General features: G+C 59.5%; 50 protein-coding genes, 1 tRNA gene and 1 pseudogene (1 of these 52 running past the window's edge). 30 read left to right on the forward strand and 22 right to left on the reverse strand.

Annotated features, from left to right (window positions below; translation table 11 throughout):
* Positions 1–81: 81 nt before the first annotated feature.
* Positions 82–1,281 (reverse strand): tyrosine--tRNA ligase, encoded by a 1,200-nt coding sequence (gene tyrS, locus AC07V4_RS21955; RefSeq protein ID WP_492634813.1) that lies wholly within the window; start codon positions 1,279–1,281, stop codon positions 82–84.
* A 209-nt stretch (positions 1,282–1,490) separates the two neighbouring features.
* Between tyrS and AC07V4_RS21960 the strand changes: the two genes are divergently transcribed.
* Positions 1,491–2,903, forward strand: a complete 1,413-nt coding sequence (locus AC07V4_RS21960; RefSeq protein ID WP_492634814.1) for a peptidoglycan DD-metalloendopeptidase family protein — start codon at positions 1,491–1,493, stop codon at positions 2,901–2,903.
* A 3-nt stretch (positions 2,904–2,906) separates the two neighbouring features.
* Complete coding sequence (locus AC07V4_RS21965; protein ID WP_492634815.1) at positions 2,907–3,998, forward strand: anhydro-N-acetylmuramic acid kinase; 1,092 nt, start codon at positions 2,907–2,909, stop codon at positions 3,996–3,998.
* Positions 3,999–4,084: 86 nt separating this feature from the next.
* Here the strand turns inward: AC07V4_RS21965 and erpA are convergent, their stop codons facing one another.
* Both erpA and argC read right to left on the reverse strand, forming a co-directional pair.
* Entirely contained in the window at positions 4,085–4,435 is a 351-nt protein-coding gene (gene erpA / locus AC07V4_RS21970) for an iron-sulfur cluster insertion protein ErpA (protein WP_003176443.1), read from the reverse strand.
* Between the two features lie 165 nt (positions 4,436–4,600).
* On the reverse strand, positions 4,601–5,635 hold the full coding sequence (argC, locus tag AC07V4_RS21975; RefSeq protein WP_492634816.1) for an N-acetyl-gamma-glutamyl-phosphate reductase: 1,035 nt from the start codon (positions 5,633–5,635) through the stop codon (positions 4,601–4,603).
* A 135-nt stretch (positions 5,636–5,770) separates the two neighbouring features.
* Here argC and hemJ point away from each other — a divergent pair, with 135 nt between their 5' ends.
* The 6 genes from hemJ (at position 5,771) to coq7 (ending at position 10,221) form a co-directional block, all read left to right on the forward strand.
* A complete protein-coding gene (gene hemJ, locus AC07V4_RS21980; RefSeq protein WP_492634817.1) occupies positions 5,771–6,199 on the forward strand; it encodes a protoporphyrinogen oxidase HemJ in 429 nt (142 codons plus the stop codon).
* Between the two features lie 24 nt (positions 6,200–6,223).
* On the forward strand, positions 6,224–7,186 hold the full coding sequence (locus tag AC07V4_RS21985) for an NAD(P)H-dependent flavin oxidoreductase (protein ID WP_492634818.1): 963 nt from the start codon (positions 6,224–6,226) through the stop codon (positions 7,184–7,186).
* 69 nt (positions 7,187–7,255) lie between these two features.
* Complete coding sequence (locus tag AC07V4_RS21990) at positions 7,256–8,218, forward strand: DUF805 domain-containing protein (RefSeq protein ID WP_492634819.1); 963 nt, start codon at positions 7,256–7,258, stop codon at positions 8,216–8,218.
* A 64-nt stretch (positions 8,219–8,282) separates the two neighbouring features.
* Positions 8,283–9,071, forward strand: a complete 789-nt coding sequence (locus AC07V4_RS21995) for an SDR family NAD(P)-dependent oxidoreductase (RefSeq protein ID WP_431748615.1) — start codon at positions 8,283–8,285, stop codon at positions 9,069–9,071.
* Between the two features lie 46 nt (positions 9,072–9,117).
* On the forward strand, positions 9,118–9,456 hold the full coding sequence (locus tag AC07V4_RS22000) for a histidine triad nucleotide-binding protein (RefSeq protein ID WP_003210943.1): 339 nt from the start codon (positions 9,118–9,120) through the stop codon (positions 9,454–9,456).
* Positions 9,457–9,573: 117 nt separating this feature from the next.
* A complete protein-coding gene (coq7, locus tag AC07V4_RS22005; protein ID WP_492634820.1) occupies positions 9,574–10,221 on the forward strand; it encodes a 2-polyprenyl-3-methyl-6-methoxy-1,4-benzoquinone monooxygenase in 648 nt (215 codons plus the stop codon).
* Between the two features lie 65 nt (positions 10,222–10,286).
* Here the strand turns inward: coq7 and AC07V4_RS22010 are convergent, their stop codons facing one another.
* Positions 10,287–10,709 (reverse strand): OsmC family protein, encoded by a 423-nt coding sequence (locus tag AC07V4_RS22010; protein ID WP_005792019.1) that lies wholly within the window; start codon positions 10,707–10,709, stop codon positions 10,287–10,289.
* 246 nt (positions 10,710–10,955) lie between these two features.
* Between AC07V4_RS22010 and crp the strand changes: the two genes are divergently transcribed.
* Positions 10,956–11,600 (forward strand): cAMP-activated global transcriptional regulator CRP, encoded by a 645-nt coding sequence (gene crp, locus AC07V4_RS22015; protein WP_431748613.1) that lies wholly within the window; start codon positions 10,956–10,958, stop codon positions 11,598–11,600.
* Here crp and AC07V4_RS22020 read toward each other — a convergent pair.
* The 4 genes from AC07V4_RS22020 to AC07V4_RS22035 form a co-directional block, all read right to left on the reverse strand.
* Positions 11,597–12,292 carry a lipoate--protein ligase family protein gene (locus AC07V4_RS22020; RefSeq protein WP_492634821.1) on the reverse strand — a complete coding sequence of 232 codons (696 nt, stop codon included), beginning with the start codon at positions 12,290–12,292 and terminating at the stop codon, positions 11,597–11,599. The genes crp and AC07V4_RS22020 overlap by 4 nt on opposite strands.
* 155 nt (positions 12,293–12,447) lie before the next feature.
* Positions 12,448–13,284, reverse strand: a complete 837-nt coding sequence (gene trpC, locus AC07V4_RS22025) for an indole-3-glycerol phosphate synthase TrpC (RefSeq protein WP_492634822.1) — start codon at positions 13,282–13,284, stop codon at positions 12,448–12,450.
* Positions 13,281–14,330 (reverse strand): anthranilate phosphoribosyltransferase, encoded by a 1,050-nt coding sequence (gene trpD / locus AC07V4_RS22030; protein WP_492634823.1) that lies wholly within the window; start codon positions 14,328–14,330, stop codon positions 13,281–13,283. The genes trpC and trpD overlap by 4 nt, the downstream gene beginning before the upstream one ends.
* A 9-nt stretch (positions 14,331–14,339) precedes the next feature.
* Complete coding sequence (locus AC07V4_RS22035; protein WP_017138081.1) at positions 14,340–14,933, reverse strand: aminodeoxychorismate/anthranilate synthase component II; 594 nt, start codon at positions 14,931–14,933, stop codon at positions 14,340–14,342.
* A 464-nt stretch (positions 14,934–15,397) separates the two neighbouring features.
* Here AC07V4_RS22035 and estP point away from each other — a divergent pair, with 464 nt between their 5' ends.
* Positions 15,398–17,317 (forward strand): esterase EstP, encoded by a 1,920-nt coding sequence (estP, locus tag AC07V4_RS22040; protein WP_492634824.1) that lies wholly within the window; start codon positions 15,398–15,400, stop codon positions 17,315–17,317.
* 138 nt (positions 17,318–17,455) lie between these two features.
* Here estP and trpE read toward each other — a convergent pair whose 3' ends face one another.
* The 4 genes from trpE to AC07V4_RS22060 all read right to left on the reverse strand — a co-directional run bounded on the left by trpE (position 17,456) and on the right by AC07V4_RS22060 (position 21,730).
* A complete protein-coding gene (gene trpE, locus AC07V4_RS22045; RefSeq protein ID WP_492634825.1) occupies positions 17,456–18,937 on the reverse strand; it encodes an anthranilate synthase component I in 1,482 nt (493 codons plus the stop codon).
* Between the two features lie 70 nt (positions 18,938–19,007).
* The gene (locus tag AC07V4_RS22050; protein WP_492634826.1) at positions 19,008–19,826 is read right to left on the reverse strand and encodes a phosphoglycolate phosphatase; all 819 of its coding nucleotides are present in this window, start codon (positions 19,824–19,826) and stop codon (positions 19,008–19,010) included.
* Positions 19,823–20,497, reverse strand: coding sequence for a ribulose-phosphate 3-epimerase (gene rpe / locus AC07V4_RS22055; protein ID WP_492634827.1), 675 nt, complete (start codon positions 20,495–20,497; stop codon positions 19,823–19,825). Before rpe ends, AC07V4_RS22050 begins: the two co-directional genes overlap by 4 nt.
* Positions 20,498–20,581: 84 nt before the next feature.
* Positions 20,582–21,730, reverse strand: coding sequence for an iron-containing alcohol dehydrogenase (locus AC07V4_RS22060; protein ID WP_492634828.1), 1,149 nt, complete (start codon positions 21,728–21,730; stop codon positions 20,582–20,584).
* Positions 21,731–21,913: 183 nt separating this feature from the next.
* Here AC07V4_RS22060 and AC07V4_RS22065 point away from each other — a divergent pair, with 183 nt between their 5' ends.
* The gene (locus AC07V4_RS22065) at positions 21,914–22,888 is read left to right on the forward strand and encodes an alpha/beta hydrolase family protein (protein ID WP_492634829.1); all 975 of its coding nucleotides are present in this window, start codon (positions 21,914–21,916) and stop codon (positions 22,886–22,888) included.
* 130 nt (positions 22,889–23,018) lie between these two features.
* Here AC07V4_RS22065 and AC07V4_RS22070 read toward each other — a convergent pair whose 3' ends face one another.
* Genes AC07V4_RS22070 through AC07V4_RS22080 form a run of 3 tightly spaced genes read right to left on the reverse strand, consistent with a single transcriptional unit; the run spans position 23,019 to position 25,484 of the window.
* Positions 23,019–23,786, reverse strand: a complete 768-nt coding sequence (locus AC07V4_RS22070) for a TerB family tellurite resistance protein (RefSeq protein WP_492634830.1) — start codon at positions 23,784–23,786, stop codon at positions 23,019–23,021.
* Position 23,787: 1 nt separating this feature from the next.
* Entirely contained in the window at positions 23,788–24,462 is a 675-nt protein-coding gene (murU, locus tag AC07V4_RS22075) for an N-acetylmuramate alpha-1-phosphate uridylyltransferase MurU (protein ID WP_492634831.1), read from the reverse strand.
* On the reverse strand, positions 24,459–25,484 hold the full coding sequence (locus AC07V4_RS22080; protein ID WP_431753634.1) for an aminoglycoside phosphotransferase family protein: 1,026 nt from the start codon (positions 25,482–25,484) through the stop codon (positions 24,459–24,461). Before AC07V4_RS22080 ends, murU begins: the two co-directional genes overlap by 4 nt.
* Positions 25,485–25,614: 130 nt before the next feature.
* Here AC07V4_RS22080 and AC07V4_RS22085 point away from each other — a divergent pair, with 130 nt between their 5' ends.
* The 11 genes from AC07V4_RS22085 (at position 25,615) to AC07V4_RS22135 (ending at position 39,651) form a co-directional block, all read left to right on the forward strand.
* Positions 25,615–28,416, forward strand: a complete 2,802-nt coding sequence (locus AC07V4_RS22085) for an LPS assembly protein LptD (RefSeq protein ID WP_492634832.1) — start codon at positions 25,615–25,617, stop codon at positions 28,414–28,416.
* Positions 28,391–29,731 (forward strand): peptidylprolyl isomerase, encoded by a 1,341-nt coding sequence (locus AC07V4_RS22090; protein ID WP_492634833.1) that lies wholly within the window; start codon positions 28,391–28,393, stop codon positions 29,729–29,731. Before AC07V4_RS22085 ends, AC07V4_RS22090 begins: the two co-directional genes overlap by 26 nt.
* Complete coding sequence (gene pdxA / locus AC07V4_RS22095) at positions 29,728–30,717, forward strand: 4-hydroxythreonine-4-phosphate dehydrogenase PdxA (RefSeq protein WP_492634834.1); 990 nt, start codon at positions 29,728–29,730, stop codon at positions 30,715–30,717. The genes AC07V4_RS22090 and pdxA overlap by 4 nt, the downstream gene beginning before the upstream one ends.
* A complete protein-coding gene (gene rsmA / locus AC07V4_RS22100; RefSeq protein ID WP_492634835.1) occupies positions 30,714–31,526 on the forward strand; it encodes a 16S rRNA (adenine(1518)-N(6)/adenine(1519)-N(6))-dimethyltransferase RsmA in 813 nt (270 codons plus the stop codon). The genes pdxA and rsmA overlap by 4 nt, the downstream gene beginning before the upstream one ends.
* A 106-nt stretch (positions 31,527–31,632) precedes the next feature.
* Positions 31,633–32,013, forward strand: a complete 381-nt coding sequence (gene apaG, locus AC07V4_RS22105) for a Co2+/Mg2+ efflux facilitator ApaG/CorD (RefSeq protein ID WP_123717318.1) — start codon at positions 31,633–31,635, stop codon at positions 32,011–32,013.
* Positions 32,013–32,864 carry a symmetrical bis(5'-nucleosyl)-tetraphosphatase gene (locus tag AC07V4_RS22110; protein ID WP_492634836.1) on the forward strand — a complete coding sequence of 284 codons (852 nt, stop codon included), beginning with the start codon at positions 32,013–32,015 and terminating at the stop codon, positions 32,862–32,864. Before apaG ends, AC07V4_RS22110 begins: the two co-directional genes overlap by 1 nt.
* A gap of 9 nt (positions 32,865–32,873) precedes the next feature.
* Positions 32,874–33,203 (forward strand): thiosulfate sulfurtransferase GlpE, encoded by a 330-nt coding sequence (gene glpE / locus AC07V4_RS22115; RefSeq protein ID WP_492634837.1) that lies wholly within the window; start codon positions 32,874–32,876, stop codon positions 33,201–33,203.
* A 285-nt stretch (positions 33,204–33,488) separates the two neighbouring features.
* Positions 33,489–35,411 (forward strand): PrkA family serine protein kinase, encoded by a 1,923-nt coding sequence (locus tag AC07V4_RS22120; protein WP_431753641.1) that lies wholly within the window; start codon positions 33,489–33,491, stop codon positions 35,409–35,411.
* Positions 35,412–35,524: 113 nt separating this feature from the next.
* Positions 35,525–36,796 (forward strand): YeaH/YhbH family protein, encoded by a 1,272-nt coding sequence (locus AC07V4_RS22125; RefSeq protein WP_017138057.1) that lies wholly within the window; start codon positions 35,525–35,527, stop codon positions 36,794–36,796.
* Positions 36,793–38,358: a SpoVR family protein gene (locus AC07V4_RS22130; RefSeq protein ID WP_010206982.1), complete on the forward strand. Its 1,566-nt coding sequence runs from the start codon at positions 36,793–36,795 to the stop codon at positions 38,356–38,358. The genes AC07V4_RS22125 and AC07V4_RS22130 overlap by 4 nt, the downstream gene beginning before the upstream one ends.
* A 63-nt stretch (positions 38,359–38,421) precedes the next feature.
* The gene (locus AC07V4_RS22135; protein ID WP_492634838.1) at positions 38,422–39,651 is read left to right on the forward strand and encodes a multifunctional CCA addition/repair protein; all 1,230 of its coding nucleotides are present in this window, start codon (positions 38,422–38,424) and stop codon (positions 39,649–39,651) included.
* On the opposite strand, the gene folK is transcribed toward AC07V4_RS22135, so the two are convergent.
* Positions 39,646–40,164, reverse strand: a complete 519-nt coding sequence (gene folK, locus AC07V4_RS22140; RefSeq protein ID WP_492634839.1) for a 2-amino-4-hydroxy-6-hydroxymethyldihydropteridine diphosphokinase — start codon at positions 40,162–40,164, stop codon at positions 39,646–39,648. The genes AC07V4_RS22135 and folK overlap by 6 nt on opposite strands.
* Positions 40,155–40,508 carry a dihydroneopterin aldolase gene (folB, locus tag AC07V4_RS22145; RefSeq protein ID WP_431753644.1) on the reverse strand — a complete coding sequence of 118 codons (354 nt, stop codon included), beginning with the start codon at positions 40,506–40,508 and terminating at the stop codon, positions 40,155–40,157. Before folB ends, folK begins: the two co-directional genes overlap by 10 nt.
* 74 nt (positions 40,509–40,582) lie before the next feature.
* Between folB and plsY the strand changes: the two genes are divergently transcribed.
* Complete coding sequence (plsY, locus tag AC07V4_RS22150) at positions 40,583–41,152, forward strand: glycerol-3-phosphate 1-O-acyltransferase PlsY (protein ID WP_492634840.1); 570 nt, start codon at positions 40,583–40,585, stop codon at positions 41,150–41,152.
* Between the two features lie 33 nt (positions 41,153–41,185).
* Here plsY and tsaD read toward each other — a convergent pair whose 3' ends face one another.
* Positions 41,186–42,211 (reverse strand): tRNA (adenosine(37)-N6)-threonylcarbamoyltransferase complex transferase subunit TsaD, encoded by a 1,026-nt coding sequence (tsaD, locus tag AC07V4_RS22155; RefSeq protein WP_492634841.1) that lies wholly within the window; start codon positions 42,209–42,211, stop codon positions 41,186–41,188.
* 202 nt (positions 42,212–42,413) lie between these two features.
* Here tsaD and rpsU point away from each other — a divergent pair, with 202 nt between their 5' ends.
* The 6 genes and pseudogenes from rpsU to AC07V4_RS22185 form a co-directional block, all read left to right on the forward strand.
* Positions 42,414–42,629 carry a 30S ribosomal protein S21 gene (rpsU, locus tag AC07V4_RS22160; protein WP_002551877.1) on the forward strand — a complete coding sequence of 72 codons (216 nt, stop codon included), beginning with the start codon at positions 42,414–42,416 and terminating at the stop codon, positions 42,627–42,629.
* A 434-nt stretch (positions 42,630–43,063) separates the two neighbouring features.
* A complete protein-coding gene (gene dnaG / locus AC07V4_RS22165) occupies positions 43,064–45,034 on the forward strand; it encodes a DNA primase (RefSeq protein WP_431753650.1) in 1,971 nt (656 codons plus the stop codon).
* Positions 45,035–45,101: 67 nt separating this feature from the next.
* Positions 45,102–46,952, forward strand: coding sequence for an RNA polymerase sigma factor RpoD (gene rpoD / locus AC07V4_RS22170; RefSeq protein ID WP_492634842.1), 1,851 nt, complete (start codon positions 45,102–45,104; stop codon positions 46,950–46,952).
* A gap of 121 nt (positions 46,953–47,073) precedes the next feature.
* Complete coding sequence (locus AC07V4_RS22175; protein ID WP_492634843.1) at positions 47,074–50,817, forward strand: EAL domain-containing protein; 3,744 nt, start codon at positions 47,074–47,076, stop codon at positions 50,815–50,817.
* A gap of 15 nt (positions 50,818–50,832) precedes the next feature.
* Positions 50,833–50,909, forward strand: a tRNA-Ile gene (locus AC07V4_RS22180).
* Between the two features lie 135 nt (positions 50,910–51,044).
* A pseudogene (locus AC07V4_RS22185) lies at positions 51,045–51,137 on the forward strand (integrase); the annotation flags it as partial.
* A 2-nt stretch (positions 51,138–51,139) separates the two neighbouring features.
* Here the strand turns inward: AC07V4_RS22185 and AC07V4_RS22190 are convergent.
* From AC07V4_RS22190 to mdlC, 4 genes are all read right to left on the reverse strand, one after another.
* Positions 51,140–52,615 carry an aldehyde dehydrogenase family protein gene (locus AC07V4_RS22190; protein ID WP_492634844.1) on the reverse strand — a complete coding sequence of 492 codons (1,476 nt, stop codon included), beginning with the start codon at positions 52,613–52,615 and terminating at the stop codon, positions 51,140–51,142.
* 81 nt (positions 52,616–52,696) lie between these two features.
* Positions 52,697–53,623, reverse strand: coding sequence for a ketopantoate reductase family protein (locus AC07V4_RS22195; protein WP_492634845.1), 927 nt, complete (start codon positions 53,621–53,623; stop codon positions 52,697–52,699).
* Positions 53,624–53,680: 57 nt separating this feature from the next.
* Positions 53,681–55,072, reverse strand: coding sequence for an MFS transporter (locus AC07V4_RS22200; RefSeq protein ID WP_492634846.1), 1,392 nt, complete (start codon positions 55,070–55,072; stop codon positions 53,681–53,683).
* 78 nt (positions 55,073–55,150) lie between these two features.
* Positions 55,151–56,737 carry a benzoylformate decarboxylase gene (gene mdlC / locus AC07V4_RS22205; protein ID WP_492634847.1) on the reverse strand — a complete coding sequence of 529 codons (1,587 nt, stop codon included), beginning with the start codon at positions 56,735–56,737 and terminating at the stop codon, positions 55,151–55,153.
* Between the two features lie 105 nt (positions 56,738–56,842).
* On the opposite strand from mdlC, the gene AC07V4_RS22210 reads away from it, so the two are divergent.
* Positions 56,843–57,452: the 5' portion of a LysR family transcriptional regulator gene (locus AC07V4_RS22210; RefSeq protein WP_492634848.1), read on the forward strand. Its footprint extends 299 nt past the window's final position; 610 of the gene's 909 nt are visible here — the first part of the coding sequence; its start codon is at positions 56,843–56,845; its stop codon lies off the right edge, out of view.

A 57,452-nucleotide genomic window follows, 5' to 3' on the forward strand; every position in this document is an offset into this window, starting at 1 on the left:
AGGAGTTTTCCGTTTCGACTGCGCCGGAAGTGGGGCGAATTATAGACAGATATAATTCGCCGTCAACACTTAATTTCAGCTTTATTCAGCCTTGAGCGTAATACGCGCAAACGCTTTCTTCCCAGCCTGACAAACGTGGGTAGCGCCGAGCTCGTATATAAAGGTGCGATCAACCACTTCACCATCTATACGCACACCACCGGAACCCAGCAGATCACGCGCCACCGCCGAGTTCTTCACCAGGCCCGCCTTATTAAGGACGGCCGCAATCGGCATTGCCTCCGCAGCAGCCAACTCAATCTCCGGCAGATCATCCGGCAACTCGCCATCCTTCATACGATTACCCGCCGCACGATGAGCGCTGGCCGCAGCCTCTTCACCATGGAAGCGGGCAACAATCTCTTCCGCCAGCTTGATCTTCACATCACGCGGATTGGCACCTGCCTCTACTTCAGCGCGCAGTGCATTGACCTCATCCATCGAGCGGAAGCTCAGCAGCTCGAAGTAACGCCACATCAGCGCATCCGGAATAGAAACCAGCTTGCCGTACATCACGCCCGGCGCTTCCTGGATGCCCACATAGTTACCCAGGGATTTGGACATCTTCTTGACACCATCCAACCCTTCCAACAACGGCATGGTCAAAATGCATTGAGCTTCTTGCCCGTATGCACGCTGCAGCTCACGCCCCATCAGCAAGTTGAATTTCTGATCAGTACCGCCCAACTCGACGTCCGCGCGCAACGCCACCGAGTCATACCCCTGAACCAGCGGATACAGAAACTCGTGAATAGCGATCGGCTGATTCGTGGAGTAGCGCTTGTCGAAGTCATCACGCTCAAGCATTCGCGCGACGGTGTACTGAGAGGTCAGGCGAATAAAGTCCGCCGGCCCCATCTGGTCCATCCAAGTGGAGTTGAACGCCACCTCGGTCTTGGCCGGGTCGAGAATCTTGAATACTTGTGTCTTATAGGTCTCGGCATTGTCGAGAACCTGCTCACGGGTCAGCGGTGGGCGTGTTGTGCTCTTGCCGCTCGGATCACCAATCATCCCGGTGAAGTCACCGATGAGAAAGATGACCTGATGCCCCAGCTCCTGGAACTGACGCAGCTTATTAATAAGCACGGTATGACCCAGGTGCAGATCCGGCGCCGTCGGATCAAAGCCAGCCTTGATACGCAGGGGTTGGCCACGCTTGAGCTTCTCGATCAGCTCAGCCTCGACCAACAGTTCTTCCGCACCACGTTTTATCAGCGCTAGCTGCTCTTCAACCGACTTCATAACAGACCCGCAAGGCTCGAATTCAAAAGGGAACCAACCATACAAGATCAGGGACTAATTACAAGTTTTGCCCTACGCACGGACACCACTCAGCAAGCCCAGCGTTCGCGAGCTTGCGCCACAGATGATTTGGTTATATTTTATACAGTTATTTCATCTTCATCATGTCATTCATCTTTTCCATTTCATCTTCAAAGTCAAAATTACTTATGACCACAGAACCGTCTAAAGCGCCGCCGCTTTACCCGAAGACCCACCTGCTCGCCGCAAGTGGTATCGCCGCTCTTCTCAGCCTGGCACTCCTGGTATTCCCTTCCAGTGACGTAGAAGCCAAACGAACATCCCTGAGCCTTGACCTGGAAAGCCCAGTTGAACAACTGACACAAGATCAAGACGCTTCCGACGCACAGCAAGCCACAAATGCTCCAACTGAGTCCCCGTTCGCACAAATAGAAAGCACTCCCGAGGACACCCAGCAAGCCACCCAGGAACAGCCTACGGTAGTCGCCCCCAAGAACCCACAGCACCGCGAAGTCATCGTGGCCAAAGGCGACACACTATCCACCCTGTTCGAAAAGGTAGGCCTGCCTGCCGCCACCGTGACTGACGTGCTGGCCAGCGATAAACAAGCCAAGCAATTTACCCAGCTCAAACACGGCCAAAAGCTCGAATTCGAACTGACGCCCGCAGGACAACTGAAGAATCTGCACACCAATATCAGCGACCTGGAAAGCATCAGCCTGACCAAGGGTGCAAAAGGCTTTGCCTTCAACCGCACCACCACCAAGCCCCTGATGCGCTCCGCCTACGTGCACGGCGTAATCAATAGCTCGCTGTCTCAATCGGCCGCCCGCGCCGGCCTGTCCCACAGCATGACCATGGACATGGCCAGTGTGTTCGGCTACGACATCGACTTCGCCCAAGACATCCGCCAGGGTGACGAGTTCGACGTGATCTACGAGCAGAAAGTCGCCAACGGCAAGGTCGTTGGCACCGGCGCCATTCTTTCTGCACGCTTCACCAACCGCGGCAAGACCTACACTGCGGTTCGCTATACCAACAAACAAGGCAATACCAGCTACTACACCGCCGATGGCAACAGCATGCGCAAAGCCTTCATCCGCACGCCGGTGGACTTCGCCCGTATTAGCTCGCGTTTCTCCATGGGTCGCAAGCATCCAATTCTGAACAAAATTCGCGCCCACAAAGGCGTCGACTACGCAGCCCCTCGCGGCACGCCAATCAAGGCGGCCGGCGACGGCAAAGTCCTGCTGGCCGGACGCCGTGGCGGTTACGGCAACACGGTGATCATCCAGCACGGCAACACCTACCGTACGCTGTATGGCCACATGCAAGGCTTCGCCAAAGGCGTATCGACAGGCAGCAACGTGAAGCAAGGCCAGGTGATTGGCTATATCGGAACCACTGGCCTGTCGACCGGCCCACACTTGCACTATGAGTTCCAGGTCAACGGCGTCCACGTGGACCCACTGGGCCAGAAGCTGCCGATGGCAGACCCAATCGCCAAGGCCGAACGCGCACGCTTCCTGCAACAAAGCCAGCCGTTGATGGCGCGCATGGATCAAGAGCGCTCCACCCTGCTAGCATCGGCGAAGCGTTAAGGTATGCCTCTCTATATAGGAGTGATGTCCGGGACCAGCCTCGATGGCCTGGACATCGCCTTGATCGAGCAAGGCCCGGCGATCAAGTTGATCGCCACGCACTACATCCCGATGCCAGATACCTTGCGTACCGAATTGCTCGCCTTATGCGCCAGCGGGCCGGATGAGATCGCCCGATCAGCCATTGCCCAGCAGAACTGGGTGAACTTGGCCGCGCAAGGCATTCACACTCTACTCGACCAGCAAAACCTCAAGCCCCAGGACATTCGTGCGATCGGCAGCCATGGCCAGACCATCCGCCATGAGCCTGCCCGGGGCTTCACCATACAAATCGGTAATCCGGCGTTGCTCACCGAGCTGACGAACATCACCGTGGTCAGCGACTTCCGCAGCCGCGATGTTGCCGCCGGCGGCCAGGGCGCCCCACTGGTGCCCGCCTTCCACGAAGCGTTATTTGGTGAGCGCACCGGTAACCGTGCCGTATTAAATGTGGGAGGTTTCAGTAACCTCAGCCTGATCGAGACTGGCAAGCCTGTAGCCGGCTTCGACTGCGGCCCGGGCAACGTCCTACTGGATGCGTGGATTCACCATCAACGCGGCGATCACTTTGACCGCGACGGCCAGTGGGCAGCCAGCGGCAAGGTTGAGCTCCAGCTACTCAACACGTTGCTCAGCGATCCCTTCTTCCAGACCAAAGGCCCGAAAAGCACCGGGCGCGAAGTCTTCAACCTGGGATGGCTGCAACAGCACCTCGGCAAATTGCCCGCATTCCAACCCCAGAATGTACAGGCAACCCTGCTTGAGCTGACAGCCCTCACCATTGTCGAATCCCTGCAAGCCGCACAATCCGGAACCGAGACACTCCTGATCTGTGGCGGTGGCGCCCATAACGCCACGCTGATGAAACGCCTGGCCGCGTTACTACCCGCCACTCAGGTCGAAAGCACCGCCACCTACGGCGTAGACCCCGACTGGGTCGAAGCCATGGCCTTCGCCTGGCTAGCCCATTGCTGCCTCGAAGGTATCGCCGCCAACCGCCCGAGCGTTACCGGCGCACGCGGGCTACGGGTTCTGGGAGCAATCTACCCTGCCTGACACGTCCCTGAATCGCAGATAGCAAAACGCCGCTTGGCCGATCAAAGCCAAGCGGCGTTTTCATTCTTTCGGGATCAGTCTATCGATCAAATCGAGAACGAGGACCCACAACCACAGGTAGTGGTGGCATTAGGATTCTTGATCACGAAACGCGAACCTTCCAGACCTTCCTGATAATCCACCTCTGCACCTGCCAGGTATTGGAAGCTCATCGGGTCCACGACCAGACTGACGCCTTCGCGCTCGACGATGGTGTCGTCATCGGCCACATCTTCATCGAAGGTAAAACCGTACTGAAACCCTGAACAACCGCCGCCCGTAACGAACACGCGCAGCTTCAAGCGATCATTACCCTCTTCATCGACCAGGCTCTTCACCTTGTGCGCAGCACCGTGGGTGAATTGCAAAGCCGTGGGGGTGAAGGATTCAACGCTCATGCTGATAATCTCCCGGCGTAGCGCCGCCATATGCGTAATGGCCGGCATTATCCGCTTCTCCTAGAAAAGCGGTCAACTATTGTTACGGTATATCAATCTGCTCTGCCGCCATTAAAAACACAAAAGGCCCGATCAACGGGCCTCTTGCACAGCGACAAAATCGTCTTAAGGCAGCATGCCTGCATGGGACAAGCCCAACTTCTCATTCAGGCCGAACAGAATGTTCATGTTCTGTACCGCTTGGCCCGACGCCCCCTTGACTAGGTTATCGATTACCGACAGCACTACCACCAAGTCGCCATCCTGCGGGCGGTGCACGGCAATACGGCATACGTTGGCACCACGCACGCTACGGGTTTCCGGATGGCTGCCGGCAGGCATAACGTCGACGAACGGCTCATTGGCGTAACGCTTTTCAAACAGCGCTTGCAGGTCCACCGAGCGGTCAACCACGGTCGCGTACAACGTGGAGTGAATACCGCGGATCATCGGGGTCAGGTGAGGCACGAAGGTCAGACCCACGTCCTTGCCCGCCGCACGACGCAACCCCTGGCGGATTTCCGGCAGGTGACGATGTCCTTTTACGGCATAAGCCTTCATGCTTTCCGACGTTTCGGAGTACAGCGACCCCACCGCCGCGCCACGACCGGCGCCGCTCACACCCGATTTGCAGTCCGCGATCAAACGCGAAGTGTCCGCCAGCCCGGCTTCCAGCAATGGCAGGAAACCCAACTGAGTCGCCGTCGGATAGCAGCCCGGCACGGCAATCAGACGCGCTTGCTTGATTTGCTCACGATTGACTTCCGGCAAGCCATACACGGCCTCCTCCAGCAACTGCGGTGCACCGTGCGGCTGGCCGTACCACTTGGCCCACTCATCGGCATCCTGCAGGCGGAAGTCAGCGGACAGGTCAATCACCTTGGTGCCGGCCGCCAGCAGTTCACCGGCCAATGCGTGGGCAACACCGTGCGGCGTGGCGAAGAACACCACGTCACAGGCACCCAGGGTCTTGATGTCCGGCACGCTGAATGCCAGGCCGTCATAATGGCTTCGCAGGTTCGGGTACATATCGGCCACAGCCAGCCCGGCCTCGGATCGGGAAGTGATGACCACCACCTCTGCCTGCGGATGCTGAGCCAACAGACGCAGCAATTCGACACCGGTGTAACCCGTGCCGCCGACGATACCGACCTTGACCATAAACCTGCCCTCAACGAACCCACTGGAAAGCCGTCGATAATAGGGGCCGTATCGTCCTGCGACAACCGCCAACGTGACGTATGGGCGCATGAGCCACTACTATCTTGGCTACCGTGAACCTGGGAATAACTAAAAATGCTTTATCTATGGGTCAAAGCCTTCCATATCGTCAGTATCGTCTGCTGGTTTGCCGGACTGTTCTACCTGCCACGCCTGTTCGTCTACCACGCCCAAAGCGAAGACACCGTCAGCAAGGAACGCTTCAGCGTGATGGAGCGCAAGCTTTACCGCGGCATCATGGGGCCGGCGATGGTTGCCGCGCTAGTGTTCGGCATCTGGATGCTTGTACTCAACCCAGGCATCTTTCAATCAGGCGCCTGGATCCACGCCAAGCTGACGCTGGTCGTAGTGCTGATCGGCTACCACCACATGTGCGGCGCGCAGGTAAAACGTTTTGCCCGTGGCGAAAACACCCGCAGCCATGTCTTTTATCGCTGGTTCAATGAAGTGCCGGTTCTGATATTGCTGGCTATCGTAATTTTGGTCGTGGTCAAACCGTTCTAACTTCAATCACACGGGGTACCTCCAATGTCGCTGCCCGCTTTGCTTGAACAACGTCTGCGCCTGCCCGTGGTAGCTGCGCCGATGTTCCTGATTTCCAACCCGCAACTGGTCCTGGCGTGCTGTCGCAATGGGGTGGTGGGGAGTTTCCCGGCGCTCAACCAGCGCGAAAGCAGCGGCTTCAAGGCCTGGCTGGAAGAAATCGAAGCAGGCCTGGCGCAGTTGGACAACCCCGCGCCCTACGCCGTCAACCTGATCGTGCACAACAGCAACCCACGCCTGGAGGCTGACCTGGCGATCTGCGTCGAGCATAAAGTGCCGATCGTCATCACCAGCCTGGGCGCGGTAAAAGAACTGGTCGATGCTGTGCACAGTTACGGCGGCCTGGTGTTTCACGACGTCACCACCCGACGCCACGCAGAGAAAGCCGCAGAAGCAGGTGTCGACGGCCTGATCGCGGTCGCAGCCGGGGCCGGTGGCCATGCCGGCACCTGGAGCCCGTTCTCCTTGATCGCCGAGATCCGCCAATTCTTCGATAAAACCCTGCTACTGGCCGGTTGCCTGAATCACGGGCACGAGATCCTGGCCGCCCAGCTATTGGGCGCTGACCTCGCGTATTTCGGCACGCGCTTTATCGGCACCACCGAAAGCCATGCACCGGATGCCTATAAAGAGATGCTGCTCACATCGCGGGCTGCCGACATCGTGCACACTCCAGCGGTCTCCGGCGTACCCGCCAGCTTCATGCGCCAGAGCCTGGAAAACGCCGGCTTCGACCTCGCAGCCCTGCAAGGCAAGGGTGACGTCAACTTCGGCTCCAAGCTCAAGCCACTCAGTGACGAGGCCAAGGCCTGGAAGACGGTGTGGTCTGCCGGTCAAGGCGTTGGGGAGATCGATGACTTGCCCAGCGTTGACGAACTCGTTGCCCGCCTGGATGCCGAATACCGCAAGGCCCGCGAGCAGGCGGCACAGTTGCGCTGGCCACGCTGATACACTTGCAGGTCTGCTGACTACAGCCGACCTGCAACCCTACCCATTAGAGATGACAAGGATGCCCGCATGAGCGACAACCGTTTCAAGATTGTGTTTGATGGAGCCTTGCTCCCGGGTGTCGAAAGCACCACCGCCAAGCTGAACCTCGCTGAGCTGTTCAAGAGTGAAGTCGAAGCCATCGAAAAACTCTTCACCGGCCGCCCCGTTGCGTTGAAACGTGACCTGTCCCGCCCGGACGCCGAAACCTATCTCAACGCACTGAAAAATGCCGGAGTCGATGCGCGTATCGAAGCCGAACAACCGGTGGCCTTCAGCCTCGCCGAAACCCACGAAACAACGTCCGGCACCTCCGACTTCACGCAGCCTGCGGCCTCCCCCTATGCGCCACCGCGCGCGGCCGTGGGTGATGACTTGCCGGAATACGCCCCCCTCAACGTCTTCACCATTCACGGGCGCATTGGCCGCCTGCGCTACCTGGCTTGGACGCTGGTGCTGACCGTTGCGATGCTCGTTGCCTCCGGCATCATCGCCACTGCTGGCTTCGCCGTGGCAACCGCCTCGCCGACAGCGGGCATCATTCTGGGGTCGCTGCTGGGTTTTGCGTTGTTCGTGGCCATTCTCTGGGTCAGCGTGCAAATCGCGGTGCAGCGACTGCATGACCTTGGCTGGTCCGGCTGGTTGTGGTTCCTGAACCTGGTCCCGCTGGTGAACAGTGTCTTCCCGATCCTGTTGCTGGTATTGCCCGGCAATGCAGGCGCCAACCAATACGGCGCGCCCCCACCACGCAACTCTACGGCAGTAAAGGTTTTGGCCACCCTGTGGCTGGCGTTTATTCCAGTGATGTTGGCCATCGTGGTCACACTGGGCATGAACGGCTACCTGAACCAGCTCGAAGCCAACATGGACAGTGGTTACGAAAACAGCTCAATCACCTCCGATGACGCCACCGATCAAAGCGTCATCGTGGATGAAGAAGAGGCGCAAAGTGCTGATGAAGCAGCCGAACCTGTAGACTCTCCAGAACAGTAAAGAAACGCCCGCCAGCCTGTGATGCCTCTGTCACCGGCTCGGCGGCGTTGCGATGGAGAAAGGCATGACCCGTTACGCTCTGATCACCGGCGCCTCCAGCGGCATCGGCCTGGCTTTGGCCGAAGCCTTGGCTCGGCGCGGCCGCAGCTTGATTCTGGTGGCTCGCCAGCGTGATCAGTTGGAAAGCATTGCAATCGAATTGACTCAACGCTTTGGCGTCGAGGTGCTGTTTCGTGCCTGTGACCTGGGCGAGCCCCTGCGGTTATCCGGGTTCCTGCTGGAACTCGAAGAAGGCGAACGCCAGATCGACTTGCTGGTGAACTGCGCCGGTATCGGCACCAGCGGGCCATTTCTGGCCCAGGACTGGATGACCGAACAGGACCTGATCGAAGTCAACATCCTGGCCCTGACACGCATGTGTCACGCTCTGGGCAATGCCATGGCGCTGCATGGTGGCGGGCAAATTCTAAACGTTGCTTCGATCGCCGCGTTCCAGCCGGGCCCGTGGATGAGCAGCTACTACGCCAGCAAGGCTTATGTGCTGCACTTCTCCGAAGGCTTGCGCGAAGAGTTGAAGACCAGCGGCATAAAGGTCTCGGTTCTGTGCCCCGGCCCTACGCGCACGGCATTCTTCGGCACCGCGCAAATGGACACTGCCAAGCTCGACCGCAGCGGGCAACTGATGAGCCCCGAAGAAGTGGCGCTCTATACCGTACGCGCCTTGGAAAAAAATAAAGCCATCATCATTCCCGGGCGGCGCAACCGCTGGCTCGCCTTCAGCCCGCGTTTCAGCCCACGTTGGTTGACCCGCAAGATCGCTGGCGCGATCAACAAGGCCTATTGCCCGCGCTGACGGCCTGGGTACACTCACCCTGCACTTTCATAATGGAGAAACAGCTGTGGATACTCTGTTCACCAAGATCATCAACAGAGAAATACCTGCGAAGATCATCTATGAAGATGATCAGGTCCTCGCCTTCCACGATATTGCCCCAATGGCCCCCGTGCATTTTCTAGTCATCCCGAAAAAGCCGATCCGTACCCTCAATGACCTCACGGAAGAAGACAAAGCCCTGGCAGGCCATATTCTGTTCACAGCCCAGCGCCTGGCCGTGGAACAAGGCTGCGAAAAAGGTTTTCGCGTGGTTATGAACTGCAACGAAGATGGCGGACAGACCGTTTATCACATCCATATGCACGTGCTGGGTCAGCGCCAGATGAACTGGCCACCGGGCTGATCAGCCCTACCGTATAGGTCGCGGCCCAAGGCTGCGACCCCATGCCCTTGACTCAGCGCAAACGCTTCGCCCTCTCTTGCGGTAAACTGGCCGCCGAGATTCTTCCCGGAGGTCAGCATGACTACCCAACGTCACTACTCGCCGATTGACCGTCTGTTGCTGCAAGCCGACATGGCCATGCGTACGCTGTTGCCATTCAGTGGCCAACCGTACCGCCCATCGCCCGCCATCGTGCAACCTGATGCGCAGATGAGCGAGACCGACACCCGCCACGTCGCCGGCCTGATGCGTATCAACCATACCGGTGAAGTGTGTGCGCAAGCGCTGTACCAGGGACAGGCATTGACCGCCAAACTGCCGCAAGTACGCGCAGCGATGGAACATGCGGCCGAAGAAGAGATCGACCACCTGGCCTGGTGCGAGCAACGCATTCGTCAGTTGGGCAGTCATCCCAGCGTGCTGAACCCACTGTTCTATGGTTTGTCGTTCAGTATCGGCGCTGCTGCTGGCTTGATCAGCGATAAGGTCAGCCTCGGTTTTGTTGCCGCGACGGAACATCAGGTGTGCAAACACCTGGATGAACACCTGGAGCAATTGCCGGTGGAGGACGAGAAGTCCCGCGCCATTCTTGAGCAGATGCGCATCGATGAAGAACACCACGCAGAAAGCGCGCTGGATGCTGGCGGTTTCCGCTTCCCGGCACCGGTGAGGTTCGGCATGAGCCTGTTGGCCAAGGTCATGACCAAAAGCACCTACCGTATATAAACGTATCAAATCTGATCCACAAAAAAGGGCGCTATCGAAGCGCCCTTTTCTTTTGCCGTGCTGCGTCAGCCCAATTCGATGATTTCGTAGTCATGGGTAATTGCCACACCGGCCGCGCCGAGCATGATCGATGCAGAGCAATACTTCTCAGCCGACAACTCGATGGCACGCTTGACCTGAGCCTCTTTCAGCGCCCGGCCCTTCACCACGAAATGCATGTGGATCTTGGTAAACACCTTGGGATCTTCAGTGGCGCGCTCGGCTTCCAGGAAGGCTTCACAGCTTTCCACGGCCTGACGGGATTTTTTCAGGATGCTGACCACGTCGAAATTGCTGCAACCGCCTACACCCAGCAGGAGCATTTCCATCGGGCGTACGCCCAGGTTACGGCCACCGGCTTCCGGCGGACCGTCCATGACCACCACATGGCCACTGCCCGACTCACCGAGGAACATGGCTTCGCCCGCCCATTGGATGCGTGCCTTCATCGCCCAGACTCCACTGCTAAAAAAGGGTCGCCAGCTTAGCACAGGGCCTCGGAACCGCAGCGCACCGCATGAAAGCGATCAATGACAGCGCTTACCCGGTAAATTCATCAATCGAAGCAGAATGTGTCTGGTAAGCTGGCGCCAAATCAATGGCGCATTGCCATCCTTTGTACAGCGTGTATCAATGCCGACATCGCTGGATAAAAACAAATCCAATCACACCCTGTAGTCTTTCGGGATACAACCATGGTTGCTCTTACTCCCACACCCAAGATCAAGAACCTCGATAAGTTGTTGATGTATTGCCAGCGCCGGCGCTACCCGGCCAAGCACAACATCATCTGCGCGGGCGAGCGCTCGGAAACCCTATTCTTCATTGTGAAGGGCTCAGTCACTATCTTGATTGAGGATGAAGACGGCCGCGAAATGATCATCGCGTACCTCAATACGGGGGATTTTTTTGGGGAACTCGGGCTCTTTGAGCAAGCGGGTAAAGAGCAGGAACGCAGTGCTTGGGTGCGGGCCAAAGTCGAATGCGAAGTGGCTGAAATCAGCTACACCAAATTCCGCGAACTGGCCCAGCATGATCCCGACATCCTGTACGCCCTGAGTGGTCAGATCGCCCAGCGCCTGCGCGACACCACACGCAAGGTGGGCGACTTGGCATTCTTTGATGTGACCGGCCGTGTGGCGCGCTGCCTGCTTGAGTTGTGCAAACAGCCTGATGCCATGACTCACCCCGATGGTATGCAGATCAAGGTCACGCGCCAGGAAATCGGGCGCATTGTCGGTTGCTCACGGGAGATGGTCGGTCGCGTGCTCAAGGATCTGGAAGAGCGCAACCTGGTGCACGTCAAAGGCAAAACGATGGTGGTGTTCGGGACGCGTTAAATCGGCAGGAAACTGGCTAGCATTTGACGGTACAAGGCATCCAGCCGACTAATCGCATCCGGCGCGGGAAAGGCTTCGTGCAGCGCGATATGGCTGTCGGCACGCACTCGCTGGTCGAGGCCGCAGGCTTCGTTGAAGCGATTGACCGCCGCGATCAGTTCTTCGCGGTCGTTTTCCAGCAACAGCGCACCGTGCACTAACCCCACCGGACGACCGCCACTTTGTCGCCAGCGCTGGGCGGTACCGACCATCTTACGACCGTTGAGGTTAACGTTGTAACGACCGTCACAAAACGCCCCGTCGATTTCACCGACGGAGGCATCACCTCCCAACTCGACCAGCAAATCGCAGATCGGCTGGCATAAACGCAAGTAACCGGTTTCGATCCGATTCTGATCGCCCTCACTGCGCGGGGGGGCGTAGACCAGGGCAATGTTTACCGTCGCCGCCGATTGCGGAACCGGCTCGCCGCCTGTTTCACGCAGCAACACCGGCCAACCGGCATCGGCTGAAACCTGGCCGGCGGTTTCGAAGGCTGGCAAGCGGCTTAACCGACGTGGCATGACCAAGGCTTGGTCGCTGGGCTGCCAAAACAGCAGGCCGGATTCCTGTTCGCCGGCGCAAACGGCAGCCAGTAAGGCTTGCTCAGCGGCAAGCCCCGCTTCAACGGTCATCGACACTGGCTGGATCATCGAGCACCTACCTATCTGGATAAAGACAGAATCAAATGTGGGAGCTGGCTTGCCTGCGATACAGACACCTCGGTGTATCAATGACACCAAGGTGATGCTATCGCAGGCAAGCCAGCTCCCACAAAAGCCAGCTCCCTCACTGACCGCGTTTCAAATCAATCCAGGGTCGAACCGCTGACCGCCACACCACGCTCCGGGAAGAACAAGCGCTGCAGCTCCGCCCCCGGGTTCTCGGCACGCATGAAGGTCTCGCCCACCAGGAACGAATACACCCCACTGATTTCCATCAGCTCAACATCCGCGCGATTGACGATACCGCTCTCAGTAATCACCAGGCGATCCCGTGGAATGCGCGGCAGCAGGTCGAGGGTATTTTCCAGGCTGACTTCAAAGGTATGCAGGTTACGGTTGTTGACCCCCACCAACGGCGTGTCGAGGGTTTTCAACGCACGCTCCAGTTCGTCGCCATCATGGACTTCAACCAACACGTCCAAGCCGACGCTCTTGGCCACGGCCGCCAGCTCTGCCATTTTCACGTCATCCAGTGCGGAGACGATCAACAGCACGCAGTCGGCGCCCAAGGCTCGGGCTTCGACGATCTGATACGGGTCGACCATGAAGTCCTTGCGGATCACCGGCAACTTGCACGCCGCACGCGCCTGCTGCAGGAACACATCGGAGCCCTGGAAAAAATCGATATCGGTCAGCACCGAAAGGCAAGTCGCACCGCCCTTCTCATAGCTGACGGCAATTTCGGATGGCACAAAGTTTTCGCGGATCACGCCTTTGCTCGGCGAGGCCTTTTTGATCTCGGCAATCACGGCTGGCTGCTTGAGCTTGGCCTGAGCCATCAAAGCCTTGGCAAAGCCGCGCGGAGCATCGGCGACTTTCGCCTGGGCCTCGAGTTCCGCCAGACTCACACAGGCACGGCGCTCGGCGACTTCTTCGGCTTTGCGGGCCAGAATCTTTTCCAGAACGGTCGGAACACTCATCCTTCATTCTCCATCTTGAACACAGCGGTGAATGCTCCCAACTCTTCGAGCTTCTCGCGAGCCAGACCGGTGTGCAACGCATCGTGGGCCAAAGCGACACCTTCCTTAAGACTATAGGCGTGGTCCGCTGCGTAAAGTGCTGCGCCAGCATTCAGAACAATCATTTCTGCTGCTTTTTGGCCGTTTTCAGTCTTACGGCGCCCCAAGGCATCACGGATCAATTCCAGTGACGCTGCCGGACTTTCCACCGACAGGCCGTGCAAGCTCTGGCTCTTCATACCAAGGTCTTCGGGCTCGACCCAGTATTCAGTGACCTGGTCATTTTTCAGCTCCGCCACAAAGGTCGGTGCCGCCAGGCTGAATTCGTCCAGGCCATCCTTGGAATGCACCACCAGCACGTGCTTGCTGCCCAAACGCTGCAGCACTTCGGCCAATGGCCGGCACAGCGCCTGGCTGAAAACGCCCACCACCTGATGTTTCACACCGGCCGGATTCGTAAGCGGGCCGAGCATGTTGAACAGGGTACGCAGGCCAAGATCCTTGCGCGGGCCAGCGGCGTATTTCATAGCACCGTGATGGGACTGGGCAAACATGAAGCCAATGCCGACGCTGTCGATGCAGCGCGCCACTTGCACCGGCGTCAGGTTCAGGTAGATCCCGGCCGCTTCCAGCAAGTCGGCACTGCCGCTTTTGCCGGAGACCGCACGGTTACCGTGCTTGGCCACGGTGCAGCCAGCGGCGGCAACCACAAAGGATGAAGCCGTCGACACGTTGAAGATGTTGGCGCCGTCACCGCCGGTGCCGACCACGTCGACCACACCTTCGAGGGTATTGAGTTCGACCTTGTCTGCCAGCTCGCGCATCACCGACACGGCGCCGACGATTTCGTCGATGCTCTCGCTCTTCATGCGCATCGCCATCATGAATGCGCCGATCTGCGCATCGGTGCATTGACCGGTCATGATTTCGCGCATCACATCGCTCATTTCAGCGGTGCTCAGGTCCAGATGGCCGACGATACGGCTCAGGGCAGTCTTGATATCCATGGAAAGTCCTTAGCGCGTGCCGCCGCTCTGCTTGAGAAAGTTGGCGAACAGCTCGTAGCCCTGCTCGGTCAGGATCGATTCGGGGTGAAACTGCACCCCTTCGATATTCAGTGTCTTGTGGCGCAAGCCCATGATCTCGTCGACCGAGCCGTCTTCCAGCTGGGTCCAGGCGGTCAGTTCCAGGCATTCAGGCAACGTTTCGCGCTTGACCACCAGTGAGTGGTAGCGAGTCACGGTCACCGGCAGGTTGAGGCCGTGGAATACCCCCAGGTCTTTATGGAACACCGGGCTGGTCTTGCCGTGCATGACCTGGCGCGCGCGCACCACGTCACCGCCAAAGGCCTGGCCGATGGACTGATGGCCCAGGCACACACCCAGGATCGGCAACTTACCAGCGAAGTACTTGATCGCTTCGAGGGAGATACCCGCCTCGGTCGGCGTGCACGGGCCCGGGGAAACCACAATGCGCTCCGGGTTCAGGGCGGCGATCTCGGCCACGGTCAGCTCATCGTTGCGCACCACCTTGACCTCGGCACCGAGTTCGCCCAGGTACTGCACAACGTTGTAGGTAAAGGAATCGTAGTTATCAATCATCAGCAACATGTGGGTTCAAACCTCTTGAATTCACTGATTTCGAATGACCGCCTTCCAAGAGAGTGTCCCGCTGCCAGACGCACGTTCCGGTTGCCAGGGTGAGCCGGCAAGGGGCGTCAAACAGAGGGTGCAGAAGGCAAATCGGTACAGGTCCGGCCGGGCCGGCAGAGAAAAATGTCAGGCGCGCCAACGCCAACGGGCGTGTGCCTTGACTACTCGCATCAAGAGTTTGCTGATGATCAACACGGGGAGGGTCTCGTTCATACGTTCAGGCACAGTAACGTAGCCTCGCCAGCGGTGCAATATGGAGCCGCAAATACGGGAAAACCTCCTACAAACGACTTGTAGGCAAATTCTGTTTTCACTTGCAGAAAACACCCTACGCTTTGCTAATGTCTCACTTCCGACACAACAACAACAACAACAACAACAACAACAACAACAACAACAACAACAACTAAATGGACTTTTGCATGCTCAGAGCACCGTTTTTCGCGCCCCTGGCTAGTTGCCTCCTGTCCCTGGCCTGCACGCAGGCACTTGCAGCCCCTTCACCTTACTCAACCATGGTGGTGTTCGGCGACAGTCTCGCGGACGCCGGCCAGTTCCCCGATGGCAATGCCGGGGCCACCTTGCGCTTCACCAACCGTACAGGACCAACGTTCCAGGGCGACTATGGCCTGGTTTCATCAACCCTGCTCGGCGCAAAGCTGGGGGTTGCGCCAAACGACCTGAACGCCTCCACTTCCCCGGTTCGAGCGGCACAAGGTCTGCCTGACGGGAACAACTGGGCCGTCGGCGGCTACCGTACCGACAATATCCTGGACTCCATCACCTCAGTCTCCAACGCAGCGATTCCACCCGGCAACCCCGGTGGTGGCACCGTGCTGCGCAGCCGCCAGGGTTACCTGCCCGCCAATGGCGGACGAGCCGACCCCAACGCACTGTATTTCCTCTCCGGTGGCGGCAATGATTTTTTGCAAGGCCGCGTACTCAGTCCCGACCAAGCGGTTGCCGCGGGCGGACGCCTGGCCGACAGCGCCCAAGCCCTGCAACAAGCGGGGGCGCGCTACATCATGGTGTGGATGTTGCCTGACCTGGGGCTGACACCGGCCATCAACGGCACGCCGGCGCAAGGGCCAAGCACGGCCCTGAGCAACATTTTCAACCAGGCGCTGGTACAACGCCTGTCGCAGATCGACGCTCAGGTCATTCCGCTGAACATCCCGCTGCTGTTGAAGGAAACCTTCGCCGACCCGGCCCGCTTCGGCCTGGCCACCGACCAGAACCTCACCGGTACCTGCTTCAGCGACCCTGATTGCGCCAACCCGACCTATGGGCTTGGCGGCACCCACCCAGACCCGACCAAGCTGATCTACAACGACACGGTGCACCCCACCATTGCCGGGCAACGGCTGATCGCCGACTACGCTTACTCGCTGCTCGCGGCGCCATGGGAAGTGAGCCTGCTGCCGGAGATGGCCCAAGGCACCCTGCGCGCGCACCAGGATGAGCTGCGCAACCAATGGCAAGCCGACAGCGACAACTGGCAGGCGGTGGGCCAATGGCGAGCGATTGTGGCCGGTGGTGGCCAACACTTGGATTTCGACGATCAAAGCAGCTCGGCCAGCGGTGATGGCAGTGGCTACAACGTGAATGTCGGCGGCAGCTACCGGCTCAATGAGAGCTGGCGCGTAGGCGTCGCAGCCGGGCTGTATCGCCAGACCCTCGAAGCCGGTGCACGCGATTCTGACTACAAGCTCAACAGCTACATGGGCAGCGCTTTCGCGCAGTACCAGCAAAACCATTGGTGGGCCGATGCCGCACTCACCGGCGGCAAGCTGGACTTCGACAGCCTCAAACGCAAGTTCGCCCTGGGCGTCAGCGAAGGCTCCGAGAAAGGCGACACGGACGGCTGGTTGTGGGCCTTGAGTGGCCGCGTGGGCTATGACATTGCCGCGCCAGGCAGCGACTGGCACTTGTCGCCCTTCGTCAGTGCCGATTACTCGCGGGTTGAAGTGGATGGCTACTCGGAAAAAGACAACCGTTCCACCGCTCTGACCTTCGCCGATCAACAACGCGACTCCAAGCGTCTCGGCTTGGGCCTGCAGGGCAGCTACCGTGTGACGCCGCAAACCCAGGTGTTTGGCGAAGTGGCTCACGAGCACGAGTTCGAAAACGACACCCAAAAGGTGAAGATCTCGCTCAACAGCGTGCAGGGGATCGATTTCAAGCTGGACGGCTACACGCCCCGCAGCAACTCGGATCGCTTGAGCCTGGGTGTCAGCCATAAGCTGACGCAGGAGCTGGCGCTGAGGGCGGCGTATAACGTGAGGAAGGATGACAACCTGACTCAGCAAGGGGTGAGCGTTGGTGTGAGCCTGGACTTCTAGACCGGTCTATAACTGTTCACCAAACAACTGTGGGAGCGGGCTTGCCCGCGATGTCGGTGGATCAGTCACTAAATGTATCGACTGACACTCTGCCATCGCGGGCAAGCCCGCTCCCACACTTGAATCTGTGCCTGGCCGTTAGCTTTGCGGGGTTTGTTCGGCCAAGGCTACGGCACGGAACATCGCGCGGCGCTTGTTCAGGGTTTCTTCCCACTCCAGGGCCGGCACCGAGTCAGCCACAATCCCGCCACCCGCTTGCACATGCAGTTCGCCATCCTTGATCACCGCCGTGCGGATCGCAATCGCGGTGTCCATGTTGCCGTTCCAGGCGAAATAACCCACCGCACCGCCGTAGACGCCACGCTTGACTGGCTCCAGCTCGTCGATGATCTCCATCGCACGGATCTTCGGCGCCCCCGACAAAGTGCCCGCTGGCAGGATCGCCCGTAATGCGTCCATCGCGGTCAAGCCAGCCTTCAACTCACCGGTGACGTTGGAGACGATGTGCATCACATTGGAATAACGCTCGATCACCATCTTCTCGGTCAGTTTCACCGAACCGATTTCCGAAACTCGCCCGGTATCGTTGCGGCCCAGGTCGATGAGCATCAAGTGCTCGGCGATTTCCTTGTCGTCGCTCAGCAGATCTTCTTCCAGCGCCAGATCCGCCTCTTCTGTCGCGCCACGCGGGCGCGTGCCGGCAATGGGGCGCACAGTGATCAGGTTGTCTTCAACCCGCACCAATACTTCAGGCGAACTGCCCACCACATGGAAGTCGCCAAAGTTGAAGAAGTACATGTACGGCGTCGGGTTGAAACAGCGCAGCGCGCGATACAGATCGATCGGTGCGGCCTTGAAATCGATGGACATACGTTGCGACGGCACCACCTGCATGCAGTCACCGGCGAGGATGTATTCCTTGATCGTGTCGACTGCACGCTCGTAGTCATCCTGAGTAAAGCTGGAGCGGAACACCGGGTCGGCAGCAGGCGGGCGGCTGAGGTCCAGGCCACGACGCGGGGTGATCGGCTGACGCAGTTTTTCCAGCAAGGCTTCGAGGCTGGCCTGGCCTTGTTCGAACGCATCCGCCTGGGACGGGTCTGCCAGGACGATCGCATGCATCTTGCCAGCGAGGTTGTCGAACACCACCACCGCGTCGGAGACCATCAGCAGAATGTCCGGCACGCCCAGTGGGTCCGGGTTCGGGCATTTGCCCAAGCGCTTTTCCACATAACGCACGCAGTCGTAGCCGAAGTAACCCACCAGGCCGCCGTTGAAGCGCGGCAGGCCGGGAATGGTCGGCACGTTGTAGCGCGCCTTGAAGGATTCAACGAAGGCCAGCGGGTCTTCCACGTCGTGGCTTTCGATCTCGACGCCATCATGGGTGATGCTCACCCGATGGTCGTGTACCCGCAGCACGGTGCGGCACGGCAGGCCGATGATCGAATAACGCCCCCATTTCTCGCCGCCCTGCACCGATTCGAGCAGGTAGGAGTTGGGCTCGTCAGCCAATTTCAGGTAGATCGACAACGGCGTGTCGAAGTCCGCCAGGGTTTCGCGGGCCATGGGAATACGGTTATAGCCGGCAGCGGCCAAACGCAGGAATTCTTCGCGGATCATGAGGTGCCTCGTGGCTTGAGGAGCTAACAGTCAGGTATGCAAAAGTGCCGCAGCGTGCGGCGAGGATCAGTCAGGCGCGCCAACGCCAGCGGGCCAGGGCCTTGATGACTTTCATCCAGAGTTTGCGAGTGACCACCACGATGGAATTTCCAGAAGGGGTTGAATCAATGTCGGGCAACGTTATCTCAGCGCCCGCTTCCAAGCAACCGGGGATTAGCCGTCGCAGGTCATCAATCACCAGCGCCGGAGACTCTTCGGCAATCGGCCGACCATGGTTGTAGCCATAGCTCAACGCCACACACTGCACGCCTGCTGCTTTCGCCGCCAACACATCACTGCGCGAATCGCCGACAAACAACGACTGGGACGCCGGGATATTGGCCATTTTCATCACGAAAAACAGCGCCGCCGGGTCGGGTTTCTTCTGCGGCAGGGTATCGCCGCCGATGATCCAGCGGAAATAGCGGCCGATTTTCATCTCATCCAACAGGGGCGCGACGAAGCGCTCTGGCTTGTTGGTGATCAGCGCCATTTCCACACCCTGCTTGCTCAACCACTTGAGGGTGTCGCGCACGCCAGGGTAAACCACGGTGAGTTCGTGGCTGCTTTCATAGGCGGCGTTGAACAGCTCCAGTGCGTGTTCGGCCTCCACATCATCCACGCCGTCGGCGTCGATGTGATTGGCCAAGGCCCGGCGCACCAGCATCTGCGCGCCATTGCCGACCCACTCACGCACCGCCTCGATCCCGGCAGGTTTGCGCCCCAGCTTGAGCAGCATCTCATCCACCGCCGCCGCCAGGTCAGGCACCGAATCGATCAAGGTACCGTCCAGATCGAACATCACCAGCCGTGGCAGTTTGCCGGGGAACAGCTGCTCAAAGCCGCTCATGGACGCGCCAGCGCCAGTTCGGCCCGCATTTTGTCGATGACTTCCTGATAGTTGGGAGCATTGAAGATCGCCGAACCGGCCACAAAGGTGTCGGCACCTGCGGCTGCGATTTCACGGATGTTATTAACGTTAACCCCACCGTCGATTTCCAGGCGGATATCACGGCCCGAGGCATCGATCAGTGCGCGGGCTTCGCGCAGTTTGTTCAGGGTGCCAGGGATGAACTTCTGCCCACCGAAGCCAGGGTTGACGCTCATCAGCAAGATCATGTCGACCTTGTCCATTACGTACTCAAGCACGCTCAACGGGGTGGCCGGGTTGAACACCAGGCCGGCCTTGCAGCCGCCTTCGTGGATAAGTTGCAGGGTACGGTCGACGTGCAGCGAGGCTTCCGGGTGGAAGGTGATGTAAGTCGCGCCGGCTTCGACGAAGTCGCCGATGATGCGGTCTACCGGGCTGACCATCAGGTGTGCATCGATCGGCGCGGTGATGCCGTACTTGCGCAGCGCCGCGCAGACCATCGGGCCAATGGTCAGGTTGGGCACGTAGTGGTTGTCCATGACATCGAAGTGCACGAAGTCCGCACCGGCGGCCAATACCTTGTCCACTTCCTCACCCAGTCGGGCGAAGTCGGCGGAGAGAATCGATGGAGCAATGACGAAGGGCTGCATGACGCACCTTTTTTGAGCTAAATCACGATGGCGCGCATTGTATACCTCATGCTTTGCCGCGCGCACCGTGACCTGGCTCAATGGCTAGTACGCCGCCCGGTAGATTTTCTCGATATCCGCCACACTGAGCTTGCGCGGATTGTTGCGCATCAGCCGTTCAATGCCGGCCGCCTCCATGGCCATGGCCGGGATCGCGTCCTCGGGAACCCCGAAGCTGCGCAGGCCTGCCGGGATCTCTACTGCGGCACACAGTCGCGTCATCGCCTCGACGGCTTGGTCGGCGGCGTCCACCACACTTAACCCCGCGATATTCACGCCCATGGCCTGGGCAATGTCGCGCATGCGTTCGACACAGGCCAACTTGTTCCACTGCATCACGTAGGGCAGCAACAGCGCATTACTCACGCCATGCCCGATATGGAAGCGTCCACCCAACGGGTACGCCAAGGCATGCACCGCCCCCACTCCGGCGTTCCCGAACGCCATGCCCGCCATCAAGCTCGCGGTGGCCATGTCGTCACGGGCTTGAAGGTGCCCCGGGTTGGCGTAAGTCTTGGGCAGCGCGCTGGCAATCAGTTTGATCGCACCGATGGCCAAGGCATCCGTGATCGGCGAGGCATTCAACGACAGGTAGGACTCGACGGCATGCACCAACGCATCCACGCCACTGGCGGCGGTGACACTGCGTGGGCAGGTGAGGGTCATTTGCGGGCTGATCAGTGCGACATCCGGCAGCAGGTAATCGCTGACGATGCCTTTTTTCAGTTGCGCGCTCTTATCCGAGAGGATCGCCACATTGGTCACCTCCGAGCCAGTGCCGGCGGTGGTCGGGATGGCGATCAGCGGCGGCCCCTTGCGCGGCACCTGGTCGACACCGAACAGATCTGCCAGGGCACCGTGGTAACCGGCATAGGCCGCGACGCTTTTGGCGATATCGATGGCACTGCCGCCGCCCAGACCGATCAGCCCGTCATGCCCGCCTTCGCGGTACACCCGCATGCAGTCTTCGACAATGGCGATTTCCGGGTCGGGCAGAACACGGTCAAAAATTTCATAACTGCGTTCGCCCAGATGCTCCAACGCCAGTGCCACCGTGCCGGAGTCGACCAACGCAGCATCGGTGACTATCAGCGGGTTATCCACATCCAGGCGCGTAAGCTCAAAAGCGAGTTGTTCGATGGCGCCAGCACCGGTCAGCAGTTTGTGGGCGATCTTGAATGAGGAAGTACTCATGTGCGCGGCCTCTTATTCAGAAATGGGCTGGCACAAGCGTAGCTCGGGATTGCGGGTTGCCCATCATTCACGAGTTCAATGATACGGCCATCAAGGCATCGCCCGAACCGCCGATAACCCATCACTGACAAACAATGACCAACCTATTAGGCTGCTGGAATCATTTCTGGCTGGGAATCAACGATGGCACCTTTCCACCGCTCGACACTGGCAACCTTGTGCCTGTCGCTGCTACTGACCAGTACCTTTTCCGTTCAGGCCGCCGACGCCCCCGCGCCCACTGCCGAAAAACCCGTCGAACGCCAACCGCTGCCCGAGCGCAGCCAAGCAGAAGCCAGCGCCCTGGAGCGCAATATTCCGCAGCACGAACAGCAACAGTTGCAGGCCGGCAGCGATTCATTCCTGGCCTTGTGGAAACCCGCCAACAGCGCCGAACCGGAAGGTGTGGTGATTATCGTCCCCGGCACCGGGGAAAATGCAGACTGGCCGCAAGCAATCGGACCATTGCGCCGCAAACTGCCCGATGCCAACTGGGGCAGCCTCAGCCTGACGCTACCCGACGTAAGCATGGACACCCTGCCGCCTCGGGTGATCGAAGCGCCTAAAGCCACGGTCGACACCAGCAGTAAAGACGGCAGCACCGCCGCCAAGCCGATCGAACAAGCCGCCAGCGCCGAAGCCGAAGGCACCGACCCAGCGGTGGTGCCGGGTGCGGAAGAACAGGACAAGAACGACGCCAAGCGCATTTTCGACCGTATAGATGCCGCCGTGGCCTTTGCCCAGACCCAGAGCGCCCGCAGCGTGGTACTGCTCGGCCATGGCAGTGGTGCCTGGTGGGCCGCACGCTACCTGAGCGAGAAACAACCGGCCCAAGTGCACAAGCTGGTGATGGTGGCCGGCAAGACCCCGATGGGTCGCCAGCCGGATTTGCAACAAGTGGCTCCAGCTCTGAAAGTGCCGACGGCAGATATTTTCTACCAAGACAGTTCCCTGGAACGTAAAAACGCCCTGGCACGTCTTCAGGCGGCCAAGCGCGGGAAGAATGATGGCTATAAGCAGGTATCCCTCAAGACCGTACCCGGCAATAGTTCGGCCGAGCAGGAACAGTTGTATCGGCGGGTTCGCGGTTGGTTGAGCCCGCAAGCCGTTGCAGACTGAACCGATCAAATGTGGGAGCTGGCTTGCCTGCGATTGCGGCGGGTCAGTTTGGCAGTGGTCACTGACAGTCCGTCATCGCAGGCAAGCCTGCTCCCACAGTGAATTGGGTGGCCACTTTCAAATCCGACCGCTATCGGAAATCCCTGCGCTCGCGGATCAACGCATAGGCGTTATGCAGCTCGCGGGTTCGTTCGGTGGCCTCGCGCACTTGCGCTGGGCTGGCGCCAGTGCCGGCTATCTTGTCCGGATGGTGGCGGCTGAGCAGCCGACGATAGGCGCGCTTGATAACCGAGGGTTCCGTGGTCGCCGTTACCCCCAGAATTCGCAACGCTTCCTGATAGGCTCCGCCTCGGTTGGCCAGGGGCTTGCGCTCCGGGGCGTAATCGGCTGCCAGTGCCTGCAACTGTTGCGGGGTCCAGCCTAGCCACTTGCCCCACAGATCAATCAAGTCACGCTCCGCGTCATCCGCCCTGCCGTCGGCCCAGGCCATGCGCCAGCAGGCGCGCAATACGCCCTCTGCCGCATGGGGTTGCGCCTTGAGTACGCGCAAATAGTTGCGCACCCGATCACTCCCGGACTTGCCACGGTTGAACGCGGTGATGGCGCGTCGCTGGGCGGGCTCGCTCATGTCGAGCGCACGCATTTCCTGGCGTGCCTGCTGGATATGTCCATCCACCACCCGGCCATTGCTCTTGGCCAGTCTGCCCAGTAGCACAAACAGCAACTCATCATTGCGCAGCGCTGGCCGCCCGCCCAGGCGCTCGCGCAGCTGTGCCCAACTCTGCAATTGCAGCCGGCGATCCAGCGCCTGTCCCAACAAGGCCCCCAACAAGGCCCCCGGAATACTGGCAATGGCAAAGCCAGCCCCGGCGCCAATCAGCGTCCCTGGCCATAACATCTTATTGCTCCGCAGTCAGCAGGGTTTCGACCTGCGCCAGGCGCTCCAAGGTGCCCACATCAATCCAGCGTCCCGCCATGTGCTCCCCCGTTACCAAACCTTTGGCCATCGCCGCCCGCAGCAGCGGCGCCAACTTGAAGGCACCGGCACTGCAACCCGCGAACAACTGGGGGTCGAGTACTGAAATGCCACTGAAGGTCAGGTTATCGGCACCGGGCGCTGCATCATGAAGCAAACCCTGGTCCAGGTAGAAATCGCCACCCGATGGGTGATGCGCCGGGTTATCCACCATCACCAGGTGGGCCTGGCCCTGGAGCGGCTGACGCAACCGGGTGAAGTCGTAGTCGGTCCAGATATCACCGTTGACTACCAGAAAGGGCTCATCACCCAGCAACGGCAACGCTTGGAAAATCCCGCCGCCGGTTTCCAGCGGCTCGCCTTCCGGCGAGTACTGGATATTCAGGCCATACCGAGCGCCGTCACCCAGATAGCTTTCGATCTGCTGACCGAGCCACGCATGGTTGATCACAACCTCGGTGAAGCCGGCCTTCGCCAGAGCCTCAAGGTGATATTCGATCAGGCGCTTGCCGCCCGCCTGCACCAGCGGCTTGGGCGTATGCAGCGTCAGCGGGCGCATGCGCTCGCCTTTGCCGGCGGCGAGGATCATCGCCTTCATACAATCGCCTCGGCAGGTTCGCGCAAGGTGGCAAACAACTCACCCAGTTCGTGCAATTCAGGCCGGTCAGCGAGCACCGCTTCTATATAAGCAAAGAAACGCGGCACGTCGGCCAGGTAGCGTGGCTTGCCATCACGATGGCAGATGCGCGCAAAGATGCCGATCACCTTGAGGTGGCGCTGCACGCCCATCAGGTCGCTGGCACGCAGGAAATCTTCGAAGTCGGCTTGCACGGGAATACCCAGTTGCACCGCGCGCTCCCAATAACCGCGCTGCCATTCCCGCACACGAGCCTGAGGCCAACTGAGGAACGCATCCTTGAACAGGCACGTGATGTCATAGGTCACCGGACCGTAGACCGCATCCTGGAAGTCCAGCACGCCTGGGTTGGGCTCGCTGATCATCAGGTTGCGTGGCATGAAATCGCGATGCACCAGCACCTTTGGCTGGGCCAGGGCGCTGTCGATCAGTTGTTCACTGACGCGTTGCCAGAGGTCTCGTTGCCGAGTATCGAATTCGATACCCAGGTGCCGGCGAACGTACCACTCGGGAAACAATTCAAGTTCGCGGCGCAGCAAGGCGACGTCGTAGCTGGGCAATGGTGCGTCCATTGGCAATTGTTGAAAGGCCAGCAGCGCATCGATGGCATCGGTAAACAATTGATCGGCGTTTCCAGCGTCAATCACGTCCAGATAGGTTTTTCTGCCCAGGTCGTTTAGCAAAAGGAAGCCGCGCGGCAAATCTTCTGCATAAATTTTTGGCACGTTTATCCCTGATTTCGCCAGCAAATCTGCAATATCGACGAAAGGTTTGCAGTTTTCCTGGGGCGGTGGCGCGTCCATGACCACGAACGTATGCGCGCCGCCTTCCCATCGGAAGTAACGCCTGAAACTCGCGTCGCTGCTGGCCGCGGTCAATGTGGCCGGGGGTACGGCACCCCAACCCTGGGCATTGAAAAGGATCGGTAATTGCTCATCCAGCCAGACTTCCAGCTGTTGTAAACGTAGATCTTGCTCGGGCATTACAAGGGTCTCCGACGGCGCTAGCCGTCAAGCGGGGCATGCTTTATTATCACGCATCTTTTTCAGACCATCGAGAGGCGTGCGGCCCAAACCGCGGGCAGATGGCACGCAGGAAGCCCGGACTAATAAGATGGCATTGAAATCCCCCGCGTTTCGTAGAAAATTTCCGTTGCTGGTAACCGGCAGTCTGCTGGCCATGCAACCTTTCGCCACCTCATTCGTGGTCGCCGCGGAACAGTATGACTGCTCAGTCTCTGCTTCGGGTGCCTGGGATTGCGCGCCGAAGACCGCCGCCGCCCCATTGCCACCGCGCCCGGTGCATGATGGCTCGGCCATCAGCTCGGCCAACGGTACGCCACAGGGCGAAGCCGGCGGCAGCGCCAACGCCGAACCCAAGACCATGCTGGTTACCGAGTCCAAGGGCCGTGGCCTGCGTTCGCGCAGCGCCGACTACAGCCACTTGGACTGGGTGCCTCGCGATAAGCTCACCGCAGCCCAGTTGGCCGAAACCGGCCCTTATTGCGGTGGTGCGTACATCGAGCCGACTCGTCCTGGCATGAACGACAAGACGGACAAGAGCGACGCGCCGACCTTCATCGGCGCCAAAGCCTCTCGCTATGAGCAGGAACAGCAGATCGCAACCTTGGCCGGTGACGTCGTCATGCGCCAGGGCAGCATGCAGTTGGAAGCTCAGGAAGCCAGCCTGTATCAGGCAGAAAACCGTGGCGAGCTGAACGGCAACGTTCGCTTGCGCGACAACGGTGCCCTGATCGTCGGTGACCATGCCGAGGTGCAGCTCGACACCGGTGCAGCCCAGATCGACAACGCCGAATACGTGATGCACAAGTCACGCATCCGCGGTAACGCGCTGTACGCCAAGCGTGCAGAGAACGCGATCATCCGTCTCAAGGACGGTACGTACACCACTTGCGAGCCAGACAGCAACGCCTGGCAGCTAAAGGGCAACAACATCACGTTGAACCCCGCCACCGGTTTCGGTACGGCGACCAACGCGACGTTGCGGATCAAGAACATTCCGATCCTCTACACCCCTTACATCTATTTCCCGATCGACAACCGTCGTCAATCCGGCTTCCTGCCGCCGAGCTTCAGCACCGGCAGCGAAACCGGCTTCACTCTGGTTACGCCGTACTACTTCAACCTGGCACCGAACTACGACGCCACGTTGTACCCGCAATACATGACCAAGCGCGGTTTGTTGATGGAAGGCGAATTCCGCTACCTCACCAAGTCGAGTGAAGGGCAGTTTGGGGGGGCGTACCTGAACGACGAAAACAACGAACGCAGTGGGCAGACGGACTCCGAAAAAACTCGGTACATGCTCAACTGGCAGCATAAGGGCGGTTTGGACTCTCGCTTGCTGCAACAAGTCGACTACACCAAGATCAGTGACCCGTACTACTTCCAGGATTTGAAGTCCTATGAGGAAGGTGTCGAGAGTCGTGACTTTGTTAACCAGCAGGGCTCCCTGACCTATCGTGGCGACACTTATCAGGCGCGTCTGAACGTCCAGGCTTACCAACTAGCGACCGTTGCACAGTTCACGCCATACGACCGCTTGCCGCAGGTAACCTTCAACGGGGCACTGCCGTATCATCCTGGCGGGCTGGACTTCGCGTATGAAACCGAAGCGGTGCGGTTCGAACGAGATCTCCAGAAGGGTAACTACACCGACGAGAACGGGGTAGTAACTTCCCGTCTCGATAACAACGTTCTTGGTCTGAACCGCGCCAATGGCACACGCCTGAACGCGGCGCCGAGCGTATCGCTGCCATTGAACTGGACCTACGGTTTCATTACCCCAAAACTCAAGTACGTCTATACCAAGTACGATCTTGATCTGGACAGCACCGGCAAGAACGATCTGTTAGTCAATCGATTGGGCGCTTCGGCGCTGGGTGAGTCGTTCAATAGCTCCCAAGACCGTGCAGTACCTATTGCCAGTATCGACAGCGGCCTCTACTTCGACCGCAACACCCAATGGTTTGGTAGTAACTACCGTCAAACCCTGGAACCACGCCTGTTCTATCTCTATGTACCTGAGAAAGACCAGAAGGACATTCCAGTATTCGATTCCAGCGAAACTCCATTCAGCTTCGACTCGCTGTTCCGCGACAATCGCTTCACTGGCGGTGACCGTATCGGCGATGAAAATAAACTGTCGTTGGGCCTGACCAGTCGCTGGATTCAGGACGATGGTCTTGAGCGTCAACGTATCAGTATCGGCCAGGCCGTGTACTTCAAGGATCGTGAAGTTCAATTGCCAGGTGTTGACGCGGCTACCCGCGACGATGCCCACGAAAACGTTTCGCCGATCGCCCTGGACTACTCGTTCCGCTTCAACCGCGACTGGCGCGCCACAGCTGACTACAACTGGGACCCAACCAGCCACAGTCCACGCTCCGGCAGCGCGATGTTCCACTATCAGCCGGAAGACAACCCGAACAAGGTCATCAACGTTGGTTATCGCTATCGCAACGACCAGGTGGTCTACAACCAACTAACGGGTAAATGGCAGTTTGGCGGCGACTATGGCAGCCCATCGGACCCATCCACGTTCATCAAGGATTACTACAAAATCCAGCAACACGACTTCTCGATGATGTGGCCGATCGTTCCCCAGTGGAACCTGATCACCCGCTGGCAGTATGACTATGCCCGTAACCGCACCCTGGAAGCGTTCGGTGGTTTCGAGTACGACAACTGCTGCTGGAAACTGCGTGTCATCAACCGTTACTGGGTTTCCAACGACGAATATACCCAGATCGCCCCCCTTAACGAAAAGGGTGACCACGGGCTCTTCTTCCAGATCGTCCTCAAAGGACTCGGCGGCCTGACCGGCGCCAAGGTAGAGAGCTTCCTCGACAAAGGCATTCAAGGTTATCGTGAACGTGAAGATCAAGCTTTCTGATTGTCTGCGCCCGCTAGTGCTGGGCGCGCTGTTCCTGAGCACCGTATCGGCACACGCTGCCGTGCAACAGCTGGATAAAGTAGCGGCCATCGTCGATAACGACGTGATCATGCAAAGCCAGCTGGACCAACGGGTCAAGGAAGTTCAGCAAACCATCGCCAAGCGTGGCGGTGGTGTACCGCCGACCAGCGTCCTGGAACCCCAGGTGCTGGAGCGCCTGATCGTTGAGAACCTGCAGCTGCAGATCGGCGAGCGCTCCGGCATCCGCATCTCGGATGAAGAGCTGAACCAGGCCGTAGGCACCATCGCTCAGCGCAACAACATGAGCATTGATCAGTTCCGCGCCGCCCTGGCTCACGATGGCCTGTCCTATGAGGACGCTCGTGACCAGATCAAGCGTGAAATGATCATCAGCCGTGTGCGTCAACGCCGTGTGGCCGAGCGGGTTCAAGTGTCCGAGCAGGAAGTGAAGAACTTCCTGGCTTCCGACTTGGGCAAGATGCAGCTTTCCGAAGAACTGCACCTGGCCAACATCCTGATCCCGACACCGGACAGCGCCAGCGCCGAACAGCTCAACGCTGCAGCCGCAAAAACCCAGGCTGTTTATGACCGCCTGAAGGCGGGCGCTGACTTTGCTCAGACCGCCATTGCCGTGTCCGGCAGCGATAACGCACTGGACGGTGGTGACATGGGCTGGCGTAAAGCCGCTCAACTGCCACCTCCGTTCGACCGTGAACTCAGCGCAATGGAAGTGGGCGGTATCACACAACCTGCCCGTACACCTGGCGGCTTCATCATCCTCAAGTTGCTGGGCAAGCGCGGCGGCGAGACTTCGCTGAAAGACGAAGTTCATGTTCGCCACATTCTGGTCAAGCCAAGCGAGATCCGCACCGAAGCCCAAACCAAGGAACTGGCCCAGAAGATCTATGACCGCATCGAAGGCGGTGAAGACTTCGCCACCCTGGCCAAGAGCTTCTCGGAAGATCCAGGTTCCGCACTTAACGGCGGCGACTTGAACTGGATCGACCCGAAGGCACTGGTGCCGGAGTTCCAGGAAGTGATGGCCAAGACCCCGCAAGGCGTCCTGTCCAAGCCGTTCAAGACCCAATATGGCTGGCATGTGCTGGAAGTCCTTGGCCGTCGCGCCACTGACAACACCACCCAGGCTCGCGAGCAACAAGCCCTGACCGTGTTGCGTAACCGCAAATACGACGAAGAGCTGCAGACCTGGCTGCGTCAGATCCGTGACGAAGCTTACGTTGAGAACAAGCTGTCAGGCGCCGAGCAAACAGGCACCGACCAGGCAGCCCAGTGAAACCCCAGCGTTTCGCGCTGACACCCGGCGAGCCGGCCGGCATTGGTCCTGACCTGTGCCTGCTGCTCGCCTCGCAAGCCCAGCCACACCCCCTGATTGCCATTACCAGCCGCGATCTGCTCCTTGAGCGGGCCGCGCAGCTGGGTGTGGTTGTCAGTTTGCTGGACGTGGCGCCAGGCAACTGGCCCGACCTGCCCGCCCCTGCTGGCAGCCTGTATGTGTGGGATACCCCGCTGCTGGCCAAAGTGGTGGCCGGGCAACTGAACAAGGCCAATGCGGCCTTTGTGCTGGAAACCCTGACCCGTGCCGGGCAAGGCTGCATTGATGGCGATTTCGCCGGCATGATCACTGCCCCTGTGCACAAGGGTGTGATCAACGAGTCCGGTATCGCTTTTTCCGGTCATACCGAATTCCTCGCTGAACTGACCCACACCGCTCAAGTCGTGATGATGCTGGCTACTCGCGGCTTACGCGTTGCGTTGGTAACGACGCATCTGCCACTGCGTGATATTGCGGACGCCATCACCGCCGAACGCGTGGAGCGTGTTACACGCATCCTGCACACCGACCTGCAACAGAAATTCGGCATCGCCCAACCGCGTATCCTAGTCTGTGGGCTCAACCCCCACGCCGGCGAAGGTGGGCACTTGGGCCATGAAGAAATCGACATCATTGAACCGACATTAGAGCGTTTGCGCCAAGAAGGCATGGACCTGCGTGGCCCACTGCCTGCAGACACTCTGTTTACCCCCAAATATCTGGAGCACTGCGACGCAGTGCTGGCGATGTACCATGACCAGGGGCTGCCCGTGTTGAAATACAAAGGCTTCGGCGCCGCAGTCAACGTGACACTGGGCCTGCCGATCATCCGCACCTCCGTAGACCATGGCACCGCCCTGGACCTGGCGGGCAGCGGCAAGATCGATACCGGCAGCCTGCACGTGGCCCTGGAAACCGCCTATCAGATGGCCGAGACCCGTATATGACTGAGCACTACCAACACCGGGCGCGCAAGCGCTTCGGGCAGAACTTCCTGCACGACGCCGGCGTGATCGACCGTATCCTGCGCTCCATCCATGCCAAGCCCGAAGACCGCCTGTTGGAAATCGGTCCGGGCCAAGGCGCATTGACCCAAGGCCTGTTGGCCAGCGGCGGTCAACTGGACGTGGTTGAGTTGGACAAGGACCTGATCCCGATCCTCAACCAGCAGTTTGCCGGCAAACCCAATTTCAACCTGCACCAGGGCGACGCACTGAAGTTCGACTTCAACAGCCTCAATGCGGCGCCCAACAGCCTGCGTGTTGTCGGCAACCTGCCGTATAACATCTCCACGCCGCTGATTTTCCACCTGCTGAACAACGCCAGCATCATCCGCGACATGCACTTCATGCTGCAAAAGGAAGTGGTTGAGCGTTTGGCGGCAGGCCCAGGCGGTGGCGACTGGGGTCGCCTGTCGATCATGGTCCAGTACCATTGCCGCGTAGAGCACTTGTTCAACGTCGGCCCTGGAGCGTTCAATCCGCCGCCGAAGGTCGACTCGGCCATCGTGCGACTAGTGCCGCACGCCGTACTGCCGCACCCGGCCAAGGACCATCGCCTGCTGGAGCGCGTGGTACGTGAAGCATTCAACCAGCGCCGCAAGACCTTGCGCAATACGCTCAAGGCGCTGCTGAGCAATGCCGAAATCGAAGCAGCCGGCGTCGATGGCAGCCTGCGCCCCGAGCAACTGGACTTGGCCGCGTTCGTGCGCCTGGCCGACCAGCTAGCCATTCAACCAGCACCGACTGCGGACTAAAGCCAGAGGTGCATCGGCCGGACGGCAAGTCTGGCCTATGCACCGCCTCATGGCCTAGACTGATCCGCATCTGCCGTCCTCCGCTTTTGCTTTTAAGGCCTCTCGCATGTCCGATCCTCGCTACCAGATCGACGTCAGCGTCGTCACCCGCTTCCTCGCGGACCAATCGCAACCTGAACACAACCGTTTTGCCTTTGCCTACACCGTCACGGTGAAGAACAACGGGCTGGTGCCGGCCAAACTGCTGTCGCGCCACTGGGTGATCACAGACGGCGACGGTCAGGTAGAGGAAGTGCGCGGTGCGGGCGTTGTCGGCCAGCAACCCTTGATCGACAGCGGCGCCAGCCACACCTACAGCAGCGGCACGGTCATGACCTCCAAGGTCGGCACCATGCAAGGCTCGTATCAAATGAAGGCCACCGACGGCCAACTGTTCGACGCCATCATCGCGCCCTTCCGTCTTGCGGTGCCGGGAGCTCTGCACTGATGGCAACCTACGCGGTCGGCGACCTGCAGGGCTGCCTGGAGCCTCTCAAGTGCCTGCTTGAACGAGTGAACTTCGACCCGGTGAACGATCGCCTGTGGTTGGTGGGTGACTTGGTCAACCGTGGCCCACAGTCCTTGGAAACCTTGCGCTATCTCTATCGCTTGCGCGACTCGCTGGTGTGCGTACTGGGCAACCATGACCTGCACTTACTGGCGGCCGGCAACAACATCGAGCGCCTGAAAAAAGGCGACACCCTGCGGGAAATTCTCGAAGCACCGGATCGTGCCGAGCTACTCGACTGGCTGCGCCGGCAAAAGCTCATGCATTACGATGAAGGCCGCAACATGGCGCTGGTCCATGCGGGTATCGCGCCCCAGTGGTCGCTGAAAAAAGCACTCAAATGTGCCGCCGAAGTGGAAACCGCGCTGGCCGACGACAACCTCTACACCGCCTATCTCGATGGCATGTACGGCAACGAACCGGTGAAGTGGGACAACGACCTCACCGGCGTTACCCGTCTGCGAGTGATCACCAACTATTTCACACGCATGCGCTTCTGCACCGCCGAGGGCAAGCTGGACCTCAAAAGCAAAGAAGGCGTCGACACCGCACTGCCCGGATACAAGCCTTGGTTTGCCCATAAAGAACGCAAGACCCGCGACACGAAGATCATCTTCGGTCACTGGGCAGCCCTGGAAGGCAAGTGCGAAGAACCTGGCGTGTATGCCCTCGACACCGGTTGCGTGTGGGGCGGCGCCATGACCTTGATGAACATCGACACCGGCGAACATCTGAGCTGCCGGTGTGAGTCCCCTCTTTCCGTAACACTGCCGGCCACCGCCAAGCCATAGGAGCCCGCCATGAGCGAATTCAAACGTATCCCTCCCGAACAAGCCCAGGCCCTGCGCACGAAAGGTGCCGTAGTGGTCGACATCCGTGACCAGCCGACTTATATGGCCGCCCACATCACCGGCGCCCAGCACCTGGACAACGTCAACATCGCCGACTTCATTCGCGCTGCCGACCTCGACGCGCCCGTGATCGTGGCCTGCTATCACGGCAATTCCAGCCAGAGTGCCGCCGCCTACCTGATCAGCCAGGGCTTCTCCGACGTCTATAGCCTGGACGGCGGCTTTGAGCTGTGGCGTACGACTTATCCTGCAGAAATTTCTTCTGGCGATTCGCAATAATTTTTTTCACACCCCGCTACCCCGCGTGAAGCTTGGGCTCGCGCCGTTTCTGACGAACGGCGCAGCCAAACTAATTACGCATCGCGCCTTGACCTCCCGGATTCCGAACTATCCTTAAGCGCAGGCCATCCGAATCAGGGGAGAGCCGGTACACCGGCGTGCGGGTCATCGGTAGCGTTTCAGGGTGTTCTGGGGGGAAAACAGCCATTGGCGTCCGCCAATGTCTGCCAGCATCGACTGATTGATCCGGCGTCGGCTCCACGTATCGAGCGAGGTGACGACGTCATGAGTATTTTCAGCCACTTCCAACAACGCTTCGCATCCACACAGCAGGAAGAACTCACGCTGCAAGAGTATCTTGAGCTGTGCAAACAGGACCGCAGCACCTACGCATCTGCCGCCGAGCGCCTGCTGTTGGCAATCGGCGAGCCGGAGTTGATAGACACCTCGAACAATTCGCGCCTGTCGCGGATATTCTCCAACAAGGTGATCCGCCGCTACCCGGCCTTTGAAGACTTCCATGGCATGGAAGAATGCATCGACCAGATCGTCTCCTACTTCCGCCATGCCGCCCAAGGCCTGGAAGAGAAGAAACAGATCCTCTACTTGCTCGGCCCGGTCGGCGGCGGCAAGTCGTCCCTGGCCGAAAAGCTCAAACAATTGATCGAGAAAGTGCCCTTCTACGCCATCAAGGGCTCACCGGTATTCGAGTCGCCCTTGGGCCTGTTCAACGCCACAGAAGATGGCGCGATCCTCGAAGAAGACTTTGGCATCCCACGGCGCTACCTCAATACCATCATGTCGCCCTGGGCCACCAAGCGCCTGTCCGAGTTTGGTGGGGACATCAGCCAGTTCCGCGTGGTGAAGCTCTACCCGTCGATCCTCAACCAGATCGGCGTAGCCAAGACCGAACCGGGGGATGAGAACAACCAGGATATTTCGGCCCTGGTCGGTAAAGTCGATATCCGCAAACTCGAAGAATTCCCTCAGAACGACGCTGATGCCTACAGCTACTCTGGCGCGCTGTGCCGGGCCAACCAGGGCCTGATGGAGTTCGTGGAGATGTTCAAGGCGCCGATCAAGGTGCTGCACCCACTGCTCACCGCCACCCAGGAAGGTAACTACAACAGCACCGAAGGCCTGGGCGCGATTCCGTTCACCGGTATCCTGCTGGCCCACTCCAACGAATCGGAATGGCACACCTTCCGCAACAACAAGAACAACGAAGCCTTCATCGACCGGATCTACATCGTCAAAGTGCCGTACTGCCTGCGGGTCAGCGATGAGATCAAGATTTACGACAAGCTGCTGTTCAACAGCTCCCTGGCCAAGGCCCATTGCGCGCCTGATACCTTGAAGATGCTGGCGCAGTTCACCGTGCTATCGCGCCTCAAGGAGCCGGAAAACTCGAATATCTATTCGAAGATGCGCGTATACGACGGCGAAAACCTCAAGGACACCGATCCCAAGGCCAAGTCGATCCAGGAGTATCGCGATACGGCTGGCGTGGACGAAGGCATGAACGGCCTGTCGACGCGCTTTGCGTTCAAGATTCTCTCCAAGGTCTTCAACTTCGACCCTCACGAGATCGCCGCCAACCCGGTGCACTTGCTCTACGTGCTCGAACAACAGATCGAACAGGAACAGTTCCAGGCCGAAACCCGCGAACGCTACCTGCGCTTCCTCAAGGAATACCTGGCGCCGCGCTACATCGAGTTCATCGGCAAGGAAATCCAGACCGCCTATCTGGAGTCCTACAGCGAGTACGGCCAGAACATCTTCGACCGCTACGTGCTGTACGCCGACTTCTGGATTCAGGACCAGGAATACCGCGATCCGGAAACCGGAGAAATCCTCAACCGCGTGGCACTCAACGAGGAACTGGAAAAAATCGAGAAACCCGCCGGTATCAGCAATCCGAAGGACTTCCGCAACGAGATCGTCAACTTCGTGCTGCGCGCCCGCGCCAACAACAACGGCAAGAACCCGACCTGGCTCAGCTACGAAAAGCTGCGGGTGGTCATCGAGAAGAAAATGTTCTCCAACACCGAGGATTTGCTGCCGGTCATCAGCTTCAACGCCAAGGCCAGCAAGGAGGACCAGCAAAAACACAACGACTTCGTCACACGAATGGTCGAGCGTGGCTACACCGACAAACAGGTACGGCTGCTCTCTGAGTGGTATCTGCGGGTTCGCAAATCGCAGTAAGGCAGCGACGGGCGCACGCTGCCAGGCCACCGGCCTGGCAGCCGACCGCTTGTCTCTAAGCTTCCAGCTCGCGGCTTGAAGCTTGTAACGTGAAGCTGCCCGGAGGGCTCCCCATGAGCTATGTGATCGACCGACGCCTCAATGGCAAGAACAAGAGCACGGTAAACCGCCAGCGTTTCCTGCGGCGTTACCGTGACCACATCAAAAAGGCCGTTGAAGAGGCCGTCAGCCGCCGCTCCATCACCGACATGGAGCATGGCGAACAAATCAGTATTCCTGGAAGGGACATCGACGAACCGGTGCTGCACCATGGCCGTGGTGGCAAGCAAACCGTCGTACACCCGGGCAACAAGGAATTCACCACCGGCGAACATATCCAGCGCCCCCAAGGCGGAGGCGGCGGCAAAGGCCCGGGAAAAGCCGGTAACTCCGGCGAAGGTATGGATGAGTTCGTGTTCCAGATCACCCAGGAAGAATTCCTCGAGTTCATGTTCGAAGACCTGGAGCTGCCCAACCTGGTCAAGCGCAACCTGACCGGCACCGACACCTTCAAGACCGTGCGCGCCGGCATCAGCAACGAAGGCAACCCTTCGCGCATCAATATCATCCGTACCCTGCGTTCGGCCCATGCCCGGCGCATTGCCCTGTCAGGCAGCAGCCGCGCCAAATTGAAGGAAGCCAAAGAGGAACTGGCACGCCTGAAGCGTGAAGAACCAGACAACTTCGGCGATATCCAGCAAATCGAGGCGGAAATAGAGAAACTTAGTGCGCGCATTCACCGTGTGCCGTTTCTCGACACCTTCGACCTCAAGTACAACCTGTTGGTGAAACAGCCCAACCCCAGCTCCAAGGCAGTGATGTTCTGCCTGATGGACGTCTCCGGCTCCATGACCCAGGCCACCAAGGACATCGCCAAACGCTTCTTCATCCTGCTGTACCTGTTTCTCAAGCGGAACTACGACAAAATCGACGTGGTGTTCATCCGCCATCACACCAGCGCACGTGAAGTGGACGAAGAAGAGTTCTTCTACTCCCGGGAAACCGGCGGCACCATCGTGTCCAGCGCACTGAAGTTGATGCAGGAGATCATGGCGGAACGCTACCCGGCCAACGAGTGGAACATCTACGCCGCCCAAGCCTCCGACGGCGACAACTGGAACGATGACTCGCCCATCTGCCGCGACATCCTGATCAACCAGATCATGCCGTTCGTGCAGTACTACACTTATGTTGAAATCACCCCCCGTGAGCATCAGGCCCTGTGGTTCGAATACGAGCGCATCGGCGAAGCCTTTGCCGATACCTTCGCCCAGCAGCAACTGGTCTCGGCCGGCGATATCTACCCGGTCTTCCGTGAACTCTTCCAGCGCAGGTTAGTGACATGACCGCCAAAAAAGAGCAAAAACGCCAACCCATTTCCACGGGCTCCGAGTGGACCTTTGAACTGATCCAGGCCTATGACCGGGAAATCAGCCGTATCGCGGCCGGTTATGCGCTGGACACCTACCCCAACCAGATCGAGGTCATCACCGCCGAGCAGATGATGGATGCCTATGCGTCGGTGGGCATGCCTTTGGGCTATCACCATTGGTCCTATGGCAAACACTTCCTCAGTACCGAGAAATCCTACACCCGCGGCCAGATGGGACTGGCCTACGAGATCGTCATCAACTCCGACCCGTGCATCGCCTACCTGATGGAAGAAAACACCATCTGCATGCAGGCACTGGTAGTGGCCCATGCCTGCTACGGGCATAACAGCTTCTTCAAGGGCAATTACCTGTTCCGTACCTGGACGGATGCCAGCTCAATCATCGATTACCTGGTGTTCGCCAAGCAGTACATCATGCAGTGCGAAGAGCGCCACGGTATCGACGCGGTAGAGGATTTGCTCGACTCCTGCCACGCCCTGATGAACTACGGCGTCGACCGCTACAAACGCCCTTACCCGATCTCCGCCGAAGAAGAACGCCTGCGCCAGAAGGAACGCGAGGAGCATCTGCAGAAGCAAATCAACGACCTGTGGCGCACCATCCCCAAGCGCGCCGGCAAAAACAGCGACAAGGATAATGCGCGCTTCCCCGCCGAACCTCAGGAAAACATCCTTTATTTCCTGGAGAAACACGCTCCGCTGCTTGAGCCGTGGCAACGGGAAATTGTGCGTATCGTGCGCAAGATTGCCCAATACTTTTACCCACAGCGCCAGACCCAGGTAATGAACGAGGGCTGGGCAACATTCTGGCACTACACCTTGATGAACGACCTGTACGACGAGGGCCTGGTCACCGACGGCTTCATGATGGAGTTCCTCACCTCCCACACCAGCGTGGTGTTCCAGCCGGGCTTCGATAGCCCGTACTACAACGGCATCAATCCCTATGCACTCGGCTTTGCCATGTACCGCGATATCCGCCGCATGTGCGAGCACCCCACTGAGGAAGACCGCCGCTGGTTCCCGGAGATCGCCGGCAGCGACTGGTTGTCGACCATCAAATTCGCCATGAGCAGCTTCAAGGATGAGAGCTTCATCCTGCAGTACCTGTCACCCCAGGTGATTCGCGATCTCAAGCTGTTCAGCATCCTCGATGACGATCTCAAGGATGACCTGGTGGTGCCGGCCATCCACGATGAACCAGGTTACCGCACCATCCGCGAAACCCTGGCGGCGCAGTACAACCTGGGCAATCGTGAGCCTAACGTGCAGATCTACAGCATTGACGTACGCGGCGACCGTTCGCTGACCCTGCGCCACCAGCAACACGATCGCAAACCCTTGGGCGAGTCCACTGAGGAAGTGCTCAAACACCTGCACCGGCTGTGGGGCTTCGACATTCACCTCGAAACCCTGCAAGGCGATCAAGTGATGAAGACTCACCATGTGCCGCCCCGTACCGATCACAACGACAACGACTACGGCCGCCTGGACCTGGCCGTCGTTCATCTCTGAAACGGCAAAGCCTCCATTGGTCAGGCACAGGCGGTATCCTGTGCCGCTAATGGAGGCTTTTTCATGAAAATCTACAAAGTCGGCGGTGCGGTGCGTGACCGCCTGCTGGGCATCAAAGTCACCGACATCGACCGCGTGGTGGTCGGTGCGACCACTGAAGAAATGCTCGCCAAGGGCTACAAGCCGGTAGGCTCGGACTTCCCGGTGTTCCTCGACCCGAAAAACGGCGACGAATACGCGCTCGCCCGCACCGAACGCAAGAGCGGCAGGGGTTACGGTGGCTTTGTATTTCACGCCAGCCCCGAGGTCACGCTGGAAGAAGACTTGATCCGCCGCGACCTGACCATCAATGCCATGGCAGAGGACGACGACGGCAACCTGACCGATCCTTATGACGGCCAGCTTGATCTTGAGGCGCGTATTCTACGCCACGTTTCCCCTGCATTCGCCGAAGATCCCCTTCGAGTCCTGCGTGTTGCCCGCTTCGCTGCGCGCTACGCCCCTTTGGGCTTCACCGTTGCACCGCAAACCCTGGAGCTGATGCGCCAACTCAGCGAATCCGGCGAACTGGAAGCCCTGACCCCGGAGCGCAGCTGGAAAGAAATCTCCCGCGCACTCATGGAAGATCAGCCCCAGGTATTCATCCAGGTACTGCGCGATTGCGATGCGCTGAAAACCTTGATGCCGGAAGTGAACGCACTGTTCGGTGTCCCACAACCCGAAGCCCATCACCCTGAAATCGACACCGGCATACACACCTTGAGTGTTCTGGAACAGGCGGCCTTGCATCAGCAGCCACTGACCGTGCGCTGGGCCTGCCTACTGCACGACTTGGGCAAAGGCACCACACCTGTGGATAAGTTGCCGCAGCACATTGCCCATGAACACCGGGGTTTGAAGCTGATCAAGGCCGTCAATGAACGCTTCAAAGTGCCAAGGGATTGCCAGGAGCTGGCGCTGCTGGTCGGCCAATATCACACCCACGGGCATCGTGCGCTTGAGCTGAAAGCCTCGACATTGCTGGAGTTACTACAAAGTTTCGACGTTTACCGTCGGCCGCAGCGATTTGAAGAGTTTGTTGTGGCGTGTGAAATGGACGCCCGAGGCCGCAAGGGTCTGGAACAGAGAAGTTATCCACAGGCGGATTACTTGCGCGGAGCAGCGAAGGCTGCGCGCGAAGTGGCGGTGGCACCACTACTGGAGAAGGGCTTCAAAGGCCCAGAGCTGGGCGAAGCGCTCAAGCACGAGAGGTTGAAAACGCTGAAAGCCTACAAGGAACAGCACGCCCTATAGGAGCGTGCTCGGAGTCAACTGCTGGCCCTGCCATTCGAACCCGACAGGGGCCAGCACTTGGTCGATCCGGGTGTCGCGCCACAGCTCAGCCAGGGTCTTGCCCGCCTCAGGATGCACGCGATCCGGAGCCATCAACGACAGCGGCCACAACACAAAGGCGTTTTTCAGGATCTCGGCACGCGGCAGGATCAAACCATCGAAGTTGCCCACCAACTCGCCATACAGCAGCACGTCGATATCCAGCGGCAGGCCCTTGCGATCCGGTGCATAGCGACCATTGTCGGCCTCGATGAATTTCAACCGGCGGTCCAGCTCCATCAACGGCAGGTCGGTATGCGCCGACACCACCAGGTTGAAAAACGGTCCGCTCTTGATACCCACCGGCTGGCTTTCGAACACCGCCGAACAACGCATATCGACCAAGAACCCCGCCAGCGCATCCAGGCCGGCGCAGAGGTGAGACTCGCGCTCGATATTGCTGCCAAGGCCAAGGTAAACCTGAGTTAGCGACATCCGCGCTCGATCTCCACGCCCACGCCCCTGGCGGCCGGCACGGCACCCGGCTTGGTCAATTTGAGGTGCAGCCAGGGAATCTGAAATTCGCTCATCAGCACTTCGGCCAGACGCTCGGCAAAGGTTTCCACCAGCTGGAATTGGGCGTGCTCGGCAAAGGCCTGGATACGCGCCGATACGCTGGCGTAATCCAGTGCCAGGGTCAGGTCGTCACCCGCCGCAGCTGGGCGGTTATCCCAGGCGAAGCTCAGGTCCAGGCGCAGGCATTGCTTGATGCCGCGCTCCCAGTCGTAGGCCCCGATCACGGTGTCGACTTCCAGGCCCTCGATAAACACTCTGTCCAAGCACTCTTCTCCGCAGCACGACAAGGGCGCGATGCCCCGTTAGAATCAGGGCGTCCTCGCCCGGAATAGTTAGCATGTTTTGGTCACTGGCGATTCTCGCCTACCTGCTCGGCTCGCTGTCCTTCGCCATTTTGCTCAGCCGCCTCACGGGAAATCCCGACCCGCGAATGAGTGGCTCAGGCAATGCCGGCGCCACCAATATGTTGCGTCTGGCCGGCAAGAAACTCGCCGTACTGACGCTGCTTGGGGATATCTGCAAGGGCCTGTTTCCCGTGCTGATCGCCAGCTTTGTCGGCCTTTCCCTGCAACAGCAAGCCTGGGTGGGCGTGTGTGCCGTCCTGGGCCATCTGTTTCCGCTGTACTTTCGCTTTCGCGGCGGCAAAGGCGTCGCTACAGCGGCGGGCATGCTACTGGGGATCTACCCACCAGCGGCGTTGTTGGCCGTACTGGCTTGGTTATTGACCTTCTATCTGACCCGCACCAGCTCACTGGCAGCCCTGATCGCCACACCGCTCACCCTGCCGTTGCTGGCCTGGCAAGAACCTGCGGCGCTGTTGCCGATGAGCGTGCTGACACTGCTGATCGTCTGGCGCCACCGCGGCAATTTACGCGACCTGTTTGCCGGGCGCGAACGGCATTTTTAAATACCGTCGATGAGCCCGGCTCACGCTGCCCCCTTACAACGGTGAAAGCTGCTCCATCGGCCAACGTGCCTGCACACTGATCGCCAGGCTTTCATGCTGCCCGGCCTGCAAGCGCTGGCAACCGGCATAGGCGATCATCGCGCCGTTGTCGGTGCAGAACTCGGGGCGCGCGTAAAACACGTCGCCCTTCATGTCGCCAAGCATTTTTTCCAGCGAGGCACGCAGGGCCTTGTTGGCGCTGACGCCGCCAGCGATCACCAGGCGCTTCATACCCGCCTGTTTCAGGGCGCGCTTGCACTTGATGGTCAAAGTCTCCACCACGGCCTGCTGGAACGCCAGCGCAATGTCGCAACGGGCTTGCTCACTGTCGTCCCCGGCGCTGACGCTTTGTTGCCAGGTATTGAGTGCCGAGGTTTTCAAGCCACTGAAGCTGAACATCAAGCCAGGGCGATCACACATCGGACGCGGGAAGGTATAGCGACCCGGTACGCCCTTTTCGGCCAGACGCGCGATTTCCGGACCACCGGGATAGTTGAGGCCCATCATCTTCGCGGTTTTGTCGAAAGCTTCACCGGCAGCGTCGTCCAAAGATTCGCCCAACAGGGTGTATTGGCCAATGCCATCGACCTGAACCAGCTGCGTATGGCCGCCGGAAACCAACAAAGCGACGAACGGGAACTCTGGCGGTGTTTTTTCCAGCATGGGGGCCAGTAAATGGCCTTCCATATGGTGCACACCGAGGGCCGGAATGCCCCAGGCGAAGGCCAGCGCTTGCGCACAAGAAGCCCCCACCAGCAGGGCTCCAACCAATCCTGGGCCGGCAGTGTAGGCAATAGCGTCGATCTCGGTCGGCACGCAGCCAGCCTCATCCAACACCTGGCGAATCAACGGCAGCATGCGTTTGACGTGATCGCGGCTGGCCAGCTCCGGCACTACACCGCCATAAGCACGATGCAGGTCTATCTGACTGAACAGTGCATCGGCCAAAAGCCCGCGTTCACTGTCGTAAAGTGCGACACCGGTTTCGTCGCAGGAGGTTTCAAGTCCCAGTACTAGCATGGGTTTGCGCCTTGTAGAGGCTGAATTCGAAGGCGCGCATAATAGTCGTCACTCCCCCTCCCGACTAGCGGTTTTCGATCAGAGGCTTTGCATTCCGGGCAATGAGGGGTTAACATCCGCAACCCTTAAAAACCGACGACCTCAGCCGCGAATTTTTTGCGACGAGAACGTTGATCCCGGTAATGAAAGAAGGTAGCTCTGGATGCCAGCCGTCAAAGTTAAAGAGAACGAACCCTTCGACGTAGCTCTGCGTCGTTTCAAGCGCTCCTGCGAAAAAGCCGGTGTACTGGCTGAAGTTCGTAGCCGCGAATTTTACGAGAAGCCAACTTCTGAGCGTAAGCGCAAAGCAGCAGCCGCTGTTAAGCGTCACGCCAAGAAAGTTCAGCGCGAACAGCGCCGCGCCGTTCGTCTGTACTAATACACAGACGTTCGTAGCAAGCTTCTGCCAAGCCCGGCCCTCAGCCGGGCTAATGGCATTTGCGGATATCGCTTGATGCTTCACTGTTGACGCCGCACACGCGACCGAGACATTGTTTCACACGTCAGGACTGGCTCTTCTGCCAGCGGTGCACGTCTCTTCTGACGAGCCTAACAAGGCTACTGACGAGCACACTTATTTTTTAACAGACGATCAACTGTATCGGCTGCGCTCATCTTCCGAGGCCTTCCATGGGCCAAGACCGGAAACTCGGGCAACATTTCCAAGCCGAAGACTGATAGAAATTAACATCAGTGAATGCTCGGCAGATACACTTCCTGACAGCCCAATAGACGACAGCTGGTCGAGCCGCACAATTTGCGTGCCCGAGCACTTCGCGGGCTTCATTGACACGCAGTGATGACGAGAACGCCATGGCCGGGCTGATTCCCCAGAGCTTTATTGACGACCTTCTGAACCGCACCGACATCGTCGATGTTGTCAGCTCGCGCCTGCAAATGAAGAAGGCCGGTAAAAACTACACCGCCTGCTGCCCGTTTCACAAAGAAAAGACCCCGTCGTTCAGCGTCAGCCCCGACAAGCAGTTCTACTACTGCTTCGGCTGCGGCGCGGGTGGCAATGCCCTCGGTTTCATCATGGACCACGACAACCTGGACTTCCCCCAGGCCGTCGAGGAACTGGCGAAAGCCGCCGGCATGGAAATCCCCCGGGAAGAAAGTGGCCGCCCGCATAAGCCACGCCAACCCACCGATTCGCCGCTGTATCCGCTGCTGACCGCTGCTGCCGACTTCTATCGTCAGGCACTCAAAAGCCATCCGCAACGCAAGGCCGCCGTCGATTACCTCAAGGGCCGCGGCCTCACCGGTGAGATCGCCCGCGACTTTGGCCTGGGGTTCGCCCCGCCCGGCTGGGACAATTTGTACAAACACCTGAGCAGCGACACTCTTCAGCAAAAGGCCATGATCGACGCCGGGCTGCTGGTGGAAAACGCCGAGACCGGCAAGCGCTATGACCGCTTCCGCGATCGCGTGATGTTTCCGATCCGCGACAGCCGAGGCCGGATCATTGCCTTTGGTGGCCGCGTACTGGGGGACGACAAGCCCAAGTACCTGAACTCTCCGGAAACCCCGGTATTCCACAAAGGCCAAGAGCTTTACGGCCTGTTTGAGGCGCGCAAGAACAACCGCAACCTCGATGAAATCATCGTGGTTGAAGGCTATATGGATGTCATTGCCCTTGCCCAGCAAGGCCTGCGCAATGCGGTGGCGACCTTGGGCACAGCCACCAGCGAAGAACACATGAAACGCCTGTTTCGCGTGGTGCCCAGCGTTTTGTTCTGCTTCGACGGCGACCAGGCTGGCCGCAATGCCGCCTGGCGCGCGCTCGAAGCCACGCTGTCGAGCCTGCAGGACGGGCGCCGCGCGCGCTTTTTGTTTCTGCCCGAAGGCGAAGACCCGGACACCCTGGTGCGCTCCGAAGGCACCGACGCATTCCGCGCGCGCATCAATCAACATGCACAGCCGCTGGCAGACTATTTCTTCCAGCAACTGACCGAAGAAGCCGACCCGCGCTCCCTCGAAGGCAAGGCCCACATGGCCACCCTCGCCGCACCGCTGATCGACAAAGTGCCAGGCGCCAACCTGAAATCCCTGATGCGCATGCGCCTGCTGGAAATCACCGGATTGAGCGGCGAAGCCGTCAGCCAACTGGTGCACAGCGCGCCGCAGGACGCGCCGCCAGCCTATGATCCGGGCATGGATTACGACGCCATGCCGGACTATTCCGACTTCCATCAACCGCAGGAGGCCTACGCGCCCCAGCAGGAGTGGACACCGAAAAAGTCTGGCGCCGACGGTAAGAAATGGGAAAAGAAACCCTGGAGCAAGAATGGCAAACGCGGCGATCGCGATGAGGCTTACGCCCCGCGAACCCCCGTCGCCGTAGAAGCGCCGACGCTCATTGCGCTGCGCACGCTCATTCACCACCCGCAGCTGGCGGGAAAGGTCGAGAGCGCCGACCACTTTGCCAACGAAAGCAACAGCTATGCTCAGGTACTGATCGCCTTGATCGAGGCGGTCCAGAAAAATCCTAAGCTAAACTCAATTCAGTTGATGGCCCGTTGGCATGGCACCGAACAGGGTCGCCTGCTCAAAGCGCTTGCGGAAAAGGAGTGGCTAATTGACGGCGACAACCTTGAACAACAGTTTTTAGACACCATTACTAGGTTATCTGCGGGTCAGCACACGCAGACCCTCGATGAACTCATCAAGAAAGCAAGGCAGCCGGGTTTGTCGGCTGAAGAGCAAATTCAGATAGCAAAACAGATGCGCGACCTCTTAAAACAGAATGTTTCCGCATCAAACCCGACCTCAGCTGGCGTGTGAGGTCATAGCTCGGGTATAATCCTCGGCTTGTTTTTTGCCCGCCAAGACCTTCAGTGGATAGGGTGTTATGTCCGGAAAAGCGCAACAGCAGTCTCGTATCAAAGAGTTGATCGTTCTTGGTCGTGAGCAGGGTTACCTGACTTACGCGGAGGTCAACGACCACCTGCCTGAGGATATTTCAGATCCAGAGCAGGTGGAAGACATCATCCGCATGATTAACGACATGGGGATCAACGTATTCGAAGCTGCGCCAGATAAGGATTCCCTTATGCTGGCGGACGCCGATACCGACGAGGCTGCCGCTGAAGAAGCTGCTGCCGCGCTGGCTGCTGTGGAGACCGATATCGGTCGTACCACCGACCCTGTGCGCATGTATATGCGTGAAATGGGTACCGTCGAGCTGCTGACACGCGAAGGCGAAATTGAAATCGCCAAGCGTATCGAAGAGGGTATCCGTGAAGTGATGGGCGCAATCGCGCACTTCCCTGGCACGGTTGACCATATTCTCTCCGAGTACAACCGCGTTACCACCGAAGGTGGCCGCCTGTCCGACGTTCTGAGCGGTTATATCGACCCGGACGACGGCATTGCGCCGCCTGCCGCCGAAGTGCCGCCGCCTGTCGATGCCAAGGCTGCGAAAGCGGACGACGACTCCGATGACGATGACGCTGAAAGCAGCGGCGACGACGAAGATGAAGTCGAAAGCGGTCCAGACCCGATCATTGCAGCCCAGCGTTTTGGTGCGGTTTCCGATCAAATGGAAATCACCCGCAAGGCCCTGAAGAAGCACGGTCGCGCCAACAAGCAGGCGATTGCCGAGCTGGTGGCCCTGGCTGAGCTGTTCATGCCGATCAAGCTGGTGCCGAAGCAGTTCGAAGGCCTGGTTGAACGTGTTCGCAGCGCCCTTGAGCGCCTGCGTGCTCAAGAACGCGCAATCATGCAGCTGTGCGTACGTGATGCACGTATGCCGCGCGCCGACTTCCTGCGCCAGTTCCCAGGCAACGAAGTTGACGAAAGCTGGACCGACGCACTGGCCAAAGGCAAGGCAAAATACGCCGAAGCCATTGGTCGCCTGCAGTCGGACATCATCCGTTGCCAGCAGAAGCTGACCGCGCTTGAGACCGAAACCGGTCTGACGATTGCTGAAATCAAGGACATCAACCGTCGCATGTCGATCGGTGAGGCCAAGGCCCGCCGCGCGAAGAAAGAGATGGTTGAAGCGAACTTGCGTCTGGTGATCTCCATCGCCAAGAAGTACACCAACCGTGGCCTGCAGTTCCTCGATCTGATCCAGGAAGGCAACATCGGCCTGATGAAGGCGGTGGACAAGTTCGAATACCGTCGCGGCTACAAGTTCTCGACTTATGCCACCTGGTGGATTCGTCAGGCGATCACTCGCTCGATCGCCGACCAGGCCCGCACCATCCGTATTCCGGTGCACATGATCGAGACCATCAACAAGCTCAACCGTATTTCCCGGCAGATGTTGCAGGAAATGGGTCGCGAACCGACCCCGGAAGAGCTGGGCGAACGCATGGAAATGCCTGAGGATAAAATCCGCAAGGTATTGAAGATCGCTAAAGAGCCGATCTCCATGGAAACGCCGATTGGTGATGACGAAGACTCCCATCTGGGTGACTTCATCGAAGACTCGACCATGCAGTCGCCAATCGATGTCGCCACCGTTGAGAGCCTTAAAGAAGCGACTCGCGACGTACTGTCCGGCCTCACTGCCCGTGAAGCCAAGGTACTGCGCATGCGTTTCGGCATCGACATGAATACCGACCACACCCTTGAGGAAGTCGGTAAGCAGTTTGACGTAACCCGCGAGCGGATCCGTCAGATCGAGGCCAAGGCGCTGCGCAAGTTGCGCCACCCCACGCGAAGCGAGCATCTGCGCTCCTTCCTCGACGAGTGATACCAGAACCCCCGGCCCAGGCCGGGGGTTTTGCTTTCTACAGATAAAACACTCTGCAGCCCCCCTCCCCCGCAATGCCCGTCTACACTCGAAACATTCCCCGTGCCATAACGAGACCGTTATGCCCAGACTGCCGACCGTGTTACTGCTGTCGCTGCTGACCTGGACCGCAACGGCTGGCGCGTTGACTCTTTCTGATGATGAGCGTAGCTGGCTGGCGGACCATCAGGAGTTGCGCCTGGGCGTGGATGCCTCTTGGCCACCCTTCGAATACCGCGACGAAAATGGTCGCTACCAGGGACTGGCTGCCGACTATGTGCGCCTGATCCAGGACCGCCTGGGTGTGCGGATCAAACTGATTGAGCCTGCAAACTGGACCGCCGTGCTCGAACAGGCAAAAAACAACCAGCTCGACCTGCTGCCCGGCATCATGTCCACCCCAGAGCGGCAAAGCTACATGGCGTTCACGCGCCCTTATCTTGATTTCCCCATCGTCATCCTTGCCCATGAGGGCGGTGCGAAACCACGTGACCTCAAGGACCTCTACGGGCTGAAGATTGCCGTGGTAGAAAACTATGCCCCCCATGAACTACTGCGCACCCACCACCCCGACCTCAATCTGGTGGCCATGCCCAACGTCAGCTCGACCCTACAGGCCCTGGCCACCGACGAGGTGGATGCGGTGGTCGGCGATCTGGCGTCCAGCGTCTGGAGCCTGCGCCAACTCAAGCTGGATGGCTTATACGTCAGCGGTGAAACGCCCTACCGTTATCAACTGGCGATGGGCGTACCGCGGGATGAAAAAATACTGGTGGGTATTCTGGACAAGGTGCTCGCCGACCTAAGCCCCAATGAAACCGACGCCATCCAGCAACACTGGGTAGGCAGCGTCACCGACCACCGCACATTCTGGGCCGACTTGCTGATGTACGGCCTCCCCGCCGTATTGCTGCTGAGCACCGTGCTGGCCATCGTGATTCGGATCAATCGTCGGCTCAGTTCGGAAATTTCCCGCCGAGTCGCCCTGGAACAGGAACTGCGCAGCAGCGAGTACCATTATCGCGGCCTGGTCGAAAGCCTGTCGGCCATTGCCTGGGAAGCCAGCATCGCCGACTTCACGTATAGCTACGTGTCACCCCATGCCGAAGACCTGCTGGGTTATCCCCGCGCCCACTGGCTGATTCCAGGCTTCTGGCGCAACATCGTCCACCCTGCCGACCTGACACGCGCCGAAGCCTATTGCTACCGCGAAACCCGCGCCAACCGCGATCACAGTGTGGACTATCGCGTGATCACCGCCGACGGCCGCTGCCTGTGGGTGCGCGACATTGTCAGCCTGATCGAACATGGCCATGAGCCAGTGCTGCGCGGCCTGATGATCGACATCAGCGAGGCCAAGCGCACCGAAGAAGCACTGCAACTGTCCGAACAAAAGTTTGCCTCAGTGTTTCAGCAATGCCCTGACATGCTGGTGATCGCCCGGATGTCCGATGGCTGCCTGCTGGAGGTCAACAAGGCGTTCGAGGACCAGATTGGCCTTACAGCCGAAGAAGCCGTGGGCAAAACCGCCACCGAACTGAATATCTGGGGCATTCAAGGCGTCGGCCCCGACCTGCTGCAACGGGTACAGACCACCAGCATTCGCAATCTGGAGATGCCCTTCTTACGTAGCAATGGCCAGGCATTTACCGGGCTGATCTCAGCCGAGCCATTCCAACTCGACACCACCGCAGCACTGGTAGTGGTGGTACGTGACATCACCCAACTCAAGGAAACCCAACAGCGCCTGCAAACCTCCGAGGAGAAATTCGCCAAGGCGTTCCATGCCTCCCCGGACGGCTTGCTGTTGAGTCGTCAACGCGATGGCCTGTTGATTGAAGTGAACGAGGGTTTCAGCCACCTGACCGGCTTCACCAGCGCCACATCGCTCGACCAATCGACCCTGGACCTGGGCATCTGGGTCGACCTCAACGAGCGCAAGCACATGCTGGAACTGATGCAGCGCGACGGGTTTGTCCGCGACTTCATCTGCCACATCCGCCGCGCCGACGGCCTGATTCGCCTGTGCGAAGTGTCCAGTCGCCCACTGCCCATCGGCGATGAAGACTGCATGCTGACCATCGCCCGCGACATCACCGAACGCCAACAGATGCAGGAGAAACTGCAACTTGCCGCTACCGTGTTCGAAAGTACCGCAGAAGGCGTATTGATCACTGACATCCATCAGAACATCAGCGCCGTAAACCGTGCTTTCAGCGAGATCACCGGCTACAGCGAAGCCGAAGCCCTGGGGCACACCCCACGCCTGCTCGCCTCTGGGCTGCACGACAGCGCGTTCTATGCAGCCATGTGGCATCAGTTGACCGCCCAGGGTCACTGGCAAGGCGAGATTTCCAATCGCCGCAAGAATGGCGAGCTGTACCCCAGCTGGCTGACCATCAGTGCTGTGCGCAACCATGAGCAACTGATCACGCACTTTGTCGCGGTGTTTGCCGATATTTCCAGCCTCAAGCACGCCCAGGCACGCCTCGATTACCAGGCACACCACGATCCGCTGACCGGCCTGCCTAACCGTACGCTGTTTGAAAACCGGTTGCAGGCAGCGCTCAACAACCAACAGGGCACTGGCAATCAGGGCGCGGTTCTGTTCCTCGACCTGGACCGTTTCAAACACATCAACGATAGCCTCGGCCACCCCATCGGCGACCTGCTGCTAAAAGACATCGCCGTACGCCTCAAGGAGCAACTGCGCGATATCGACACCGTGGCGCGGCTGGGCGGTGACGAGTTCATCATCCTGCTGCCCGGCCTGCAACAAGCCAGCGATGCCGAGCATCTGGCCAACAAACTGCTTGCCTGTTTCACGCCGCCGTTCCAGGCCGGGGAGCACGAGTTCTTTATCAGTGCCAGCATTGGTACCAACTTGTACCCGCAGGACGGTACTGATGTCGCCACTCTGGTAAAAAACGCCGATGCTGCGATGTACCGCTCCAAGGCCAAAGGCCGCAACCGGGTCGAGAGCTATACCCGCGACCTTACCGCCCAAGCCAACGAGCGTGTGGCACTGGAGCACGAGCTGCGCCGAGCCATTGAGCGCAACGAACTGAGCTTGTATTACCAGCCTAAGCTGAGCCTCAGGACGCAAGAGCTGATCGGCGCTGAGGCCCTGATTCGCTGGCACCACCCCACCTTCGGCGACGTGCCTCCCGAGCACTTCATTGCACTGGCCGAAGAGAACGGTACGATCTTGCAAATCGGTGATTGGGTGCTGGAACAAGCCTGCCGCCAAATGCATGCGTGGAAAGACATCTTCGAGGACTTCGGCCCACTCTCGGTAAACCTGGCCGGCGCACAACTGCGTCATCCCAACCTGCTGGGGCGCATCGAACAGCTGCTGCGCGATTACCACCTGGAGCCGGGATGCCTGCAATTGGAGATTACCGAGAACTTCATCATGAGCCAGGCCGAAGAAGCGCTGGAGGTTCTGCACCAACTCAAACGCCTGGGCGTCCAACTGGCGATTGATGACTTCGGCACCGGGTATTCGTCCCTCAGCTACCTTAAGCGCCTGCCGCTGGACTTCCTGAAGATCGACCAGTCCTTCGTACGCGGCCTGCCCGACGACCCCCACGACGCCGCAATCGTGCGCGCCATCATCGCCCTGGGCCACAGCATGCAATTCACCATCATCGCCGAAGGCGTGGAAAACCCAGCGCAACAAGCCTTCCTCGCCGCCGAAGGCTGTGAGCAGATGCAAGGCTACATCGTCAGCTTGCCTATGCCTCCGGCGCTGTTTGCCGAGACCTTCCTTCGTATGCGCATTGAGGATTTTTCGGATGGCACAGTGGAGAAACCATCGTTATAATCCGCGACCTGTTAAGGGCCTATAGCTCAGTTGGTCAGAGCAGAGGACTCATAATCCTTTGGTCCACGGTTCAAGTCCGTGTGGGCCCACCAACTCCAAAGCCGCGCAATGCGCGGCTTTCGCGTTTCTGGGCGGCTCACCACAGGTACAGTGCTAGTTCGCCAGCCGCCTAGGAGGTCCCTCTCATGGCAGCTCTCGTCAAAACTCCTTCCGGTACCTAGAAGGCTCTGATTCGCAAAACTGGCTGGCCAACTGTGGCTAAAACCTTCCACACCAAGCGTGATGCTCAGGACTGGTCTCGACGTACCAAAGACGATATCTATCAGAAGGGATAGCGACGCGCCGAGTGCTGCAGGCTAATCCAGTGATCGCGGGTGAACTCATCGATCGCCCAGTCGCCGTTGAAGCGGCCGAGCCCCGAGTTTTTTTCGCCACCGAAGGGCGCGTTGGCCTCGTCGTTCACCGGGATGTCGTTGATATGAGTCATGCCGGCACGAATCTGTCGAGCGAAGTTCACTCCACGTTCCAGACTACGAGTGAACACCGCGCTGGATAAGCCGAACTCGCTGGCATTGGCAAGCTCCAGAGCATGGGCCTCGTCCCGGGCGCGAAGTAGGCCCACCAGCGGGCCGAAGATTTCGTTGCGAGCCAGGTCCATGTCGACCGTGACTTCGCCATAGACATGGGGTGCCAGCAGATTGCCCTGGGCACCACCCTCGTAGAGCGGTTCAGCGCCTTCACTTCGGGCCAATTCGATCTTTTCTCTCAGGCCTTGTAGTTGCCGTTCATTGATGACCGGGCCGATGACTGTTTCGATCAATTGCGGATCACCGACCTTGAGCCCCTTGACCCGTTCTACGAAGCGCTCGGCGAAGGCGTCGTAGAGGCTGTTGTCGACGATGATCCGGTTGACCGCCATGCATATCTGCCCTTGATGCAGGAACTTGCCGAATACCGCCGCGCTCACCGCTTGTTCGAGCTCGGCGTCGGCCAAGACCACAAACGGGCTGTTGCCGCCTAGCTCAAGGGCCACATGCTTGAGGTGCGCACCACCGCTGGCGATCCTACCGATACCGCGACCCACCGGGGTGGAACCGGTGAAGGTGATCAGCGAGGGCACCGGATGCTCAACAAAGGCATCGCCGATCTCGCTGCCCGCGCCCACCACCACACTGAGCACACCAGCCGGCAGGCCAGCTTCCTCGAAAATCTTCGCTAGCAGCAGGCCGCCGCACACGGGCGTATCACTGGCCGGTTTGACCACCACCGCGTTGCCCAAGGCCAGCGCCGGGGCGATGGAGCGCTGGGTCAGGTGCAGTGGGAAGTTCCACGGGCTAATAACCCCGACCACCCCTAGGGCACTACGATAGACACGGCTTTCCTTGCCAGGCACATCGGACTCGATAATTCGCCCGTGGACTCGCGCGGGGAACGATGCCGATTCCAGGGCAATGGCCCGCGCCGCGCCCCATTCCAATTGCGCCTTGAGCCGGGTGCTGCCGGACTCACGAATGATCCATTCGATGATTTCCTCGCGGCGCCGGTCGAATACCGCCACCACCCGATGCAGCACTGCTGCCCGCGCCGATGGCCCGAGTGCCGCCCATTGTGGCTGCACTGCAGCAGCTTGGGCATAGGCGGCATCCAGGTCCAGGCGATTGGCCTGGGAGATTTCCAGCAACAGTTGACCATCGAACGGGTTGCTCACCGCCAGGATTTTACCGGCAGCGCCGGCGCGCCACTCCCCGGCGATGTATTGCAAATGCAGATCGGTGTAACCAGCAGTAGACTCACTCATGACAAGGCTCCTCAAGAAACAGCGTTCACAAATCGATATTGTCTGGACGAACGTATACAGGCGCGGCAGATGTTCTGGCTTTCAGCCTACCGCCGACCGCGCCTCGATCAGACGCAGCAGTCCTAGCAGGGTTTCGGTGTACGGTACGGCGATGCCGGCCTGGCGCGCCCGTGCCAGGACCTCGCCATTGATGGCACCGATCTCCGTGGGCCGCCCGGCCAGCACGTCTTGCAACATGGACGGCTTGTGCGCCCGGTGGTGGGCGATGGCATGCGCCACGCTGTCCAAGCAACGCTGCGTATCCGTCGCGACGCCCACCGCCTGCGCGACGCTAAGCACCTCCTGTACGATGGCCCGAGCCAGCGGCACGCCTTGCGGCGCGGCATCCAGTTGCCCCACCGTGCAGCCGGTCACAGCGCACAGACTGTTCAAAGCCGCGTTGAAGGCCACTTTCTCCCAGATCGAGCTCCAGACCTGTGTGTCTGTCCTGCATTGCAGTCCCGCCGCCTCCAGCACGGCGGCAATCTGGGTACTTGCCTGGCGCTCGATGCCATCCAGGGACAAAATCCGAATAACGCCTTGGCCGTGGGAGCGAACATGGCCGGGCCCGGCCATGTCGGCGGGCCAGGTGGTCATACCGATTATCACCCGCTCCGGGGCGACATGACGGCACAGTGCTTCGGCGTTGCCCAGGCCGTTCTGCAGGGTCAGTACCCACGTGTGCTTGCCGATATGGCCGGCAATACTGCGCAGCGCATTGTCGGTGTGTTGGGCTTTGGTGAAGACCAGCAACAGATCAGGCTGCCCTGTTACCTGCTCCGCACGGCAGGCGATCAGTCCGCCGACGCGCCGGTCGTCGCTGTCGGTTTCCAAGCGCAGACCCTGGAGGCGGATCGCCTCCAGGTGCGTGTCGTTGATGTCCAGTAGCGTGACCGTCTGCCCGCTCTCCGCCAGCAGGCCGCCGAACAGCGAGCCCATGGCGCCCGCCCCCAGAATGGTGATGTTCATCGAATTTCCTTATGGCTGTGAGAACTCATCGGCAAGGTTCTTTTTGTAGGGCCGGGTTCATGAATTTTCCGGTACACGCCGGGGAATATGGCGACGCACCAACATCAGGGCGACCAGCGCCAGCAGCATTACCGTTCCCAGTAGCGTCAGATAACCATGGGTGCCACCTTGGGTGATCACCGTGGCGCCGACAAAGGCGCTGAGAATCGCCCCCATGCGTCCGAAGGCCAGGGCCGATGCAGTACCAGTGGCGCGCACGGCGGTGGGATAAATGAACGCACACAACGCATAGAGTGTGGACTGCACAGCGTTGACGAACAGGCCATGCACGCCAAAACCGAAGATCAGCAGGTTGGTGTTCTGGCCTATATCCACGGCCTGCATCGCAAAGGTACTGACCGCGCCACCTGCGCAACAGATCAGCAGCGGCCAGAACGATCCCCAGCGCGTTATGGCCAGCGCGCAGACCAGAGCGCCGATCACTCCGCCCAGGTTGTAGGCGGTGAGGCCGAAACTCGCCAGCGCCAACGGCAAACCTTCGGCCATGAGCATGGTCGGCAACCAACTAAAGGCACTATAGACGGCGGTTAAACACATGAAGAACGCCACCCAGACAGCCACCGTATCGCGCCCGTAGCCTGGGGCGAACAAGCTGCGAAAGCCGCCTTGCTGCTCGCTCTTCTGTTCCAGCATATCGGTGTAATGCACGCCCTCGGGCATGGGCCGGCCCATACGCTTCAGCAGTGAGGTCAACTCACCCCAGCGTTGAGGCCGGCGTGCCAGGAAGCGCGGTGACTCCGGCAAGGTCGCCAGTAGCAACAAGCCCAGCACAATGGGCAGGCTGCCGCCGATGAAGAACAACGGGCGCCAACCGTACAGCGGCAATATATGAGAGGCGAACAACCCCGCCAGCATACCGCCCAGCGGTACACAGACGATGGTCGCGGTAACCGCCAGGGTACGCCGGCGTGCCGGGGTGAACTCAGCCGTCATGGTGGTGGCGCTGGGTAGGGCACCACCGATACCCAGCCCGGCGATAAACCGTAGCACCGCCACGCTCAGTGCATCCGGTGACAGGCCGATGGCACAGGTCGCTGTGCCGAAAAGGATCACGCTGGTGATGACCGCCATGCGCCGGCCGAAACGATCGGCGAACAGACCCGCGCAGGCGCTGCCGATACCCATGCCGATCAGCCCGGCCGCCACTGCGGGAGCAAAGGCCTCACGGGTGATTCCCCACTCCTTGATCATCAATGGTATGGCGAAACCGATGAGCTGGCCGTCGAAGCCATCCATCACGATGGACAGCGCAGCCAGCAGCACCACGATCTTCTGCATCCCTGTATAGGGCCCATCATCGAGCAAAGTGCCGATGTCGGCACTGCCGGCCACCGAACTCGACCGCTGGGGCGTCACCTCCATCACGTCACTGACCGAAGTCGTGTTCATAGCCACCTCTTTTTATTGTTGTGGTGTGCACACAAGGCGCGTTTGGCAATGCTGGGGCTTAGCCCGGCGCTGGGAAACTCAGGGCTCAATCGTCAAGGTCGGGACCTCGATCAGTACTGGGCGATTGCCAACCAGAGCTGCACTGAAGGCTGCGGCGAACTCGGTGCCGGTCGCCGCATGTTGTGCATGCACTCCGTAGCCCTGGGCGATGGCGCAGAAGTCCAGGCCAGGAACGTCCAGCCCCGGCGCATCGCTGACCTCTAGCACATTGGCGAACCAGCGCAGTGCGCCGTAGGTGCCGTTCTTGAGAATAATGAACACCACCGGAATGCCGTACTGGGCAGCAGTCCAGAGCGCGGTGATGCCGTAGTTGGCCGAGCCGTCGCCGATGATTGCCACCACCCGTCGCCCGGGGGTCGCCAGTTGCACGCCGACCGCGGCCGGCAAGCCAAAGCCCAAACCGCCGGCGGCGGGAAAGAAGTAGCTACCGGGCTCGCTCATCGCCACCCGCTGCCAGAACGCACTGACAGTGGAGGTGGATTCCTTGACGTAGATCGCGTCCCTTGGCGCCAGTTGGTTGATCAGGTCGAACACGGTTTCCGGGCTTAGCAGGCCACCCTCCTCACGTGCCGGCGCCGGCAACGGTAAGCCGTTCGGCAGCGGCCGTCCGCTCTGAGGCAGCATGTCGACCAGGGCCTGGAGGGTCAGGGGGATATCGCACACCAGCGCATCACCCATGGGAGCCCGCGCCGCTTCGCCCGGGTCGCAGGTCAGGTGCACCAGTTCACAATCAGCCGGCAGATAATCACCTGGGGCGTATTGGTGGTAACGGAACACCGGTGCGCCGACTACCAGGATCAGGTCGTGCCCGGCCAGGCAGCGGCTGATCCCGGCGATGGCCGCCGGCAACACGCCACGGAAGCACCGGTGACGGGTGGGAAAGGGGCAGCGCGAAGCGGATGGCGCGACCCAGGCCGGCATGCGCAGTTTTTCCGCCAGTTGCACCGACAGGTCATTGCTGCCACTACTGTCGACATCCGGGCCGAGCACCAGCACCGGGTTGCGCGCTGCCGATATCCGCTCGGCCAGCGCCTGCAGTTGCGCTGTCGAAGGCTGGCCGGCGTTGGTCACCTGGCGCCGCGACAGATGCTCCACACCCGCTGGCGCCGCGCAGGCCCAGTCGTCATAGGGGATTGACACATATACCGGCCCGCGTGGCGCCAGGCTGGCCATATGGATCGCCTGGCTCAGGGTGCGCGGTACGTCCTGGGCCGAGGCCGGCTCATGACTCCACTTGACCAGGGGCTTGGGCAACTGCGCGGCATCGACATTGGCCAGCATCGCTTCCACACCGACCATCGAGCGCACCTGCTGGCCGGCAGTGATCACCAGAGGGCTATGCGAGTACCAGGCGTTTGTCAGCGCGCCCATGCCGTTGCCGGTACCGGCTGCGGCATGCAGGTTGACGAAGGTCGGCTTGCCAGTGGCCAGGGCGAAACCGTCGGCCATGCCGACCACCGCGCCCTCATGCAGGCCGAGAATGTAGCGGAAGTCCTTGGGAAACCCCTTGAGGAATGGCAACTCGTTGGAGCCGGGGTTGCCGAAGATGGTGGTCAGGCCTTGCTCGCGAAGAATCTCGTAGGACGCAGAGTGAACGGTTTTCATAACGACCCTTGTTATTGGATTTCGGGGTACTCTTGCAGGCACTGGAAGATTGATCAAATCGACAATATCTCTATCAAAAATAAACCCTATCTATATCAAGGCGACATGAGCCACATCGATCTGAACCTAATTCGCACCTTCGTCACCCTCTACGAGGCCCGCAGCGTGACACTGGCCGCCGAGCGCCTGTTCGTCACCCAGCCCTCGGTCAGTTATGGTTTGGCGCGTTTGCGCGAGCTGTTCGATGATGTGCTATTCAGCCGTACCCGGGACGGCATCCAGCCAACCTTTGTCGCCGAGCAGCTTTATCCGTCCTTGCGCGAATCCCTGACGTGTATCGAAAACGCGGTCCAGGGATGCCGCCATTTCGACCCAGCGAGCACCGAACGGCGTTTTCGCATTGCGCTCTCCGACCTCGGCGAAATAGGCTTCCTACCGCTGATCCTGGCACGCTTGAATCAGGGCGCGCCGCTGGCTGAAGTCGAGGTCCTACCGCTACAGGTAGATCAGGTCGGCGAGTGGCTGGCCAGCGGCAAGGTCGATGCCGCGATCTGCCGCCAGCCGGTCCCCGGCACCCGCAGTAGGGTGCTGATACATGAGCGTTATGTGTGCCTGCTCAGTAGCACTCACCCGCGCATCGACCAGCAACTGAGCCTCGAACAATTCCTGGCCGAACGGCACGTCACGGTGACCCGCACCACCGGCCATGGCAACG

The sequence above is a fragment of the Pseudomonas sp. GW821-FHT03A09 genome, assembly GCF_059421065.1.

What these genes read in the sequence shown, in the direction of transcription:
- tyrS (WP_492634813.1), bottom strand. Translation starts at nt 1,281, where the DNA reads ATGAAGTCGGTTGAAGAGCAGCTAGCGCTGATAAAACGTGGTGCGGAA.
- AC07V4_RS21960 (WP_492634814.1), top strand. Translation starts at nt 1,491, where the DNA reads ATGACCACAGAACCGTCTAAAGCGCCGCCGCTTTACCCGAAGACCCAC.
- AC07V4_RS21965 (WP_492634815.1), top strand. Translation starts at nt 2,907, where the DNA reads ATGCCTCTCTATATAGGAGTGATGTCCGGGACCAGCCTCGATGGCCTG.
- erpA (WP_003176443.1), bottom strand. Translation starts at nt 4,435, where the DNA reads ATGAGCGTTGAATCCTTCACCCCCACGGCTTTGCAATTCACCCACGGT.
- argC (WP_492634816.1), bottom strand. Translation starts at nt 5,635, where the DNA reads ATGGTCAAGGTCGGTATCGTCGGCGGCACGGGTTACACCGGTGTCGAA.
- hemJ (WP_492634817.1), top strand. Translation starts at nt 5,771, where the DNA reads ATGCTTTATCTATGGGTCAAAGCCTTCCATATCGTCAGTATCGTCTGC.
- AC07V4_RS21985 (WP_492634818.1), top strand. Translation starts at nt 6,224, where the DNA reads ATGTCGCTGCCCGCTTTGCTTGAACAACGTCTGCGCCTGCCCGTGGTA.
- AC07V4_RS21990 (WP_492634819.1), top strand. Translation starts at nt 7,256, where the DNA reads ATGAGCGACAACCGTTTCAAGATTGTGTTTGATGGAGCCTTGCTCCCG.
- AC07V4_RS21995 (WP_431748615.1), top strand. Translation starts at nt 8,283, where the DNA reads ATGACCCGTTACGCTCTGATCACCGGCGCCTCCAGCGGCATCGGCCTG.
- coq7 (WP_492634820.1), top strand. Translation starts at nt 9,574, where the DNA reads ATGACTACCCAACGTCACTACTCGCCGATTGACCGTCTGTTGCTGCAA.
- AC07V4_RS22010 (WP_005792019.1), bottom strand. Translation starts at nt 10,709, where the DNA reads ATGAAGGCACGCATCCAATGGGCGGGCGAAGCCATGTTCCTCGGTGAG.
- crp (WP_431748613.1), top strand. Translation starts at nt 10,956, where the DNA reads ATGGTTGCTCTTACTCCCACACCCAAGATCAAGAACCTCGATAAGTTG.
- AC07V4_RS22020 (WP_492634821.1), bottom strand. Translation starts at nt 12,292, where the DNA reads ATGATCCAGCCAGTGTCGATGACCGTTGAAGCGGGGCTTGCCGCTGAG.
- trpC (WP_492634822.1), bottom strand. Translation starts at nt 13,284, where the DNA reads ATGAGTGTTCCGACCGTTCTGGAAAAGATTCTGGCCCGCAAAGCCGAA.
- trpD (WP_492634823.1), bottom strand. Translation starts at nt 14,330, where the DNA reads ATGGATATCAAGACTGCCCTGAGCCGTATCGTCGGCCATCTGGACCTG.
- AC07V4_RS22035 (WP_017138081.1), bottom strand. Translation starts at nt 14,933, where the DNA reads ATGTTGCTGATGATTGATAACTACGATTCCTTTACCTACAACGTTGTG.
- estP (WP_492634824.1), top strand. Translation starts at nt 15,398, where the DNA reads ATGCTCAGAGCACCGTTTTTCGCGCCCCTGGCTAGTTGCCTCCTGTCC.
- trpE (WP_492634825.1), bottom strand. Translation starts at nt 18,937, where the DNA reads ATGATCCGCGAAGAATTCCTGCGTTTGGCCGCTGCCGGCTATAACCGT.
- AC07V4_RS22050 (WP_492634826.1), bottom strand. Translation starts at nt 19,826, where the DNA reads ATGAGCGGCTTTGAGCAGCTGTTCCCCGGCAAACTGCCACGGCTGGTG.
- rpe (WP_492634827.1), bottom strand. Translation starts at nt 20,497, where the DNA reads ATGCAGCCCTTCGTCATTGCTCCATCGATTCTCTCCGCCGACTTCGCC.
- AC07V4_RS22060 (WP_492634828.1), bottom strand. Translation starts at nt 21,730, where the DNA reads ATGAGTACTTCCTCATTCAAGATCGCCCACAAACTGCTGACCGGTGCT.
- AC07V4_RS22065 (WP_492634829.1), top strand. Translation starts at nt 21,914, where the DNA reads ATGGCACCTTTCCACCGCTCGACACTGGCAACCTTGTGCCTGTCGCTG.
- AC07V4_RS22070 (WP_492634830.1), bottom strand. Translation starts at nt 23,786, where the DNA reads ATGTTATGGCCAGGGACGCTGATTGGCGCCGGGGCTGGCTTTGCCATT.
- murU (WP_492634831.1), bottom strand. Translation starts at nt 24,462, where the DNA reads ATGAAGGCGATGATCCTCGCCGCCGGCAAAGGCGAGCGCATGCGCCCG.
- AC07V4_RS22080 (WP_431753634.1), bottom strand. Translation starts at nt 25,484, where the DNA reads ATGCCCGAGCAAGATCTACGTTTACAACAGCTGGAAGTCTGGCTGGAT.
- AC07V4_RS22085 (WP_492634832.1), top strand. Translation starts at nt 25,615, where the DNA reads ATGGCATTGAAATCCCCCGCGTTTCGTAGAAAATTTCCGTTGCTGGTA.
- rsmA (WP_492634835.1), top strand. Translation starts at nt 30,714, where the DNA reads ATGACTGAGCACTACCAACACCGGGCGCGCAAGCGCTTCGGGCAGAAC.
- apaG (WP_123717318.1), top strand. Translation starts at nt 31,633, where the DNA reads ATGTCCGATCCTCGCTACCAGATCGACGTCAGCGTCGTCACCCGCTTC.
- AC07V4_RS22110 (WP_492634836.1), top strand. Translation starts at nt 32,013, where the DNA reads ATGGCAACCTACGCGGTCGGCGACCTGCAGGGCTGCCTGGAGCCTCTC.
- glpE (WP_492634837.1), top strand. Translation starts at nt 32,874, where the DNA reads ATGAGCGAATTCAAACGTATCCCTCCCGAACAAGCCCAGGCCCTGCGC.
- AC07V4_RS22120 (WP_431753641.1), top strand. Translation starts at nt 33,489, where the DNA reads ATGAGTATTTTCAGCCACTTCCAACAACGCTTCGCATCCACACAGCAG.
- AC07V4_RS22125 (WP_017138057.1), top strand. Translation starts at nt 35,525, where the DNA reads ATGAGCTATGTGATCGACCGACGCCTCAATGGCAAGAACAAGAGCACG.
- AC07V4_RS22130 (WP_010206982.1), top strand. Translation starts at nt 36,793, where the DNA reads ATGACCGCCAAAAAAGAGCAAAAACGCCAACCCATTTCCACGGGCTCC.
- AC07V4_RS22135 (WP_492634838.1), top strand. Translation starts at nt 38,422, where the DNA reads ATGAAAATCTACAAAGTCGGCGGTGCGGTGCGTGACCGCCTGCTGGGC.
- folK (WP_492634839.1), bottom strand. Translation starts at nt 40,164, where the DNA reads ATGTCGCTAACTCAGGTTTACCTTGGCCTTGGCAGCAATATCGAGCGC.
- plsY (WP_492634840.1), top strand. Translation starts at nt 40,583, where the DNA reads ATGTTTTGGTCACTGGCGATTCTCGCCTACCTGCTCGGCTCGCTGTCC.
- tsaD (WP_492634841.1), bottom strand. Translation starts at nt 42,211, where the DNA reads ATGCTAGTACTGGGACTTGAAACCTCCTGCGACGAAACCGGTGTCGCA.
- rpsU (WP_002551877.1), top strand. Translation starts at nt 42,414, where the DNA reads ATGCCAGCCGTCAAAGTTAAAGAGAACGAACCCTTCGACGTAGCTCTG.
- dnaG (WP_431753650.1), top strand. Translation starts at nt 43,064, where the DNA reads ATGGCCGGGCTGATTCCCCAGAGCTTTATTGACGACCTTCTGAACCGC.
- rpoD (WP_492634842.1), top strand. Translation starts at nt 45,102, where the DNA reads ATGTCCGGAAAAGCGCAACAGCAGTCTCGTATCAAAGAGTTGATCGTT.
- AC07V4_RS22175 (WP_492634843.1), top strand. Translation starts at nt 47,074, where the DNA reads ATGCCCAGACTGCCGACCGTGTTACTGCTGTCGCTGCTGACCTGGACC.
- AC07V4_RS22190 (WP_492634844.1), bottom strand. Translation starts at nt 52,615, where the DNA reads ATGAGTGAGTCTACTGCTGGTTACACCGATCTGCATTTGCAATACATC.
- AC07V4_RS22195 (WP_492634845.1), bottom strand. Translation starts at nt 53,623, where the DNA reads ATGAACATCACCATTCTGGGGGCGGGCGCCATGGGCTCGCTGTTCGGC.
- AC07V4_RS22200 (WP_492634846.1), bottom strand. Translation starts at nt 55,072, where the DNA reads ATGAACACGACTTCGGTCAGTGACGTGATGGAGGTGACGCCCCAGCGG.
- mdlC (WP_492634847.1), bottom strand. Translation starts at nt 56,737, where the DNA reads ATGAAAACCGTTCACTCTGCGTCCTACGAGATTCTTCGCGAGCAAGGC.